This window comes from Alkalithermobacter thermoalcaliphilus JW-YL-7 = DSM 7308 (genome assembly GCA_001584565.1).
GTDB lineage: Bacteria > Bacillota > Clostridia > Peptostreptococcales > Peptostreptococcaceae > Alkalithermobacter > Alkalithermobacter thermoalcaliphilus.
Genome location: LSFY01000001.1, coordinates 1,736,786 through 1,794,456, shown reverse-complemented (window position 1 = coordinate 1,794,456; position 57,671 = coordinate 1,736,786). Strand labels below are relative to the sequence as shown.

The window sequence follows — 57,671 nt, the reverse complement described above, 5'->3', positions numbered from 1 at the left end:
TGAAATATATAAAGATTTATTATTAGAATGGAACCAAAAAATAAACTTAACAGCAATAGAAGATGAAAGAGAAATATATATAAAGCATTTTATAGATTCACTATCTTGTTTTAAAACAAACTATATAAAAGAAGGGGATTTTGTAATTGATGTAGGAACAGGAGCTGGTTTTCCATCGCTTCCTTGGAAAATATATAAAGAAAGTTTAAATTTAAGTTTATTAGATTCTCTAAACAAAAGAATAAACTTTTTAAAACAAGTTTGTTTAGATCTTAATTTAGAAAATGTAGAGTTTATACATGGAAGAGCAGAGGATTTTGGTCAAAATGAGAATTATAGAGAAAAGTATGATATAGCAACAGCAAGAGCAGTAGCTAGTTTACCGGTTCTTTTAGAATATTGCGTGCCTTTCATTAAATTAGGAGGTTACTTTATATGTCTTAAAGGGCCTTTAGCAGATGAAGAATTAAAAGAAAGTAAAAAAGCTATGAATACTTTAGGAGTCGAATTTATAGAAAAAATACAAGTAAATCTTCCATATACAGACATAAATCATAATATATTAGTTTTTAAGAAATTTAAAAATACCCCAGGAAAATATCCTAGGAAATCAGGAAAACCATCAAAAGCCCCTATAAAATAGTAAATATTTTGTCAAAAAAGATAGGTATTTCCCGAGAAATAAATCAAAATGTAATATAAAAAATATTAGAAAATAGAAGGAAAAAATCATGTTTTGAAGAAAGTATTATTTGGGAAATAATTTTTAGCATATTCTTTTTATTTTGCTTTCGGAGAGGGGATAATATGGAACCTAGACACATAGTAGAGATAGATATAGATAATATAATTCCAAATCCATATCAGCCTAGAAAAACATTCACTCAATCTAGTTTACAAGAGTTGAGTGATTCTATAAAAACATATGGAATTTTACAACCTATCACTGTTAGAAAAATAGGAGAAAAATTTGAATTAGTAGCAGGTGAAAGAAGATATAGAGCTTCTAAGATGGCAGGGCTTAAAACAATACCTGCCATAGTTACTAACATGACTGATGAATCTTCAGCTGTTCTAGCTTTAATAGAAAATCTTCAAAGAGAAGATTTAAACTTTATAGAAGAATCAGAAGGGTATTATAACCTTATAAAAGATTATGGGTTTACTCAGCAACAGTTAGCAGAAAAACTGGGAAAAAATCAGTCAACAATAGCAAATAAACTTAGAATACTTAGACTTTCTGAAGAAATAAAAGCAAAACTTTTAGAACACAACTTAACAGAAAGACATGCAAGGGCTCTTTTAAAACTTCCAGACGATACATTAAGAATGCAAGTGTTAGATGCTATTATTAAGAATGACCTAACTGTTAAGAAAACTGAAAAACTCATAAAGGATATGCTAGATGAAATATTAAATAAAAAGGAGCCTCCTAAAAAGCAAACTATAAAGGCTTCTTTAAATCTTAAAATTTATCTAAATACTTTAAAAAGTGCATATAAAGCTATAATTGACACAGGAGTAAAAGCTAATTATAAAGAAATAGATAAGGGAGATCATGTGGAAGTTGTAGTAAGAATTCCAAAAGGATAAGATTACTGCTATATCAGTAATCTTTTTTCAAAGTTATTATCAAGGGGGAAGATTTATGGGAAAGGTAATAGCCGTTTTTAATCAAAAGGGAGGAGTAGGAAAAACAACTACAAATGTAAATTTAAGTGCATGCATAGCTAAACAAGGAAGAAAGGTTTTAGTTATAGATTTAGACCCTCAAGGAAATACAACAAGTGGATTTGGAATAGATAAAAATGAAATGGAATTTACAATATATGATGTATTATTAGGAGAAAAACAAATAACAGATGTAATAATTCAAACAGAGTTTGAAAATGTAAGTATAATACCTTCATCTACGGAGCTTGCAGGAGCAGAAATAGAACTGACAGGAATAGAAAATAGAGAGTTAATACTTAAAAATGCAGTAAAACTTATAAAAGATGATTATGATTATATATTTATAGATTGTCCTCCTTCTTTAGGTCTTCTTACTATAAACTCTTTAACTGCTGTAGATAGTGTTCTTATACCTATACAATGTGAATATTATGCCTTAGAAGGTGTAAGTCAGTTAATGGAAACTATAAGACTTATAAAAGAAAACTTAAATCCTAGTTTAGAAATTCAAGGTGTTGTTTTAAGTATGTTTGATGGAAGAGCAAACCTTTCTATACAGGTAGTTGAAGAAGTAAAAAGATTTTTTAAAGGGAGCGTATATACAACTATTGTTCCTAGAAATGTAAGACTTGCTGAGGCTCCAAGCCACGGGAAACCTATAGTGTATTACGATGCAAGATGTAAAGGAGCAGAGGCTTATACAGAGCTTGCTCAGGAGTTTATAGAATTAGAAGAGGACGTGATATAAATGGCTAAAAATAGATTAGGAAAAGGATTAAGTGCACTTATTCCAAAAATAGAAAGCAAACTTGAAGGTGAAATCACAAAACGAGATATTGTGAATATAAATATTAATGAGATATACCCAAATGAGAACCAACCAAGAAAGTTATTTGATAAAGAAAAAATACAAATGTTATCAGAATCAATAAAAAGGTATGGAGTTTTACAGCCTATACTAGTAAAAAAACAAGAAAATGGGTATATGATAGTAGCAGGAGAAAGAAGATTTAGAGCTTCTAAAATGGCAGGTCTTAAAGAAATGCCTTGTGTTATAAAAGAGTTAACACAAAGAGATGTAGCTGAAATTGCACTTATAGAAAACCTTCAAAGAGAAGATCTAAATGCAATAGAAGAAGCATTAGCTTACAAGAGTTTAATAGAAAACTATAACGTAACTCAGGAAGAAATATCAGAAGCTGTTGGAAAAAGTAGACCACATATAACAAATACTATAAGACTTTTAAATTTAGATCAAAGAGTTATAAAACTTATAGAAAACAGCGAAATTTCACCAGGACATGGTAAAGCTCTTTTAAGAATACAGGACAAAAACTTACAATATGAAGTTGCTCAAAATATAATAAAAAACGGACTATCAGTTAGAGAAACTGAAAATATAGCAAAAAATATATCAGAAAACAAACCTGCCAAAATCAACAAAAAAGAAAAAGATCCTTTTATTTTAAGCATAGAAGAAAAACTTAAGGATATATTCGGAACAAAGGTTAATATATTAACTGGCAAGAAAAAAGGAAAAATTGAGATAGAATACTACGATGAAAAAGAACTTGAAAATATATTAGCTCATATATTAAATGAATAATTTGGAGGGGGCTATGATTTATTTAGATAATGCTGCAACAACATTTCCAAAGCCAGAAAGTGTATATAATGAAGTTTTAAACTGCATGAAAAATTATGGAGCAAACCCTGGAAGAGCTGGACATAAACTAGCTTTACAAGCAGGAAGAGTAATATACGAAACAAGAGAAAACTTATGCAAACTTTTTAACATAAGAAATCCTATGAATATAATATTCACATATAATGCAACAGATTCACTTAATTTAGCTATAAAAGGATTTTTAAATAGTGGTGATCATGTAATAACTACAAGTATGGAGCACAATTCAGTTATAAGGCCAATAAAAGCACTAGAAAAAATAGGTGTTGAAAATACAATAGTAAATTGTGATAAATATGGACAGTTAAATGTAGAAGATATAAAAAAAGCTATAAAACCAAACACTAAACTAATAGTTACAACACACGCTTCAAATGTATGTGGAACTTTGATAGATATAGAATCTATAGGAAAAATTGCCAGGGAAATGGGGATAACATATTTAGTGGATGCAGCTCAAACAGCAGGAGTATATGATATAGATGTAGAAAAGATGAATATAGATATGTTAGCGCTGCCTGGGCACAAAGGTCTTTTAGGGCCTCAGGGAACAGGAATTTTATATATAAAAGATGGAATAGATTTAAGGCACTTAAAAGAAGGTGGAACAGGAAGCAAATCAGAAGAGCTAACTCAGCCTCATATACTTCCAGATAGATACGAATCAGGAACTCCAAATACTCCTGGTATAGCAGGACTTAATGAAGGAGTAAAGTTTATATTAAAAGAAGGAATAGATAAAATAAGAAAGCACGAAGAAGAGCTTACAGAATATTTTATTAAAGAACTTGAAAAAATAGAATCTGTTAAGATATATGGACCTAAAGATGTGAAAAAGCAATGTTCAGTAGTTTCTATAAATATATTAGACGAGGACTCTTCAGAGATAAGCTATATATTAGACTCTGTATTTGACATAGCAACAAGATCAGGTCTACATTGTGCACCTTTAGCTCATAAAACTTTAGGAACATTTGAGCAAGGAACGGTAAGATTTAGCATAGGATATTTTAACACAAAAAAAGATATAGATAAGGCTATACAGGCCTTAAAAGTAATAGACTCTCAGATAAAATAGATGCCTAAAAAGGCATCTATTTTTGTGTTGTATTTAACTATTTTCATAAGTTATAATTAAATATGACATACTAAATCTGGAGGACTTATGCATGGAAATACTTACTTTAGGTCAAAAAATAAAAAAACTTAGAAAAGAAAAAAATCTTACATTAAAAGAACTAGCAGGAAATAGAATAACAGCAGCTCAAATAAGCCATATAGAAAGAGATAAATCATATCCAAGTCAAGACCTTCTTGAGTATTTTGCAAACAGGTTAAATGTTACAGTAGACTATTTAGTTGAAAGTAAAGAAATGCAAGCTAGAAAGCTTACAACAAACTTGATACTAAAAAGTGATATATATATAAAATCTAAACAATTAAAAAAAGCTAAAGAAGAAATAGAAAAAGCAATACAAATATCAAAAGACTACGACATACATGACAATTATGCAAAAGCAAAATATATCCAAGGGCTTGTGTTATTTATAGAACAAAATTATGAAAAAGCTATACAATCTTTAGAGGAGAGCTTAATGTTTAATGTGAAAATAGGAAACATAGAAGAAGTAGTTAAGTGTTATATAAAACTAGGAGAAATATATATAAGCGACAAAATTTATAAAGTAGCTATAACAAAGCTTTTGCAAGCAGAAAATGTTTTTGAAAGTTATAATCTAAACAATTATGAACTAAAAAAAGAAATATATATAAATATTTCATATTGCTATGCAAAGCTTGAAGAAAACACTAAATGTCTAGATTATGCAAAAAAAGCAGAACAAATACAAGAAACACTAAACAATATAAAAGATAAAGGAAATGATTTTTTAATTACAGGAAGCAAATTCTTAAATGAAGGCGATTATGATAAGGCTAAAGAATATCTGAGCAAAGCTATGAAAATATTCGAAAAAGAAAACGAAAAAAATAAACAAGCTCAGGCCTATATAAAAATGTCTAAAGCATACACAAAACTTGAAAGACATGAGGAAGCTTTAGAATACATCAAAAAAGCATATATAATTAAAAGAGAATACGAAGATGAAGAAGTTGTAAGTATATTGTTTGAGTATATAAAGAAACTGATTATATTTAAAGATTTTGAAAACGCAAAGAAGTATGCTAAAAAAGCGTTAGCTATATCTATCAAAATAAAAGATACTATACTAGAGTATAAATCTCTTAAATACTACGCAAGAGTATATAAACAAGAAGGAAATAGTCAAGTGGCTATAGAAACTATGAAAAAAGCATTAGAAATAATAAGGTCGCTAGAAGACAAAAAAGAATTAGCAAATGCTTATTTTTATCTTGCAGAAATTTATAGCGATATATCTAGCGAAGAAAAACTAAAATACTATTCTGAAGGAGTAAATCTATATAAAGAATTAGGACTTATAAATGATTAGATTTTAAAATCTAATCATTTATTGTAGATGGGGGTTAGTATGAAGAAGAAGAATATAGTTATAATATTAGCAATTATGCTTATTATTTTTGCAAATCCTAAGACAATAAATTTTTTTAAAAATATAAATTCAGACAACTCAAAAGTAGAGTTAGTAAAAGAAATTCCTTTTTCATATAAATCTAATATGACATTTAAAAAGCTTAGCAATGAATTTATAATGTATGACGGAAACACTTTGATTTGTATAGATAACAAAGGAGAAAAAATATTCACATCTAATATTAGGGCAAATAACTATTCATTAGATACAAACGAAAGTCAAACATATATACTAGATAAAACAAATAAAAACGTATATATAGTTGATAAAAAAGGAAGTATAATTAATAAATTTGATATAGATGCTGATGCAGTATATATAAAATCATTTAAAAATGGTAACTTTATAATACATTATGAAACTGATATACAGTTAGAAGGCGTAAAATTACTTAGCTCAAAAGGAGAACTTATAAAAGACATATCAATACCAAAATCTACTATAAATTTTGTAGATATAGATGATAATACACAAGGTTTTTTAATAAGTGCAATAACAATAGAAAACGACAGTTTATATAACAACATATTTTTATATAATAGAAAAGGTGAACTAGTATCTGCCGACAAATATGAAAATAGATTATTTATAAGATCATACATAAACCCAAAGGAAATATTCTTATTTGAACCAGATAGTATACAGATAAAAGAAAAAAATCTAGAACCTATAACTACAGTCAATTTTAAAGATACAATAAGATACATAGGAAAAATAGACAACAAAGTAGGAATAGTAAATGAAAGAGGAAATGTAGTTTATATAAGTGAAAAAGGAGAAGAAAAAATACAAAGATATCCTATAGATAATATAAAGGGATTTGAATACACACAAGCAGGCAATGTAGTATATTCAGATAGAAGTATGTATTTTGAAGCGAGTAAAAAAAGAGATGATTTTACTAAAGATATAATAAATGTTTTATCGCTAGAAAATAACTATATAGTAGTAGTGTTCAGAGGAAGTATAAAGATTTTTAGAGTAAAATAGGAGGGGATAATGTTTAGTTTTATAGATACAATAATCATAATTTTATTTTTAATATCAGCAATAAATGGATTTAGACTAGGTTTTGTAAGATCGCTTCTAAGTTTGCTAAAATATATTATATCTATCTACCTATTAAGGCTTTATTATGTTCCAGTAGTAAACTTTATAATCACAAACGAGGATATGTTTAATATAGTAAGAAATCTTTTAAAAAATATAGTAAGGGAAAATATATTACTAGATACAATATCAAAACTAGCAATTCAATCAGTAGTGTTGATAGTTTTATTCATGATATTTAATATCATTTTAGATATAATAATATCAAAAATAGATAATATATTTAAAATTAAATATTTAAATGGAATAAATAGATTACTTGGTCTTGGATTTGGACTGCTAAAGTGTTTTGTAATACTATCTTTAGTTATATCATTAGTAAACCCTTTTTTAAACTTATTTAAATCAGATGAACTAATAACTATGTTAAATCAGTCAGTATTACTTAAATATCTATATATGTATAACTTTACGTTAGGAAGTTTTAACACATTTATAGAAATATTTTATAAGTACAAAATAACGGATATGATATAATAATTTCAAGGGGGGAGATAAAATGAAATATTTAGATGCAAGAAATCTTGAGTGTCCAAAACCAGTAATAAACACAAAAAAAGAACTTGAAAGTATAACAGAAGGAACACTAGTAGTTATAGTAGATAATGAAATAGCTAAAGAAAACGTATTAAAACTAGCAAAATCTATGAATTGTCTAGCAGTATCAAGTGAAAAAGAAGATGGTATTTACATACAAATTACTAAAGGGAATTTACAAGAAGATATAAAAGATGAAAATGTAAACTTAGATATAACAGATAAAGTTATAATGATATCTTCAGAATTTATGGGAAAAGGGTCTGATGAGTTAGGAAAAATCTTGATAAAAGGCTTTTTATATACAATATCAGAAAGTGGAAAATATCCTAAGAGTATGTTATTTATAAATAGTGGAGTGAAATTAACAACTGAAAATGAGGAGACAGTTGAAAGTTTAAAGAAATTAGAAAGCCAAGGAGTAGATATACAATCTTGCGGAACATGTCTTGACTATTTTAACTTAAAGGACAAACTAAAAGTAGGAAAAATATCAAATATGTATGATATAGTGGATACTATAAACAAATCTTCAAATACTATAGTAATATAAGACTACACTTTAAATTGTAGTCTTTATATTTTAGGAGGAAGCTATGGATACAATGTACTTTATTTCATTTAACTCAACTCATCACAGTATGAGGCTTGATAAAATCTTAAGAGACAATAATATAAACATAAAGACTATTCCAACTCCAAGAGAAGTAACTTCAAGCTGTGGACTTTCAATAGTATTCAACATAGAAGATCTAGAAAAAATAAAACAAAAGATAGAAGAATTTGAAATTGATTATTTTGGAATATTCAAAATGGAAAAAACTAAAGATGGAAAAAGAATAATAACTAAACTTTAGGAGGTGATATTTTGCCTGTTAAATTAAATATAGGAGATATAGTAGAGCTTAGAAAATCTCATCCTTGTGGAGGAAATACATTTGAAATAATGAGAGCTGGAATGGACTTTAGAATAAGATGTTTAAAATGTGATAAACAGGTATGGCTAGAAAGAGTAAATTTAGAAAAAAGACTTAAAAAAATAATTCAAAGCAAAGAAGAATAGTCTGAAAATTTAATAAATAACATATATCCTATGCAATACTAGACAAAGATGATATAATAAAAATGTGAAAATGTTTTCCTTACAAAACACAGGGGGTGTTAATTTTGAGTATTAAATTTGCAAATAGAATGGAAAATTTAAAAGCTTCAGAAATTCGTGAGCTTCTAAAACTAACAGAAAAACCAGAGGTAATATCATTTGCAGGGGGACTTCCAGCACCAGAATTATTCCCTGTTGATCAAATGAAAGAAGTAGCACAAAAAGTTTTAGAAGAAGGTGGAACTCAAGCACTTCAATATGCTACTACAGAAGGATTTATACCTTTGAGAAAACTTATAGCAAAAAGAATGAATGAAAAATTTAAAACAAATGTAGATGAGTCAAATATATTAATAATAAGTGGATCACAACAAGGACTAGATTTTTCAGGAAAGATATTTTTAAATGAAGGAGATGTAGTTCTTTGTGAAAGCCCTTCATATTTAGGAGCATTAAATGCATTCAAGGCATATGGTCCTAAATTTATAGAAGTTCCAACAGATGAAAATGGAATGATAATGGAAGAACTTGAAAAGATACTTGAAACTACTGAAAATGTAAAAATGATATATGTAATTCCTGATTTCCAAAACCCTACAGGAAGAACTTGGCCTATTGAAAGACGTAAAAAGTTTATGGAAATAGTTGCAAAATACGAGGTGCCAGTAATAGAAGATAACCCTTATGGAGAGTTAAGATTTGAAGGAGAGATTTTACCTTCTTTAAAATCAATGGATGAAAAAGGGCTTGTTGTATTCCTAGGTACATTCTCTAAAACGTTCTGTCCAGGTCTTAGAGTAGGTTGGGTAGCAGCAGATCATAATATATTAGAAAAATATATAATGATAAAGCAAAGTGCAGACCTTCAAACATCTACAATAGCACAAAGAGAAATAGCAAAATTTATGGAAATATATGATTTAGATGAACATGTAGAAAAAATAAAGAAAGTTTATAAAAAACGTAGAGATCTTATGATAAATACAATAAAGGAAGAATTCCCACAAGGTTTGAAATATACTTATCCAGAGGGAGGATTATTTACTTGGGTAGAACTTCCAAGTCACATAAATGCTAGAGATGTTCTTATAAAATGTTTAGAAAATAATGTAGCGTTTGTTCCAGGAGGATCATTCTTCCCTAACGGCGGAAAAGAAAATACATTTAGATTAAATTACTCTAATATGCCTGAGGACAAAATAGTTGAAGGAGTTAAGAGATTAGGAAAAGTTTTAAGAGAGTTTATTTAGTATAAAAAAATAAGAGTAGCTTGGCTACTCTTATTTTTTTATAACACAAAGTCTTCTTATATATTTCAAAGAAGACTTTGTTATAAGGGGGAGATTGGGATGAAAAATATTAAGTTGTGGGGGCTATCTAGTAATATAATTTCCACAAATTATATTTTATATACATAATTTATGAAAAAATTTTTCATAACCCATAGGAAATCATAAGCTTTAATAAATTATAGGAAGTATAGACAAAAACTTTTAAAAATTATTTGATTTTTGCACAGCAAAGTGATAATATATATAGGTATGAGAAAAGTCTCATTTCTCTGCCCTATTGATTTAGGGCCGTTTAAGTCCAAAGGGAGGTGAATATAATGAAAAAATATGAATTAGTTTACGTTGTAAAACCAAATACAGAGGAAGAAAGAAGAACTTCTGTATTAGAAAAGGTTAAAAGCATAGTATCAACAAATGGACAAGTTGAGAAAGTTGATGAGTGGGGAATTAAAAAATTAGCTTACCCAATTCAAAAATTTACAGAAGGATACTATGTATTAGTAAACTTTACATCTGATGTAGATCTACCAAAAGAAATAGACAGAAACTTAAAGATCTCTGAAGATGTAATCAGACACATGATCGTTTCTGTAGAAGAATAATATCAAGGTGGTGTTAAAATGAACAATGTTGTTTTGGTGGGAAGGCTAACAAAAGACCCAGAGCTTAGGTACATCCCAGGAGGAACAGCAGTTGCCACCTTTTCTATAGCTGTAAACAGAGAGTTTACAAACAAAGAAGGAAAAAGAGAAGCTGATTTTATAAATATAGAGGTTTGGAACAAACCAGCAGAAAACTGTGCAAACTATCTATCAAAAGGTAGTTTAGTAGGAGTTCAAGGAGCTTTAAGAGTAGATAGATACGAAACGTCAACAGGAGAAAAGAGAACTCTTACAAAAGTTAGAGCCTCTAGAGTTGAATTTTTAGAATCTAAAAACAGATCTGAAGTTAGGTCTGAAGAGTTTGATAAGACTTTTGAAGATTCGGATATAGATTTAGAGGGATTTGAAGCCCTAGATGACGATGATATTCCATTCTAAAGAAAAGGAGGGAAAATTATGGTAAACAAAAAGAGACGTCGTAGAAAAAAAGTTTGTGCTTTCTGTGCTGATAAAAATGTACGTATAGATTACAAAGATACAAATAGATTAAAAAAATATATAACTGAAAGAGGAAAAATACTTCCAAGAAGAATTTCAGGAGTATGTGCAAAACATCAAAGAGATTTAACAACTGCTATAAAGAGAGCTAGAAACATAGCCCTTCTTCCATATACAGTTGAATAAAAATAAAACGAGCCTTAAGGCTCGTTTTTATTGTTCTATAGTTCTATTTTATCTTCCTTATGTGGTATAATGATATATTAAGGGAGGGGGAAATCTTGAAGATAAACAAAGGACTTGAGGTTACTAGAAATATAAAAATAATAGAATGGCTAAAAACAGAAATACTAAGCAGTGTATCTGCTTTATATGATCTTATGTTCAATGGGGCTAGATCAACAGATGAAGTTGTCCAAGATGTCTTAGCTAATATAATTATGACTACATATTTGCTTTCTAAAAGATTAGGATTAAAATATTCTGATATAGATAATAAGATAAAAGAAAAAATTAAGGCTGCTATAATAGAAGAACATAAAATAGAGAAATGGTATGGCGATTTATCTACTCTAAAAGAGCACATAAAATCTAGGGAGTGATTATTTTGAATAATAAAACCAATAGACAAAGGTTAGTTGAATCAGCGATTATATCAGTACTAGGGGTTATAATATCACTTATATGTACATATGTTCCTTTCTTTAATTTGTTCATATCTTTTGTTGGTATAGTTTATATAATAATAACTTTCAGAAACGGTATAAAATATGGTATATTATCAGCTTTTGTATCTTCTTTTTTACTTTCATTAATTACAGATCCTATGTATGCTATAACTTTAGGGCTTGTATTTTTCCTTCCGGGAATTAGTATAGGATATGGATTAAATAAAAATAAAAATCCTTTTTATAGCATATCACTTGGGTTTATAACATCTATACTTGTAATAATTTTATATACGAAACTAGCATCTTTAATATTTGGAATAGATATTGTACAAACACTTATACAGACATTTAAAGAAGCTGTTGAAATTCAAGAAAAAATGATGAAAGACCTTAATGTAGACAATACTCTAGATAGTTTAAATATAGTAGATATGATATCTACAGTAATACCATCTATGATAGTTATTTCATCTATAGCAATATCTTTTATAAATTATTATGTTAGTATATATTTTCTAAAAAGGATAAAAGGAATCAGTAAGGATTTCCCTACATTAAAAGAATTTACTCTTCCAGGAAATATATCTTTTGGAATAAGTATAATACTTTTGTTAACACTTATATCTAGTACACTAGAGTGGATATACTATCAAACATTAGTTACAAATGTAACTTTAATATTTTTCTTTATGTTTTTACTTCAAGGTATAGCAGTATTTAGCTATATAATAGATAAAAAGCCTAAAATATTTAAAAGCACTATAATAGTTTTGAGTATATTTATAGCACCAGTAATGTTAAACGCTATCTCTTTAATAGGCCTTGCAGATTCTGTATTTAATTTTAGAAAGATAAGAAGATAACTCAGGAGGCCCTTATGAAAGATAAGTTTGGATTTAAATTTTATTTACCAGAAACAAGCCTTTATATGTGTATAATATTAATTTTAAGCGTTATTATTTCTGTTTATAATATTTATATTGGTATAGCAAGTTTTATATGCTTTTGTTACTTGACATATCATAACTGGAAAATAACAGACATAAGAAGAAAAGAGTGGACGAGATATATAGAAAATTTATCAATAGATATGGATGAAGCTGTTAAAAATGTAATTTTGAATATACCAATCCCTCTTTGTATATTAGAATTTGATGGAAAAATAAATTGGTATAATAATAAATTTTTGAACATGATGAAAAAAACAGATATACTCGAAAAGAATATAGAAAGCTTAGTTCCTAATCTAAACTTAAGAAAAGTATTAAATGAAAATAAGGAGCTTTATACAGAAGTTGAGTTTGATAATAAAAAGTATAATGTAGTTTACAATATAATAAAAAGTGAACATGAATCTAAAGCTAAGTATCTTGTAATGGTTTATTGGTTTGATAAAACAGAATATGTAAACTTACTTGAAAAATATAAAAATGAAAGGCCCGTTATAGCAATAATACAGGTAGATAGTTATGATGAAGTAATACAAAGTGCAAGTGAAGATAAAAGGCCTTTAATAGCAGCTGAGATAGAAAGAATATTAAATTTATGGGCATTACAGCTAAAAGGAGCATTTAGAAAAAATGCAAAAGATAAGTATACTATTTTGATAAGCAATAAGGATCTTGAAAATCTAGAAAAAGATAAGTTTTCCATACTAGATGAAATAAGAAAGATAGATCATGGAAATACACTTCCTATAACCTTGAGTATAGGTGTAGGAGCTATGGGGGAGAGCTTAAACGAAACATTAAGATATGCAAATAGTGCTTTAGATTTAGCATTAGGTAGAGGTGGAGATCAGGCTGTAATCAAAAGAAAAGAAAAAGCTGTATTTTATGGTGGAAAAAATAAAGCAGTGGAAAAAAGAACAAGAGTAAAGGCTAGAATTATTGCTCACGCTTTAAAAGATCTTATATTAGAATCTCAACAGATATTTATTATGGGACATAAATATCCAGACCTTGATGCATTAGGAGCATCTATTGGAATTTATAGTATATGTATGTCGTTAGATAAAGAGTGTAATATAATTTTAGAAAAATCTAACTCATCGATTGAATCACTTATGGATAGATTGATAAAGTCAGAAAAATATAAGCATGCATTTATAAGCAAAGAAGAAGCCATAAGATATGCAGACAAAAACACACTAGTTATAGTGGTTGATACTCATAGACCTAATTTTACAGAGTGCGAAGAAATTCTTGAAATATCTGAAAAAATAGTTGTTATAGATCATCATAGAAGGGGTATTGAATTTATAGATAATGCAGTTTTGGTATATCATGAACCATATGAATCTTCTACTTGTGAAATGGTTACAGAAATTTTACAGTATATAGATGAAAAATCTATAATAGATAAGTTAGGTGCAGAGGCACTGCTTAGTGGAATAATTTTAGATACTAAAAATTTTACTTTTAAAACAGGAGTTAGAACATTTGAAGCAGCAGCTATTTTAAGAAAATTAGGTGCTGACACTGTAAGTGTTAAAAAGTTATTCCAAGGTGAATTAGATGAATTTATAGGAAAGGCAGAAATAATAAAAAATTCAAAAATAATAGCTAATACTGTTGCAATATCTCTTTGTTATGATACAAATATAACATCTCCTGTTGTTATAGCACAGGGAGCAGATGAACTTTTAAACATAAAGGGAGTTAAAGCATCGTTTGTTCTTGGAAAATCCGAAGATAATACTATATTCATAAGTGGAAGATCTTTAGGAGATATAAATGTTCAGGTTATAATGGAAAAGCTAGGTGGAGGTGGACATATAGATGTCGCAGGAGCCCAGCTTGCAGATATTTCTATTGAAGAAGCTTTAGAAAGAGTAGAAGAACTTATTATGGAATATTTAAAGGAGGCTGATTAGTTGTGAAAGTTATATTACTAAAAGACATAAAAGGAACAGGTAAAAAAGGAGAAGTAGTAAATGTAAGCGATGGATATGCAAGAAACTATTTAATACCAAAAGGATTAGTAAAAGAAGCTACACAAGCAAACCTAAAGATTTTAAATGAGCAAATAAAAGCGGAAAAAATAAAAGAAGATAGAGAATTTAATGAAGCTAAAGAATTAGCTAAAAAGATGGAAGATATGACTTTAGAGTTTTATTCTAAAGCTGGAGATGGTGGAAGATTATTTGGATCTATAACTTCAAAAGATATAGCTGAAAACTTAAAGAAAAAGCATAACATAAATGTAGACAAAAGAAAAATATTATTAAATGAACCAATAAGAACACTTGGATGTATGTATGTCGAAATTAAAATACATCCTAAAGTAGTTGCAAAAATAAGAGTAGAGGTTAAAGAAAAGGAGTAATCTTTCAAAATGGAGGATAAAGGAAAAATTCCACCACACAGCGTAGACGCTGAGCAGTCTGTGCTAGGTGCTATACTTTTAGATAAAGATGCTATGGTTTTAGTATCAGAAGTAATAGTTTCTGATGATTTTTATAAAGATGCACATAAAGAAATATATGATGCTATGCTTTATTTATATAGTAAAAGTGAACCTATAGATTTAATAACTTTAACCGAAGAATTAAAAAGAAGAAATACTTTAGATATAGTAGGTGGAATATCATATATAACAAGTTTATCCACGATAGTTCCAACTAGTTCTAATGTAAAATATTATGTAGATATAGTAAAAGAAAAATCTATTTTAAGAAAACTTATAAAATCATCTCAAGAAATATTAGAGCTAGGATATAGTGAAAGTGAAAATATAGAATCTATACTAGAAAAAGCTGAAAAATCAGTATTTAGTATATCTCAAGAAAAAACTTCAGACAATCTAAAGCCTATAAACGAAGTATTAATGGATACTTATGATATGTTAGAAGAATTATATAAAAATAAAGGAAAAATAACAGGAATTACAACAGGCTTTACAGATTTAGATAGAAAAACTAATGGGCTTCAAAGAACAGACCTAATACTAATAGCTGCTCGTCCAGCTATGGGAAAAACAGCTTTTTCTCTTAATGTAGCTCAAAATGCAGCTCTTAAGGGAAATGCATCTGTTGCAATTTTTAGTTTAGAAATGTCAAAAGAACAGCTCATACAACGTATTCTTTCAGCACAGGCAAATATTGAACTTAATAAAATTAAAAATGGTACATTAAATGAGCAAGAATGGCCAAAACTAATAGAGGCTATGGGTGTTTTATCTAAATTAAATATATATATAGATGACACTCCTGGTATAACAATAAGAGAGCTTAGATCAAAGTGTAGAAAACTTAAAATTGAAAAAGGCTTAGACCTTGTCTTAATAGACTATCTACAGCTTATGGAAGGAGATAGTAAATCCGAAAGCAGGCAACAAGAAATATCAAAAATATCTAGATCACTTAAAATACTTGCAAAAGAACTAGATTGTCCTGTTATAGCTTTATCACAGCTTTCACGTGCTCCAGAGCTTAGATCTGACCATAGACCGATACTATCTGACTTAAGAGAATCAGGAGCTATAGAACAAGATGCAGATATAGTAATGTTTTTATATAGAGATGAATACTATCATCCAGACTCAGAAAAGAAAAACATAGGAGAGGTAATAATAGCTAAACATCGTCATGGGGAAACAGGGACAGTAGAGCTTGTTTGGTTTGGAGAGTTTCAAAAGTTTCATAATCTTGCTAAGGATATAAATCAAACTTAAAAATAAGGGGGATAACTATGTTAAATGAATTAGAAGTTCTAAAAATAGCTGAAGGTATAGAGAAAGAAGGGGAAAGATTTTATACACAAGCTATGGAAAATGAAAAAAATCCACAGATAAAAGAAATATTTAAAATGCTTGCACAAGAAGAAAAAATGCACTTTGAACTATTTAAAAAAATGTATGAAGAAGCAAAAGAAGAAACAAAACAAAACGATGATTACATATTTGATGAACTAACAAGTGCATATCTTGAAGCAATAAGCCTAACAGCAGTATTTAATACAAATGGAATAACAAACAGTAAGATAAGACAGGTTGTAGATACTAAGGATGCTCTTTTAATAGGAATTCAAGCAGAAAAAGATGCTATGTTGTTTTATACAAAAATTTATGAAAATGCTAAAACAGAAACTACTAAAAAGTACCTAAAAAAACTTATACAAGAAGAAAATGACCACTTAGAAAAACTTATCAACATATACAGACAACTATAAAGAGAAATTAACATATCCACATTATCCACAATATATATGTTAATAACTGTTGATAAGTTTTATATTTTCTGATAATATGAAATTAGATTGTTTTATATTTAACTATATAAAGGAGGAAATAAAATGTTTAAAGTAACAGAAGATATGACTATAATGGATGTATTAAGACAAGACAAAGAAGTAGCTTATGTGTTTATGAAACATGGATTACACTGCCTAGGCTGTCCTGGAGCTACTATGGAAAGTATAAAAGATGCAGCTAACGTTCACGGTATAGACTTAAATTCTTTATTAAACGATTTAAATAAATTCTTTGAAGAAAAATCAAAGTAAGCTCAAAAAGCTTACTTTTTTTTGTATATAGATTGCTCAAAATTCGTATATTTGATAAAATTAAGACTGAAGTGTTCGTTATAATATGAATTAAGAGGTGAATATAAATGTCAACGATAGCTATAGTAGGAGCTCAATGGGGAGATGAAGGAAAAGGAAAGGTGATAGATTACCTAGCAAGAAAAGCAGATGTTGTAGTTAGAGCTCAAGGTGGAAACAATGCAGGACACACATTAGTAGTTAACAATAAAAAATACTCTCTACACTTAATACCATCAGGAATTTTAAATCCAGATAGCTTAAACATAATAGGAAATGGAGTAGTTTTTGATCCTAAAGGATTTTTAGAAGAAATAGATATGTTAAAAAAAGATAAAATACCTACAGATAAAATAAAAATAAGCGATAGAGCACATGCAATATTTCCTTACCACAAAAAAATAGATGAGTTATCAGAAAATGCAAGAGGAGAAAATAAAATAGGAACTACAAAAAAGGGAATAGGCCCTTGTTATATAGATAAAACAGAAAGATCAGGAATAAGAGTTTGTGACTTAATTGACGAAGATATATTTAAAGAAAAGCTAAAAAAACAAATACAATCAAAAAATGAAATAATACAAAAGATTTATAATGATACTCCTTTGGATTTTGAGAAGATATACAATGAATATACAGAATACGCAAAAGAAATAAAAAAATATGTAGCTGATACATCTGTTATAATATATGATGCAATAAAAGAAGGTAAAAAAGTTTTATTTGAAGGAGCACAAGGAACTTTACTGGATTTAGATTTTGGTACTTATCCATATGTAACATCTTCTCACCCTACATCTGGAGGATTTTGTATAGGAAGTGGTATAGGACCAAATATGATAAAAGATGTTCTTGGTATAGTAAAGGCTTATACTACAAGAGTAGGAAAAGGACCATTTGTAACAGAACTTGATAATGAAATCGGAGAAAAAATAAGAATCAAAGGAAACGAATTTGGAACAACTACAGGAAGAGCTAGAAGATGTGGTTGGTTTGATAGCGTACTTGTAAAATATTCTTGTAGAGTAAATGGATTTACAGGAATATCTCTGATGCTTTTAGATGTTTTAACAGGATTTGAAAAAATAAATATATGTGTAGGATATAAATATAAAGATAAAATAATAAATGATTTTCCAGCATCTTTAGAAATTCTTGAAAAATGTGAGCCTGTATACGAGATGCTAAATGGATGGACAGAAGATATAAGTAGTGCAAAAACATTTAATGATCTTCCAATTAATGCCCAAAACTATGTAAAAAGAATAGAAGAATTAATTGGAGTAAAAGTAAAAATGATATCAGTAGGGCCAAACAGAGATCAAACTATACTAAGAGAAGAAATTTTTTAAAAAAATTGTAGAAAATTGTTGACAAGTGCATTTTCACATAGTATTATATGTAACTGTGAGATGCACAAGACCCATTAGCTCAGTAGGTAGAGCACCTGACTTTTAATCAGGGTGTCCCGCGTTCGAGTCGCGGATGGGTCACCAACTTAGGCCCATTGGTCAAGCGGTTAAGACACCGCCCTTTCACGGCGGTAACAGGGGTTCGAATCCCCTATGGGTCACCAATTTGGCCTGGTAGTTCAGTTGGTTAGAATGCCAGCCTGTCACGCTGGAGGTCGAGGGTTCGAGTCCCTTCCAGGTCGCCAAAATTTAATATGCTGGTGTAGCTCAATTGGCAGAGCAGCTGACTTGTAATCAGCAGGTTGCGGGTTCGAGTCCCATCACCAGCTCCAGTGAAACCTTAAGGCTTAAGCCTTAAGGTTTTTTGTATAGAAAAGAGCTTTAAGCTCTTTTTTCCCATCTCAAATCTTGTCCATAAAACTTTAGTATTCTAAAGTTAGAAAAAATTCTAGAGAAAATTCTATCTGTATACGTATTTGCAATTTCCATAGGAGATAAATTAGTAGAAATTATAGTTTTCTTTCCTTGGATAAGTCTTGTATTTACAATATTAAAAATCTCACTTGTAGTAAACGAGTTAGTAACTTCAGTGCCTAAATCATCTATTATAAGAAGGTCGCAGTCAAATAATAATTTATAATTTTCACGAGTTAATGAAGATGTATCTTTCTTAAATTTATATTCTTCAATAATTTCTAATATCTTAAATGCAGTTTGATATATTACTATTTTTCCCCTATCTAAAAGCTCTTTAGCTATACAGTTACACATAAATGTTTTACCAAGTCCAGTAGTTCCATAAAAAAGAAGATTTTCTCCGTTGTCTTTATCAAAATTTAATATAAAGCTTTCACATATAGAATATATATGCCAAATATTTTCTCTTGGTGAAGCTTGTTCAGAATCAGACTTTTTATCTGAAAATAGCTTATCATTAAAAGTATTGAAATTTTCTTTTTCCAAGACTTTTGATAAATTAGACATTTTATAAGCTAAATTTATAAGTTTTTGATTAAGACATGAACATTTTTTTCCATTTTGCAAAAACCCAGTATCTTTGCAAGATGTACATACATATTTAATGTCTAAATAATCTAAGCTATATCCGTACATTTGCATTAAATTTATTTTTTCAGATCTTAACTTTTCCATCTCTTCTTTACACTTTTTAGTTATAACATCCCTTTGTTCAGGAGATTGAAGGACAGACCTTGCAAGGTCTAATCCTATTTTGAATATTTTTTCATCAATTTCTTTTATCTGAGGAATTTTGCTATATACTTCTTCTTTGCGCTTTTCTAGTTCTACTTTATGCTTATCCCTTAACTTTTCATATTCTAAAAGAATAGGCTTTAACACATCAGCGTTCATTTAATCACCTACCTAAATTTATTTTTCTGATTTTCAAGAATCATTCTTTCGAGTTCTTCAGGAGTATAGTTACGAGTTCTTTGCTCAAAATTATGAAATTTAGTTTTAAATTGAGGATTAGTTTTATTTAAAGTAGGTTTAACCTCATTTTCTATATCTTCTAAAGACTTAAATCCTTTCTTATGCCAGCTTCTTAAAATACCATCTATAAATGCTATAGAAGGATTAGAAGTATTTTTAGACTTAGAACACGCTTTAAAAATAACATCATTAGTAAACTCTAAATCATCTACCCAGGAATTTATAACCTTTTTCTCTTCAGCAGAAGGTTCCCTAGAAAATCCTAATTCTCTAAATACAGATTTATAAAGAGCAAACCTTTCAGAATGCTTAGCAAAATATTCTTCAAGATCATTAATAGTATAAATCTTTGAATCATACCAGTTTCTTATTATTCCTTCAACAAACTTAACGCTTTTAACTCCCTTTTTATCCTTAGCATACGAATATGCAGTAGTTATCATATCTGGACACATATTATATTTTTCCATCATATCAAGTATTTGAATTTTCTCATTTGGAACAAGTGGTCTTGCTATAATTTCATTTATTCTATTAAACATTTTATTGATATTAGGGTTTTCATTTATTGAAAGAAGATTAGTAGTTGAATTTTTTTCACTTGAATTATCTTTTAATATGTTATTTACATAAAGATTTTTTAAATTCAAAAACTCAATAGAATAATCCCACTCATCACTTTCAGAATTTATATGTTTTTTTATAATTCCTTTCTTTTCCCAAAAATCCCAAGCAGCTAATACATCTACTAAAGGTATATTTAAATTTTTAGCAAGTGTTTGATTTGTAACGTTGCAGTTAGAAGGATCTAGTGCATATCTGTAGCCTAGTAGATAAACTTTTACGTATGTTCCATTTGTCATCGGCATAAATATATCTATGAATATATTATCAACAGGTGTTTCTCCTAAATCTATCTCATTTATCTCTCTAAAGAACATAAAATCACCTCAGATAGATTATATCATATATGGTAAAGTATAAGTTTTGTAAAAAATAGTATTAACAAAAAGGGGGCATAGACTTGGTTGTAATAATTAATAAAAAAAAGATGTTAACTATATTACCACTACTAATATTACTACTTATAAGTTTTAGATTTACAAAGGATACACCTACAATAAGTGAAAATAATCAAGAAATGTTAAACAGTTATGATATAAATATTGAATTTGATGAAAAAGACAAAACTTTAAAAATAAATCAAAAAGTTACATATATAAATAATACAGATAAAGCTATAGATACAATATATTTTCATATATACCCTAATGCATTTTCAAAAGAAAAATATGCTCCATTTGAAAAAAATGAATTTAAATATGCATACCCAAATGGATTTGACAAAGGCTATATAGATATAAAGAAAGTTTTAGGGGAAAGCTACGACATAAGATATAAAATAATGGGAAAAAAAGAAGATATATTAAAAGTAGAACTAGGATACAATTTAAATCCAAAAGAAAAAACAACTATTATATTTGATTACAAGGTAAAACTTCCAAATTCATTAGGAAGATTTGGATATGGAGAAAATACGATAAATATAACAAATTTTTATCCAATAGCATGTGTAAATGATGACAACGGATGGAATATAAGAAGTTATGAAGTAATAGGAGACCCTTTTTATAGTGATGTTAGCAATTATAAGGTAAGTATAAAAGTTCCTTCAAAATATAAAATAGCAGCTACAGGAGTTATAAAAGACAAGTCTGTAAAGGATGATTTTACTCATTACACAATACAAGCTCCTAAAGTTAGAAGTTTTGCAATTATTTTAAGCGATAAATTTAACATATTAAAAAGGAAAATTGGGAATACAAAAGTATATAGCTATTTTTTTGAAGATATGGGAAAAGAGTCAATAGACATAGCAAGTGATGCTATATCAATATTTAATGATATATTTGGAACATATCCATATGAAACATATTCAGTAGTTGCAGCAGACTTTTTTATAGGTGGTATGGAATATCCAAACTTAGTAATGATAGACAAAAACTTATATAAAGAAAGTGAAAAATTTTTCTTAGAATATGTAATAGCACATGAAACAGCCCATCAATGGTGGTACTCAGTTGTAGGAAACAATGAAATAACTGAACCTTGGCTAGATGAAGCATTAACAGAATACTCAACTATATTATACTTTGAAAAAAAATACTCAAAAGAAAAGAAAGAAGAACTTATGAAAGAAATGAAACTAAGAACATTTGGTAAAAACACAAAAAATATATTTAAAAGCACACTAGAATTCAATAATTCTTTAGAATACAGCATGTATGTATATAGTAAGGGAGCAATTCTTTTAGACAACTTAAGAAAACAAGTAGGAGATGAAATATTCTTTAAGGCATTAAGAGAATATTATGAAGAAAACAAATACAAAAATGTAACATCAGAAGACTTCTTTAGAATATGGGAAAAATACGGGGTAACTAGAAAAGAAATAATAAATTCCAACATTTAACTTGAAAGATCAGGAAAATATTTGGTATAATAAAAAACGAGCATGAGAAAGGAGAAAAACTTATGATTAACATAAGAGATATAAAAGCACTAAAGAATAAAAACTTAATATATATATTAGTGTCTTTGATAACTATATTTACATGTTATGGAATATATTTTTCTGGAGTGAGCTATGAAGTTAAAGTAGATGGACAAAAAATAGGTATAGTTCAAAATAAAAATATAGTATATAACGCAATAAAAGATATAAAAGAAGGTTTTGAAGAAAATGTAAATATAGATCAACAAATAACATTTGATAAAGTTAGAGTATCAAAAGACAAAATATCATCAGATCAAGAAATAATAGAAAAACTAAACAGTTTAATAGACATTAAAACACAAGCATATGCAATAAATGTAGACGGAAAAGATATAGTATATCTAAAAAAAGAAGATAAAGCTAGAAAGCTCCTAGAAAAAATAAAAAATCACTACATAGAAAAAATAGATAGTGAAAATATAAAAGATGCTTCATTTTTAGAAGATGTAAATATAGTAAAGAAAAACGCAAAAGTTACAGACATAAAAGATATAGAAAGTGCTTATAACTTTATACTTTTAGGAACCGAACAAATAAAAACCTATAAAGTAGAACAAGGAGACAGTGCTTGGACTATATCTCAAAAGCTGAACATAAGTGTAGAAGATATCCAAAAAGCAAACCCAGATATAAATGTAGAAAAGCTTCAAATAGGACAAGAAATAAATGTGTCTGTTCCTAGTCCATATATAAACTTTAAAACAATAGAAATAGCTTCATATGAAGAAAAAATCCCATATAAAGTAACTCAAGAAGAAACAAATGCTCTCTTTAAAGGAGAGAGAAAAGTAAAGGTTATAGGAAAAGAAGGAAAAAGAAAAATAGAAGCAGAGATTGTAAGAGTAAATGGAAAAATTGTAGATAAAAATGTGCTAAATGAAGAAGAACTACAAAAGCCTCAAGATCAAGTAATACTTATAGGAACTAAAAGTAGACCATCAACTGTGGCGTTTGGTGCTTTCATAAATCCAACAAGGGGAACACTTACATCAAGATTTGGAGCAAGATGGGGAAGAATGCATGAAGGTATAGACATTGCAGGACCTATAGGAACTCCAATAAAAGCTGCAGATGGTGGAGTTGTATCTTTTGCAGGAACTCAAGGGGCTTATGGAAAACTTGTGATAATAAATCATGAAAATGGATATTCAACATATTATGCACATTGTAATACAATAAATGTAAGAGTAGGACAAAGAGTTTCTAGAGGACAAGTTATAGCAACAATAGGAAATACAGGAAGATCTACAGGTCCACATCTTCACTTTGAAGTAAGAAAAAATGGAAGGCCTGTGAATCCTTTAAATTATATTAGATATTAAAGACCCTTAAGGGTCTTTTACTATATAAAAAGAAAGGAAATTAATATGCTAAAATACACTTCAATAGCTAGCTCAAGCAGTGGAAACTGCCATTATATAGGATATAAAGAAAAAGGAATACTAGTAGATGCAGGTCTTAGTGGAAAAAAGATAAAAGAAGGACTAGATAAATTTGACATAAAAATAGAAAATATAGTTGCAATTTTAATAAGTCATGAGCATACAGATCATATAAAGGGAGCAGGTATACTATCTAGAAGATACGATATACCAATATATGCAAACCAAAAGACATTCGATGCCATGAAAGAAAAAATAGGGTGTATACATGAAAAAAATATAAAAATATTCCAAACGGATAAAAAATTTGAAATAGACGACATTCAAATAACTCCATTTTCAATACATCATGATGCAAAAGATCCAGTTGCATTTACATTTGATACTGGAAATACAAAAATAAGTATAGCAACAGACTTAGGATATGTATGTGAAAACATAAAGAAAAATGTATGTAGTTCAAAACTAGTAGTATTAGAATCAAATCACGATGTTGAAATGGTTAAGATGGGACCATATCCATATAGTCTAAAAAAGAGAGTATTATCTAAAAAAGGCCACTTATCTAATGAAGATGCAGGAAAGTTTGCTTTAGATCTAGTTAAAACAGGAACAGAAAAAATACTTTTAGCTCATTTGAGCAAAGAAAACAATTTTCCAGACCTTGCATTTGAAACAGTTAACAGCATACTAAAGATGAATAATATACAAGTAGGAAAAGATGTAAATTTGAAAGTGTTAGATAAAGACATATCTTCAAACCTATACGCTGTATAAATTAGGAGGGATATTTATGAAAAGTTTTTCTACAGCATTAATAGGAGCTATAATAGGAAGTATGCTGACATTATATTTTGCCCCTACATTTTTACAAAGCAATGATAACACAACACATATTCAGCAACCTCAGCAAAAAACAGTAATAGTAAATGAAATAAAAGAAGAAAACATATACAAAGCAGTTGCAAAAAAGGCTATGCCTTCAGTTGTAGGAATAACAACAGTTACAGTAGAAAGAGACTTTTTCTTTGGAAATAGAAGAACAAGTGGAGTTGGTACAGGAGTAATAGTACATGAAAAAGGATATATATTAACAAACTCACACGTTATAGGAGATGGAAATGCACAAGTAGTAAACGTACTTTTTTACGATGGATCAAAAGAAGAAGCAAAAGTTGTATGGTATGATAGAACATTAGATCTAGCAGTTATACACGTAAACAAAAAAGACCTTGATGTAGCAGAACTTGGAGATAGTGATAAAGTAGAGGTAGGAGATATAGCTATTGCAATAGGAAATCCATTAGGACTTGAATTTGAAAGATCACTAACTCAAGGAGTAATAAGCGGACTTCATAGAAGCATACCGATAAGTCAAACAGAAGTTATAGAAGACCTTATTCAAACAGATGCATCGATAAACCCAGGAAATAGTGGAGGACCACTTCTTAATTCATCAGGACAGGTAATAGGAATAAATACAGCAAAAATACAAAGTGGCGAAGGACTTGGATTTGCAATACCTATAAATACAGCAAAGCCAATAGTAGATCAAATAATTGCTACAGGAAGCTTTGAAAGAGTATACCTTGGAATAAAAGGAGTAAATGTAGATGTATTTGAACAAGCAACAGGAGTAGATATATCAGCAGATGAAGGTATTTATGTTGTAGAAGTTTCCCGAGGAACACCTGCACAAATAGCAGGAATAAAAGTAGGAGATGTAATAGTTAAAGTAGGAGGAAAACAAATAAAAAATATGAGCTCTTTAATAAGAGAACTTTATAAATATAGACCATCAGATGAAGTTGATATACAAATAAACAGAGAAGGAACAATAATAAATGTTAAAGTTAGATTCTAGTTTTGGAGGATAATATGAAAAGAGTTTTAATAAACAGACTTGTATATTTAATAATAGTAACTCTAATGCTATTTGCAGCATTAGAGAAAAAATATTATATAGTTTTAATACCTATAATTTCTTGGATATTAGTTGAAAGAGTTTTTTGGAAAAATTTTCACGAAGGAAAAAAACTAATGAGAAAATTGAAATATAAAAGTGCAGTAGAAAAATTTAACGAATTTCTAAAAGATATTGAAAATAAACCTTGGCTTAAAAAATTAAGATTTTTAAACTATGGAGTATACACTCATAATTTAAAGGCAATGACTTACAACAACATAGGAATTTGCTATTTAGAATCAAACTTATTAAATAAGGCAACAGATTACTTTGAAAAAGCAAAACAGGAAGATGAGCAGTTTTGTATACCGTACTATAACTTAGCTATAATAGAGCTTATAAAAGACAATGAAGAAAAGGCATTTGAAAATCTAAAAAAATCTATAAAACTTGGATACAATAGAGTAAAAATGGCTCAACTTAAAGGATATGTTCACGCTAGATACAAAATGGAAGGAAAATAAGTATGAATATAAGAATAGTTTGCGTAGGAAAAATTAAAGAAAAATATCTAAAGTTAGGTATAGACGAATTTTCAAAAAGACTTTCTAAATATTGTAAACTAGAAATAGTAGAACTCGATGATGAGAAAGCTCCAGAAAATATAAGTGAAAAAGAAATAGAGATTATAAAAGATAAAGAGGGAAAGAAAGTTCTATCCAATATTAAAGATAATTCATATGTAGTTGCTTTAGCGATAGAAGGCAAAAGTTTATCATCTGAAGAATTAGCAAAGAAGCTTGAGAATCTGACAATACAAGGAAATAGCAATATAACATTTATAATAGGAGGATCACTAGGCTTATCTAAAGAAGTGTTAGATAGATCAAATTTTAAGTTATCTTTTTCTAAGATGACTTTTCCTCATCAACTAATGAGACTTATATTGCTTGAGCAGGTTTACAGGAGTTTTAGGATAATAAATGGTGAACCGTACCATAAGTGACCTCAAACGGTTTTTGATCTTCTTCCTTACCGAATTTCATTAAGTCAATTTCACTGAAATGGAGTATTATCTCCTCGGCAAGCCTTTCCTCCGGCTTGTCGGTTTTCTTTATCCTTATTTCCTTTATTAATGTATGCAGCAATTCCTTTTGTTTATCAGCTGGAGCATTGTTAAATATAGCCTCAAAATTTTGCAGCATATTTGTTATTTTTTCAATGTTTAATGTATTGTTTCTAATTGTATCAATTTGCGTAGATAGATTTTCTTTTTCCCTTTCAAGCTGCTCCATTTCTTTATTTATTTCACTTATTTTTTCAAGTATCTTTTCCTCTTTTAATATTTTTAGTTTTTTATCATCAACCAAGTATTCATAGTATTTATCCTCATCAGCCTTTAACTTTTTGATTTTTGCTTCTATTGATTTTAACTTTTTCTCAAGCTCTTTTATATCAGTTGATTTTCCAAGTCGCTTCGCAAGAATTTCAGGCAGGTTAGGATTTTTTACAAATGACATTATTCTTTCTACTACCTGTTGTTCCAGTAAATTAGCTTTTATTAAATTGGGTTTACATACAGCTTTTTTATTTGCCCACTGGGAGCAGCAATAATATCTGTACCAAACTTTGCTACCATCCTTTCGCTTTCTTGAGCTTCTTTGACTTACCATACTTGCTCCGCACTCTGGACATTTTGCCAGTCCCGACAATAGGTAGTGCATATTCTGCAATTTTTCAGGAGCTTTTTTGTCTTTACGAAGTTCTTTTGTTCGCTCCCAAAGCTCCTCGGTTATAATTGGCTCATGTGTTCCCTTTACAAGGATATATTCATCAGTAGTTCCCTTTCTTCGCTTCGTAGACCAGTTTTGCTGTTTTCCCCATCTGATGTAGCCTGCGTAAGTGGGATTGTCTAATACCTGCTTCACTGTGGAATAGCTCCAGCTTTTATCATTCTTGGTAGCATATTTATCAAGATTGTTATTTAAAAATTGACAAATCTTTGAATACCCCCATCTTTTATTAGTATACATATCAAATATAGCCTTTACGATTTCTGCTTCCTTTTGGTTTACTATAAGCCCCCTGCCATCCTTAAAATTGTTATAGCCAATTGGAGCAGGACCGCCATTCCATAAGCCTTCCTGTGCACGTTTTTTCATGCCGTTTTTTGCCTGTGAGATAATGTTTTCCCTTTCCATTTCAGCGAAAGCTCCAACAAGGTAAAAGAAAAATCTTCCCATCATGCTTGATGTATCTATATTGTCAGTAATACTAACGATAACAATATCATGTTCCTCAAGAAATCTTACAATATCAACCAGATCTAACATATTACGTCCAATACGGGATAATTTCCAAATAATGATAGCATCTATATTGTCTTTATTAGTTTTAATATCTCGCAACATTTGCTTAAAACTCTCACGTTTCGCTATAGAAGTTCTAGTGACTCCTGCATCGCAGTATTCACCCTTAATGGCAATATTGTGATATTCACAGTATTTTTTTATCTCATCAGATTGTGCTTCAAGTGAAAAACCTTGGGTTTGTTCCTCGGTTGAAACACGTGTATAGATATACGCTCTTTTGATTTCTTTATTTTTAAATTCATTCATATTTAGCCCTCCGTTAGGAATTATAATCATAAAATAAGTATATTACATCAAAAACGAAGGAGATTCACTTTTTTGTGAAGCTCCTTCATTTAATGATGCATCTTGCAGAATATCTGCAAGTACATCTAAAAATGCATTTATTTTACAATCTTTTTCATTGTAATTTATTATAGCATCAATCCTGTTCATCTTTACCATTCCCCCTAATGTATAATATGGAACAGTAAAACCTCCTTTACAGCTAACTAAATTGGGGGATTGTTTATTACAGTTAGATTGTATTATAGAGACGGGAGCAAAATCAAATTTTACTGCAAAAAAAATTAAGGGTATTACACCCTTTGATTGGTTTCGTATTCACGTGCTAAACGATAGAAGGTGTTACGCTTTAGTCCTAATAATTCCATAGCTTTAACTGCTGTAATTTCTTTATTCCTCCATCTTTTAATAGTCTTTTCAAAATCCTTTGGCATTTTTGTTTTTGGTCGACCAAATTTTACTCCTCTTTGTTTTGCAACCTCTATTCCTTCCCTTTGTCGTTGTCTTATGTTTTCCCTTTCCATCTGATACATACTGGCAAAAACTGTTGCCATCATCCGCCCAGCAGGTGTTGTAGTATCTATTGGTTCTTTAAGGCAAATAACACTAACACCTTTTGATGTAAATGTATCCATAAGCTCAAGGAAGTCCCTTGTATTTCTGGCAAGACGAGAGATACTTTCAATATATAAAATGTCGCCTTCTCGGATAAATGATAGCATTTCTTGAAGACAGGGTCTGTTAGTATCTTTTCCACTTGTCTTATCTATGTACATTTTATCTACAATATCTTGAAGTGCTTTAACTTGTCTATCCTCATGCTGATCTTTGCTACTTACACGAATATAACCAATTTTCATATTAGTTCACCACCTTCAGCATGATTCTATGAAAAGTATCCTAAAACGTCAAGATGATTTTTGGGATGTTTCAAAAGTGGGAAAGAAGGATTTAAGGATATTAGTATGATGTGTCCTAAAAAGTGTACTTTTTGAAACAGAGCTACATTTATTATTCTATTGTCCGGTATTATGTATAATGATATACTATAGTTTGAAGTTTGTCTCGGTAACTGAAATGATAGTAAGTTTAAATCAATACAGAAATTAAGTTATATTTACAATAGATAAATAATTTAGAAGGAGGTTTGAAATACATGAGTAAAAATTATGAAAAACTTATATCGCTGCTTAAGCAAATGTTTCAGCTTAATCAGGCAGACCTTGACTTTGGTATTTATAGAATTATGAATTTCAGGAGAAAAGAAATTGAAAACTTTTTAAGTGAAGAGCTTTTGCCGCAGGTGCGTTCACAATTAGAAAGATATATATCTTCAAAACAGAAAAGCCTTAAAAAAGAGCTTGATGATCTGAAAAAGACACTGGATGATACAGGAGTAGTTTATGAAAGTAGTGCCAAATATGTAGCACTTAAAAACCAGCTTGATATGGGAATGGATATAGAAAAGGCGGAGGAAGAAATATATTCTCATCTTACAGACTTTTTCAGCCGTTATTACAGCAATGGTGATTTTATATCACAGCGTCGCTATAAACAGGGCGTATATGCAATACCCTACGAAGGTGAAGAAGTTAAACTTTATTGGGCTAATGCCGACCAATATTACATAAAAACCACTGAATACTTTAGGGACTACACTTTTACATTACCAGAAGGTAAAAAGGTACATTTTAAGCTTGTAGAAGCATCTACAGAAAAAGATAACAATAAATCAGACAAAGATAAAGAACGCAAGTTTGTACTCTATGAAGAAGAACCTTTAAAAATAGAAAATAATGAGCTTTATATACAATTTGAATATAAGGTACATGAGAGCAAACAAAAGGATTTAATTGATAATGCTGTTAAAAAGATAAACGAAATATTTACCAGCGAAGGTGTAAAATATCGTAATTTCATAGAAATATTTAAATTAAAACCCACCGAATCCAATCCTAAAAGGACAGTTTTAGAAAAGCATTTGACTGATTATACGGCACGTAATACCTTTGACTATTTTATTCATAAGGATTTAGGTGGGTTTTTGCGAAGGGAGCTTGATTTTTACCTTAAAAATGAAGTCATGTTTTTGGATGACCTTGATACCGAGCATGAGGTGCGTATAGAGCAGTATATAACCAAAATTAAGGTAATTAAAAACATAGGTTATAAGATTATTTCATTCCTTGAACAAATAGAAAACTTTCAAAAGAAACTTTGGCTTAAGAAAAAGTTTGTAGTTGAAGCAAATTACTGCATAACCCTTGATAGAATAGATGAAAATTTTTACACAGAAATAGTTGAAAATAAAAAACAGGTTGAGGAGTGGAAAAAACTTTTTGCAATTGATGAGATTGATGGATACAGTGAACCTTTAACTTTAGAATTTTTAAAAGCCAATCCCTATCTTGTTCTTGATACTGCTTTTTTTAGTGAAGAGTTTAAAGAGAGGTTGATTGAAAGTATAAAGGATATAGATGACAAAACAGATGGATTGCTTATAAAAAGCGAAAATTTTCAGGCATTAAATTTACTAATGGAGAGATATAAGGAGCAGGTAAAGTGTGTTTATATAGATCCTCCATATAATACAGGTAATGATGGTTTTATATATAAAGATAAATATAAACATAGTAGTTGGTTATCTATGATGTTTGATAGAATCTTGATTTGTAAAATTTTTACAAATCAAGATTCAAGGTTATTTGTTTCAATTGATGACAATGAAAATTCTAATTTGTTAAATTTAGAAAAGCAAATTTTTGGTGAACAAAATTTTGTTGGAAATATTACATGGGAAAAAAGAACAAAAGCACAAAATACAGAAACAGCAAAGTATATGTTACAATCAAAAGTAGAATATATTCATGTTTTTAGAATGGGTGAAAAAAAACAAGAATTTAATCTTGAAAAAAAAGGAGAAAAAGAATATCCATTAAGTGATGAATTAGGAGTATATAGGCTTCAGGAAATAGGTCAAATGTCTTCAAATGGTATGCGAGGAAGAAAGACAATGATTTTTCCCATTAAAGGAATTATGCCTAATGAAAACATGCAATGGAAAATTGGTATTGATGAAATTAATAAACTGGAAAAAGAACAACGAATAATCATTAAAGAAGGTAAGCCTTATATTATATATCGACCGGAACATGAAGAAGGTATAATTTATACACCATTCTGGTCTCATTTTTTTGAAAAGGATATTTATGGGACTGCAGAAAATGGATTAAATGAAGTGGGTAAACAATTGGGATTTGGTAGTATAATTGAAACTGTTAAACCTATAAGTTTGATAAAAAAAATAATATTTCATGCTAATAATAATTTTGGATATGTATTAGATTTCTTTGCTGGTTCTGGAACAACAGCGAATGCAATTATTGAACTTAATAGAGAAGATGGCGGCAGCCGAAAATATATACTTGTTGAAATGGGAGAATATTTTGATACAGTAACAAAGCCAAGGGTTCAGAAGGTCATATATTCTAAAGATTGGAAAGATGGAAAACCTGTTTCACGTGAAGGCATAAGTCACATATTCAAATACATAAAGCTTGAGTCCTACGAAGACACATTAAATAACATTGAAATAAAGAGAACGCAGGAACAGCAGATAGCACTTGATGAATATAAAGATATAAGAGAACAATATATTCTTTCATATATGCTGGATAAGGAAGCAGAAAGTAGCGTGTCTCTTTTAAATATTGATAAATTTGCAAATCCTTTTGATTATAAGATGAAAATAGCAGATGGATTAGAAACAAAGGAAATCAATGTTGATTTAGTTGAAACCTTTAACTACCTTTTAGGCCTTGTAGTTACGAATATATGTGTAAAAGAGAGCTTTGATACCGAAGCTGATTTAGATTCAGAAATTCTCGGTGCAGTAAAGTTAAAATCAAGTGATTTCGGAAAGGGAGAATATACTTTTAAAGCTGTAGAAGGAAATACACTTTCAGGTGATAAAGTGCTTATTATCTGGCGTACCTTAACGGGGGATATTGCAAAGGATAATGCTGCACTTGATGCATATTTTAAAATAAAAGGATACAGCACACAAAAAAATAAATACAACCGAATTTATGTAAATGGGGATAATAACCTTATGAATATAAAACAGAATGACGAAACTTGGAAGGTTGTGCTTATAGAAGAAGAATTCAAGCGTTTAATGTTTGATGTTCAGGATATATAGGGAGGTGGTCTTGTGGCAACAAAAAAGCAGACAAAAAAGAAACAGGCTTCCTCACTGGAGTTTTATAAAAAATTAGTGCTTAATCAGTATATGCTTAATCTTTTTGGAGTAAATTCATTTGAAGAACTTTCAAGTGAAATAAAGAAAGTAGAAAATGAGGGATATGACGAAAATAACAATACCATATACTGCAAGGAACTAATTGAGCAGTTTGCCAGCCAATGTGCTATTCCACAGGGTAAACTTATACAGTATGATGAAAATATAGTAAAACATACATTCCGTATATCAGAAAAAAGGGGATATATAATTAAATGGAAGTATTTTCAATATCTTTCTCTGCTTTTTTCTGAAATCTATCTTGATAAGTATTTTTCTGAACCTAATAAGTTTTTGGAAGAACTAAATGAATATGTAAGAAGTTTTAATAGCGATAAAGAAAAGGCTGACAGGATAGATGAATATACTTTGGAAGATTTAAATAAACTTGCCTTTTGGAATGCGACGGGTTCTGGTAAGACGCTTATTATGCACATAAATATACTTCAATATATGTATTATTTAAAACTCCACGGCAGAGAAAGGGAAATAAACAGAGTAATACTTTTAACTCCAAGTGAGGGTCTTTCAAACCAGCACCTTATAGAGCTTGAGTTATCGGGATTTAAAGCCGAGCTGTTTGATAAAAATGCTGGAGGATTACTAACAAATAGTGAGAAAAAAATAGAAATCATTGATATTCATAAACTTAAGGATGAAGCCAAGGAAAAAACAGTAGCAGTAGATTTTTTTGAAAAGAATAATCTTGTTTTAGTTGATGAAGGACACAGGGGAAGCAGCGGAAAGGACTGGAAACAAAAAAGAGATACTTTATGTGAGAAGGGATTTTCCTTTGAGTATTCTGCTACCTTTGGTCAGGCAGTTAAAAATGACTCTAAACTTATACAGGAATACGCAAAGTGTATCATTTTTGATTATTCCTATAGGTATTTCCATGGTGATGGATATGGAAAGGATTATAATATTTTAAACCTTGCAGATGACAAAGATGAGGATATGCGAAATTTGTATCTTACTGCATGTCTTATGATGTTTTATCAGCAGCTTAAAATATATGAAGAAAACAGGGAAGCTTTAAATCCTTTTATGATAGAAAAACCTCTTTTAGTATTTGTAGGTAGTACTGTAAATGCCGTTAGAACCGAGAATAAAAAGAATGTATCTGATGTTATTGATATATTATTGTTTTTTGATAGGTTTATTAAAAATGAAAGAAATAAAACAGTAGATAATATACAGAGGCTTTTAAGTGGTAATGCTGGGCTACTTGATAGTAAAAACAGGGAGATATTTAGAGACAGTTTTTTCTACCTTAAAGGTAAAGGCTTATCTCAAGATGCTATTTTCATGGATATGCTTAAAATTATATTTGCAGATGCAATACCAGGGGCACAGCTTCATATAGATATTTTAAATGGAACAGATGGAGAAATAGGATTAAAAGTTGGAGATGCTGAAAACTATTTTGGCTGCATAAATGTTGGTGACAGCAGTAAACTTATAAAGTTGTGCGAAGATATTGGACTTAATACAGAAAAACGTGATTTTTCAAGCTCATTGTTTAGAAGCATCAATGAAACTAACTCTACTATTAATGTACTAATAGGTTCAAAGAAGTTTTCTGAAGGCTGGAACAGCTGGCGTGTTAGTACCATGGGACTTATGAATATGGGCAAAAAAGAAGGTTCGGAGGTTATTCAACTATTTGGACGTGGTGTCAGATTAAAAGGTTATGAATTCTGCTTAAAGAGAAGTAAGAAAGCAGAGAATGTTCCTTCAACTCTGCTTTCTAAAAAGTTTCAAAGCATTATAAGTTTAGTGGAAACGCTTAATGTTTTTGGCGTTAGGGCGGACTATATGCAGCAATTTAAGGAATACTTAAAAGAAGAAGGTATGCCTGATGAAGAAAACAAGATTAACTATTTTGTGCAAACGGTAATAAATTTAGATGAAGAAAAATTAAATAGATTAAAAACACTTAAATTAAAGGAAGGGCTGGATTTTAAACGAAAAGGACCAAGGCCAGTACTTAATTTGCCTTCGTCTTACCCTGGTATGAAGAAGATAGTTCTTGACTATTATCAGAGGATACAATATATTTCCAGCGATGATAAATCAGGCTCACCTGATAATGTAAACAAACATATAGATACCTTAAAGCCTGAACATTTGGCTTTTGTAGACTTTGACAAGGTATATTTCGAGCTTGAAAGATTTAAAAATGAAAAATCATGGTACAATTTGAACATACCAAAGGGAGTATTGAGAGAGATTATGCAGGATGATACTTGGTATATACTTATGATTCCCGAAGACGACCTTAAAATCAAAGATTTTAGAAGTTATATGCGCTTTCAGGAGATTACTACGGTGCTTCTTAAAAAATATTGTGAAGCATTTTATAATTACATGAGACAATCCTACGAACTGCCGAATCTTGAATATCGTGGTTTAGAAAAAGACGATAGAAATTTTGTTAGAGAGTACAGTATAACAGTTTATGATGATGGAAAAAAGGAAACCATAAAAGCAAGGCTTGATTCATTGGTAGATGCTTTAAGAAAGGCTTCAGAGGGAAAGTCAGTTGAAGGACTTAATATGGAAAGTTTTTCTCATGGAACCTTTGATATTATTGATTTTGAAAAGCATCTGTATTCCCCTCTCATTCATGTTGACAAGAATGAGGATAATATTTCAGTAAGTCCAGTTGAGCTTAACGAAGGGGAAAGGCAGTTTGTTTTGGATTTAAGAGATTACTGCACAAAAAATAAGGATTTTTTTAATGATAAAGAGCTTTATCTTTTGAGAAATAAGGCAAAGTCAGGCATAGTTTTTTTTGAAGCCGGGAATTTTTATCCAGATTTCATAATGTGGATTATAGAGGGAAGCAAGCAGTATATTGCATTTATCGATCCAAAGGGAATAAGGAGTATCTCGGGGGGAGAGGAAAACCCTAAAATACAGTTGTACAAGAAAATAAAAGAGCTACAAGCTAATTTATGCAAAACTAATCCCAACGTAATACTTAATTCTTTTATTGTAACTCCTACCCGCCTATCAGAGATAAAGGAAAGCTGGAGAGGCACTATTACAAAGGAAGAACTCGAGAAGTGCAATGTTCTTCTACAAAAGGATGATAAAAAGTATATAGAAAAACTTATAAACAAGGCTTTAAAATAAAAATATAGATAAAATAAATTACTGGTTAATAAGTACAACAATAACCCCTACTACTACTCACTATTTAGGAGTTTATTGTTGTACTTTTTTCACAAAAAACAAAAAGTATGTAAAACTTGACATAAGGCTTTTTGTTTTGATACAGTAAAAACATCAAAGGAAAACTAATTTAGATAACAGTTATAAGAATGATAAAGTCGGATTCAAAATGTAATTTGAATAGGGCTTTTATTTTTTCGCATTTAATAAGACCACCAATTATTGTTAGAAGTGCCATTTACATAATTTTCAAAGGTGGTGGTCAAAGTGTTTGATATAGATATATATATATGTTTGTTTTGATAATAGTATAGAAAGGATTTACAAATAGATGATTTTCAATTTCTTCTTGCTTTTAAGGAATTAGGACAACCTGTATTTTTTAGAATGGCTCAAGATAGTACTAAAGCATTTGCTAAAAGTGAAAATTGTCTTATGCTTGATACTGAAGAAGAGTATGAGTTTATGCGAATGGTATTTAAAAGATACCAAGGAAAAGGATGTGGAATATTTTTTGTAGTAAATAACGGAGGGCAAAGAAGTAAAGATATAACTTCTCTTACAGCACATTTTGGAGATGCTGATTTTGGCAAAGAAGTTACTGGTTTCGATGAGAATGGAAAGAAAATAATAAAATATAGGACTGATGACGAAATAGAAAAGAGTAAGCAGGATTTTTTGATACAGTTGAAGCAGTTTGAAATTGAACCTTCAATTATTGTTGAAACTAAAAATGGATTTCATTTCTATTGGCTGTTGAAGAAAGAGAATTAGGATTTGAGTTTATTTAAACCAATACAAAAAGCTATAATCAATAAATTCAACACTGATCCCAATATTGTAGATTTAAACAGGATACTCCGTATTCCTAATTATATGCATTTAAAAGATCCATCGAATCCATTTAGAATAAAATGTATAAAATTTGATTCTCATCTTCGCTATACGCAGCACGAGATTGCAGATGCTTTACAATGTGATTTACAAATTATACAAAATAATATTTCTAAAAAAATTGAGGCTAATATTAAAGAGAATAAGGTATTAGAAGAAAAATGCAAACCATCAGTTCTAAAAGAGGTTACTGATATAGTTGTTCTTAAAGAATGGGAAAATAAAGAGTTTAATACTATTGAAGATATTGTTGATTATTTAAGAAGGCAGGATATGGGAGAAGTTCTCGGAATAAAATCAGAACCTAATGTAGCTTTTAGATGTATCTTCCATGATGATAATCACCCTTCGGCTGTAATTACAAATAAGCAAGGTGTATATAAATATTTTTGTAATTCGCCTATTTGTAAATTTCATAATGAAAATGGATTGGACATTATTGACATAGTATGCAAAATGAAGTCTATTACATTTATAGAAGCTGTTAAGTATTTATGTCAGAAATTTTCTATTGAAATGCCAGATAAAAGATGGAAAAAATCTCAAGAGGAAAAATATATACAGAATTTGAATAGATTGTTTGATAAATCTTTTCTACAGCAATATAAAAGCCTAAATAAAACTATACGTTGGGGCATAAGGGTATTGGCAGAGATTAATCAGATAGGTTTAGAGAATATTACATTCGATAAATTCAGTCTTGACGGACAGAATATCTTCTTTTTTTCAAACAGATATTTAGCTGGTAGACTGGGGATGAATGTTAAGCAGGCAAACCAATATATAAATCTGTTTTGTGCTTTGAAACTAATAAACAAAGTTCCTAAAGAAGATGTGCCAGAAGCACTTTTAGATAATGCTAAAGAAATTGCAAAAAAACAAGGACAAAGGATGATTAACTTTTATACAGTATCTTCTTTAGGTGAAGTTATACAAAAATCAGATGAAATGGCAAATAAGATGTTAAAAAAAGGATATAGTTCTATAAAGACAGTTAGCAAGGTATTAATACAGAATATTTTTGATGAACAGGTTGCTGGGGATATTTATAAGGGCTGTGAATCCAGTAGTTTTACAAGAAAAGTACAAGATTTAATAGAAAGCTATGTACTTGAAGAGATTATGAAAAAAGGTTATGTTATATTAGATGATATTTATGATAAACAAATTATAATAGATGGAGAAGTAGTAGAAAAAGAAAACAAGTATATTAATTATAAAAGGCTTATTCCTGTGTTGATTGATAAATATAATTTTGAATACCGTAAAGCTAATAAAGAACTTTTACAAAGGTTTGGTTTAAAGGGATATAGTTATGTTCTGTATAAAAAAACTGCATAAGAAAAAATACTTGACTCCTTTAAATATCATTATATATATTGGTTTCAACGGGGTAATACACATTTAGTTTTTATCTAAACAAGTATAATTCGCAGCCTCAGGCTGCGAATTATAAAACAAAATTGCTTCCCAACAGCCTATTTAGGCTGTCTCATAATAAAATCCTTCAAAATCATTGTAAATGATAAAATCAAAATGAACGAAAAGTGGAAAATAAAAATGTACAAAATTGTGCATGAATTTGGTATCCTTCTTAATGGGAGGGATACCAAATATGATGAATATTGTAGCGCAATTAAATATATTAAAGGTTATGGAACTAAAGCCTAATTTTTCAGAGCTTGCAAGAGAGTATGGAATAGATAGAAGAACTGTTAAAAAATATTATGAAGGATACGAAGGTAAACCTAAAAATAAAAATAAAACAAGTAAGTTGGACAAGTTTCATAATGAAATAAAAGAAAAGCTTGCCATAAAAGGTACTACTGTAAAAGCTGTTTATGAATTCTTTGTTAGTAAAGGATATGATATAGGAACATACTCGAATTTTAACAAATATATTAAAAGAAAAGAATTAAAGCCAACTAAAAAAATAAAAGCTCATCCAAGATATGAAACTGCCGAAGGCCAACAAGCACAAGTAGATTGGAAGGAGGAAATAAAACTTACATCAAAATATGGTGAAGAATTCGTTGTAAATGTATTTAATTTTAAACTTGGCTATGGATTTATGTCGATATAGTAGACACAAAAACTCAAATTTTTATGCAGTTTTTCTTAAAGCATCTTCAAGCTGTTGAGGAGTCATATAACCGATACTGCTATGAAGCCTTTTTCTGTTGTACCAGGATTCTATATATTCAAATATAGCTAGCCTTGCAGCATCAAAGTCATAGTATGCAGCTAAGTTTACTTCTTCCTTTTTTAGTGTAGCATGAAAGGATTCTATACAAGCATTGTCATAGGGACATCCCTTGCCGCTAAAGGAATGAACTATATTATGTTCATTAAGATAATCATCAAATTTAGAGCTTGTATATTGGGAGCCCAAATCACTGTGGAGTATAACAGTATTCTTTGGTTTTTGAGTTATGTAGGCATTTTCTACAGCCTTTATAGCTAGTTCTGTATCCATAGTCTTTGAAAAAGCATAGCCAATAATTTTCTTTGTATGAAGATCCAAAACTGAAGCAAGATAGCACCATCCGTCTTTAAGTGTATAAATATAAGTTATATCAGTAACCCATTTTTCATTTATTGTAGTTGTTGAAAAATCTCTTTTCAAAACGTTTTCTTTAGCCTCTATTTTGCTTTTGGAAGAGTGAGGTCTGAATTTTTTGATAATTATGGATTTTATATTTAGTTTTTTCATAATCCTTTGGACTCTCTTAAGGCTTATGGCATGTCCTCTTTCTTCACGAAGCACTTTATGTATTTTGGGAGCACCATAACGACCTTTACTATCTTTATAGATCTTCAGTATTTCTTCCTCGTACATCTTGTTTTCTACGCTTCTTTTGCTTTCGGTTTTGTTTAGATACTTATAAAAAGAGCTTCTTGAAACCTTTAACACTTCACACATTAGCGTGATATCATGCTCTTCTTTATGATCATTTATAAACTCAAAAATAGAGGTTACTTCTTTGCGAATATGGCCATGGCTTTTTTTAATATTTCATTTTCCTCCTCAAGCCTTGCCATCTTCTTTAACATTGCCTGATACTCTTCTGATGTTATAGTTGTATCTTTATCCACAGTTATTGGTTTAGCTTTCTTAATCCATCCATTGATTGTTGATTTTGATATGCCATATTCGCTGCTAAGCTCTGCCAAACTCTTACCAGAGTTATAGAGCTCTACAATTGTCTTTCTAAATTCTTCTGTATAATACTTTTGCCCTTTTGCCATTGTAGACACTTCCTTCCCTTTTTATATTTTAAGGTGTTCGGCTTTTTGTGTCTACACTAATATACTAACACCATTGAATTAAGGGAAAATAAGACACAACAAGATTTATTCGAATGTTTAATTAATGCATTCAAAACGATTGGAGGTGTACCAAAAGTAATACTCTTTGATAATATGAAAACTGTAGTTGATATAGAAAATGGAAGGAGGAAGATAAACAATAAAATGAAAGCTTTTGCAGATGACTTTAACTTTAAAATAGAATTGTGTAAACCGAGACATTCATTTACTAAAGGTAAAGTTGAATCAGCCAATAAATTTATTGATTGGATAATTCCATATAATAATGAATTTAAAGATATAGATGAATTGAGAAATATAATAAAAAATATAAATAAAAAAGTAAATCAATCAGTCAATCAAACTACTTCAGTTCCACCAATTTTGTTATTTCAAAAAGAGAAGGAGTATCTATCACCTCTACCAAACATAAATATCATAGAAAGTTACTTAAACTTTGACCATAAAGTAAAAGTACACAAAGATTCTATGATATATTACAAGGGCAATAGATACTCTGTCCCTGAAAAATACATAAATAAAACTGTAACTCTTAAAATTATAAAAGACGAGTTACATATATATTTTAACACAGAATTGATTTCTGTCCATATATTAACTGATAAAAAAATTAATTATGATTATGATCATTATAAAGACATAATGAAAAATACTATTAAAAATACAGATAATTTAGATCAAATATGCCATGAAAACTTAAATCGCTTAGATAAATTATTATAGGAAAGGTGGTAAAATGAATAATTATATAAAATTGCTTAACAACTTAGATGAACTTGGTTTAACAAATATAAAAAATAATATAGATATTTATCTAAATATAATTAATTCAGGTGAAAAAAGTGTAGTAGATGCTCTTTATGAATTAAGCAGTTTAGAATTAAAATCCAAACAAGAAAAAGCTATTCTTGCTTGTGTAAAAACAGCTAACTTTCCTTTTCTTAAGGAAATTGATGATTTTGAATTCGAATTTCAACCAAATATAAACAAAAAACAAATATTAGATCTAAAAAGTTTAAGATTTGTAGAAAATAATGAAAATATTTTATTCGTAGGGACACCTGGTGTTGGTAAAACACATCTTGCTACCTCTTTGGGTATAGAATGTGCTAAACATAGGTATTCCACCTATTTTATTCACTTTCAAGAATTAATGGCTCAATTAAAAAAGGCGTTAGCTGAAAATCGTTTAGAAGCAAGATTAAAACATTTTTCTAAATATAAAGTACTCATAATAGATGAAGTTGGCTATTTACCAATCGATACAGACACAGCTAATATATTCTTTCAATTAATTTCTAAACGATATGAAAAACATTCTACTATTATAACTACTAATATGCCTTTTTCAAATTGGGGAGAAGTTTTTGGTTCAGCAACAATTGCTAACGCAATATTAGACAGGCTACTTCACCATTCTCATATTATATCTATAAAAGATCCTTCTTACAGATTAAAATCTAAAGTTGAATATTTTAGCAGTTCGTCCAATGTTTCATCATAGTATTATTTTTGTACATAAATATATTCCACTTTTTGTACAAAAGTATATTGACATTTACACGATAAAAAGTGTTTTTAAAAATGTATAGATGTTTAAAATCGTGTTCATAGGGCTGTTTCAATAGAAATAGTCCTTATTTTTTGCCAAAAAAGGTTTCTAAAAACGAATACGATTTTAAATTTAAGTTTATAGGAAAAGACTATAGATTTTGTTTTTGGGGAATTAGTAATTTAGAGAAATTTTAAACTGGTAGTATTAAAACAATCCGATTAATACAAGTTAATATGTATTAATTACAATTGGTTTATATTAATTTGTATTAATATCAATTAATAGAATTATAAACAGAGAAAAATATATTAAAAAACGTAATTTAGCATGAATACGATTTTAAAACCAGGCAGTCTACAATAGATAAGTTATGAGAAGCGAGAAATGGATAGAAAAACGGAGCATTATCAACAATAGAAGTTATAAACGCAAATAATTAGGATTTTTTAACTATAAAACATAATTATCCCTAATTAAGTATATAAATTTTTTTTATGCAAAAATCCGTCCTTGTTATAAATTTTGATATAAGAAAAGAAAGAGCCTTGTCAATTTAAAAATCAACAAAGCCTTATGTATATACTAAAACTACTAACTATATAAAATTAATAAAAGCCTCAAGCATTTTCTGTGCTGCCCAGCCAAAAGGGAAAACTATTTCGTTTTGTTACGGATTTAATACCAGTTTTCATGGGATATTGTAAGGTTATGGTATCCAGTATCCCATCTCTTGTTCTGACAAGGTGTAAAATCCAACCATTCTTATTATATATTATTTTTGTATCTACAGTCCTCATAGACGTACTTCCTTACCCATAGTTTTTAATTTTATTTATTATAAATTTGTTCAAAACCTTGTGTCTTAAGTCTTTACACAATTTTATTATATCTAATAAAGTAATTTTCATTAATAATGACATCTTATTAAAACTTTATTATTGTAAAAATCTATGCAAAATAAAAAATCTCGCATAGATAAAGCTCCTGCGAGTTGTGACGGTACAGGAATTATTCCCTCCGTCAAAGTTAAAATATCAAAATACTTTGTACTTGTCAATACAATTTTATTTGTGCATTCGAGAATAAAGTTGTTAAATATTGACAATATTATCAATAAAGAATTATAATTTACTTATAAGATGGATATATTAGTATAGGTTTGTATTGTATAAAGGTGATTGTTATGTCTTAACAAAGTAATGTAGTCAAATATAATAGCAGGATGAGTACATTGAATGAATGTTTATTTGATTTTAAAATAAATACCGGATATGATTTTGGTGTAATACTACGAGATAAGCAAGAGTTTAAATCGTTTATAAAAGAAGATAATAAAAAGGATTTACGAGAATATAAAGATAAATGTTACAATATTTTAGACAGTGTTGAGAAAATATATACGGATTTAGCAAATAGATAACCAAGTCAAATAATGACTTGGTTTCTTGTTTACTGTTATAATATTTAGTAATAATATAATAAAATAAACTATTCTATGCCAAGAGAGGTTAAAAGTATGGATATAAAAGAAGTAATATCAAAAGGTGAAAAAATAGATATTGAGTTCAAAAGCTGGAAAAAGATAAAAGACAAAAAGGAACTTATGAAAATTATTACAAAAGAAGCGGTAGCATTGGCAAATACTAAAGGTGGAATGATTTTAATTGGTGTAGAAGATAATGGGGAAATTACAGGATGTGACAATTATGATATACAAAATATTATGGAAAGTATTTATGATAGAACTATACCAAAATTATTTACTGACATTGAAGAAGTCTTTGTAGAAAACAATACAATATTAGTAATATATGTACCTAAAGGGAGTACATTATATGCTACTTCTGCCGGAGAAGTGTATAAAAGGTTGGGTAAAAATACAAAACCAATGTTTCCAGAAGAATTTCCTATAATGCAATCGGGGAAAGTAAACAATGATTTTTCAAATGTTATTATAGAAGATTCCAGCGAGGAAGATATTGATAGTTTAGAAGTTTATAAAATAAAAGAAAAATTAAAAATAAGAGATCCAGAGTCTACTTTACCATTAATGGATGATAAATCTTTTTTAAAAGATTTACATCTCATTAAGGAGAAGGATAATAAGATAAAATTAACTGTTGCAGGTATGCTTTTCGTTGGAAAAGAAAGTTCTATAAACAGAACTATACCTCAAGCTGAAATAATATATCTGCATTATAGTGATATTAATAAGACAGAATACGATAAAAGAATAGATTTGAAAGTACCTATTATATCGGCATTGGATAGATTAACAGAAATAATAGAGAGTAGTAATTATATAACAAACATACAAATAGGTTTATTTAGACTTGAAGTTAAAGATTTTCCTAAAAATGTATTCCAAGAAGCCATTTTAAATGCTATTTGCCATAGAGATTATCAAAGCAATGGAGCTATTTATGTAAAACACTATTCTAATAAAATTGTAATTGAAAATCCTGGAGGATTTCCTGAAGGTATAAATGAAAATAACATAATAACACATCCATCTATTCCAAGAAATAAACTCATCGCAGAAACATTACAGAAGTTAAAATATGTTCAAAGATCAGGACAAGGTGTAGATATAATATTTAGAGACATGATTTTTTTTGGAAAACCATTACCTACATATAGTACGTATAGTGAAGCAGTTACATTAACATTAAAAAGTAATCTTGAAGACAAAAATTTTACTAAATTCTTAATCGAAGAACAAGATAAAAATCAAATAATATTTAGTACAAGTCAAATAATGATATTAAAATATTTAAAAGATAATGGAACTATAACTTTAGAAGATGCATCTAAACATGCTCAATTATCTTTAGAAGATACTCAAGGAGTTTTGAATGAACTTATAAATTATGGATATGTAGAAAGAAATGGATTTAAAAAATATATTCTTACAGAAAAAGTGTATTACAGTTTAGGCGATGATGTTGGATATATAAAAGATAAGGAAATAGAATATATTAGAGCTAAAGATATGATAATTCAATATCTCAAAAAAAATAATTCTATCAACAATACTAAAGTTAGAGAATTATGCGGATGCAGTGAAAGAAAAGCAAAATATTATTTAGATAAAATGATGGAAGAAGCGTTGTTAGAACCTAAAGGTGAGAAGAGATACAGGGTATATTTATTGAAAAAATAAAATAAATCTATCAACATTCTATCAACAATTTTTTATTTTTGTTGATAGAACGTTGATAGAAAATTAACCTGATACTTACCATATGCAAAAAATATAAAATGTATTTTCAGTGGAGATTTGTATATTAACAAGCAAATCTCCATTTTGCTATTAATGGCCCTTTAAATTTTATAAAATGGACGTTATAATAACTCCATCCATAAGAAAGGAGCTGTATGATACATGATAGAATGTGAAGAAAAACTCATAAATGCTGCCCAAGAAATTATTTTTACTGCTCGCTTAAGAGGAAATGACCTGGCACAGTTCGGCAGGGAAGTGGCAGAAATACTATTAAATCATGGGCTTTTAGAAAAAGAAGCCTATGAAGTTCTTACAGGTAGAGTATAATTAAATCGAGATTGTATACTCAAAACTATGTTTGAGGTAATTGTTGATACGGTGAACCGTACCATAAGTAATGAAAATTAGAAAAAAAGAGTAGGGGATAGAGTATGAAAAAAATTATAATTACTATATGTGCTACACTAATACTTATATCTACAAATGTTTATGGAGCAGATCTAATATATAGACTAACACATGGTGACCAGTACGCTTTAGTATTAGGAACTGTAAAGCAAGTAGATGAAAAAGGAATTGATATAAGTGTAGAAAAGATATTAAATGGAAAGACTGTAGGCAAGAACATAAAAATATATATAAATGATAAACAAAATATATACTCATACGAACCAAAAGAAGGAGATTATATAGTAGCATCAATAGATAAGAAACCATCTGATTACATATTAAAATGGGGAGTATTTAAAGTATCTTCACTAGATTATAAGACTTTAGATATACAAAGTGGTCTATCATCATCAGATAGAGCTATATTAAAATACTATATAAATAATGGATGCAAAGAAATCGACTTTTATTATGAAAATGGAAAAGTATTCATTAGAAAAAGTGATGGAAGTGTTGAAAAGATATATTCAGAAGATATTATAGAAACTGATACTCTTGATGACATTACAAATGAAATAGAAAAATTAGCATTCAATAGAAAAACTGTTATTATATCTCTTAGTAGTGTTATTCTTGTCTTATTGGTACGTTTGTATCTCGATAAAAGAAAGTAACAGTAAAACTCAATGCGGACTAAAAAATTTTTAAAAAAAGCTCTTTATCAATAGTTGGGGTAGGATTGACATCAATCCTACTCCATTACTATATTTGAACCTATTTTAATATAGTCATAAAGTTTTGCATAATTAAGTATAGCAGATAAAATAAAAACAATAGAGTAAGTCAAGTATGCTAAATGTGCAAATAAGTATCACTAAGACAAGGTAGGTTTCATATTGAGAAGCCTAACTTAAAATGAAAAAATATTTTAATAGTTTTGACATAAGATACTGTATAAAATATAATAAAATAAATAAAAAGTTTAGTGGGGGATAGACTATGAAGAAAACTAGTAAACTTAGGATAAAACTTACAATAATATTTATATTAATTTCTCTTATTCCAGTAATAACAACAGCCTTTATCTTAATTAATAACAGCAAAAACTTAATAGAACAAAAAATGAACAATCTAACAAAACAAATTTCAACTGAAAAAGTAGCTTATATAGATTCACTTATACAAGTATCTGAAACGGCTATACAATCTATAACAAAAGACGAAAATATATTATCAGGAAACACCGAAAATATATTCTCTATATTATCAAACTATAACTTATCTAACCCAAACTTTTTCCAAAGCTATATAGGAAAACAAGACAAAGAATTTATAATAACTCCTAAAAGACAAATGCCTGAAGGTTATGATCCAACACAAAGACCATGGTATATAGAGGCTACTAATAATTTTGGAAATGTAATAATAACTAAACCTTATCAATCGTCATCAACAGGATATATGATGGTAACAGTAGCAAAGGCATTTAAGCTAAGTGATGGAACACAGGCTGTAGCAGGAATAGATATAACATTAGAAACACTTATAGACCATATAGCGAAAACTAGGGTAGGAGAAACAGGATATACAGTTTTATTACAAGAAGATGGAACAATAATTGCTCATCCAAACGAACAGTTAGTAATGACTAACATAGCTGATGAATATGAATTTGGAAAAGAAGTTATTTCTCAAAAAAGTGGAAATCTAAAATATACTACAGATAGAGAAAGTAAAATAAGTGGATTTGATCAATCAAGCCTTACAAATTGGATAGTTTTATCTTCAATAGTAGTGTTTTAGACGAATCTACAAATCTGTCATCAATTTCTAAAGAGATGGCTTTATCAAGTCAAGAGCTAGCAAGTACTATGGATCAGGTGTCACAAGGAGCAACATCGCAAGCTAGTGATCTTCAGGATATTGTAGAGTTTATGGACAATCTTTCAACAAAAATAGAAAGTGTATATAGTGAACTTGAAAATGTAAAAAACGAAGCTACAATTGCTATACAAAAGGCTAATAACGGAAGTTTAGAAATGGACAAGTTAGTCGCTTCTATAAATGGAATAAAAAGTGTATTTGAAAATGTTAATCAAAAGGTAAACGCCTTAACAGATTCTGTTGAGAAAATAAATAATATGACAGAAATTATAAATTCTATATCAGAACAAACAAACCTTCTTGCTCTTAATGCATCCATAGAGGCAGCAAGAGCAGGAGAGGCAGGCAAAGGATTTGGTGTAGTAGCCCAAGAGGTCAAAAAGCTTGCAGAAGCATCTAAAAAGTCTACAGTTGAGATAACAGAGCTTGTAAACTCAATTCAACTAGATACAAAAGAAGTTATAAAGGCATCTTCAGAGGTAGAAAAGTTTATTAGTGATCAGACTAGTGTTGTAGAAAATACAGTTTTTGCTTTTATTGATATACTAGATGCTATACAAAAAGTTGGACCATGTGTAGATAATACTTATGATCAAATGAATGAAATGAAACAAGCTAAACAAAGAGCTATATCAAAAGTAGAAGATGTAAGTGCTGTAATTGAAGAAAATACTGCAGCATCACAAGAAGTTGCAGCATCATCATCTGAACTTTCTACTTCATCTGATGAAGTAGCTAAAACAGCTCAAAACTTAAGCTCTATGGCAAAAGATTTAGTTAATATAGTAAATGAGTTTAAAGTAGATTAAGAGCAGGGTTTTCTGCTCTTATTTTTTTAATATAGTTATAATTGAATTATACAAAAATTATTGTTATACTGAAAATGCATCGAAAATTATCGATTAATTAGTAATTGAGGAGAGAAGAAAAGATGAGACAAAAATTAGCTTTAAGCATTATTTCTCTAGCGTATTTACTTTTAATTGTTTTTATTAACTTATTTTTCTTATCAAGTTTAGGATATGGGTTATCAGTAACCACAAATATTATTATTACAGCTTTATATGTATACTTGATGATAAGCAGTATTTACAAAGAAAAAATTAAGAAATTATGGTATGTGCTAGATATAGTGAATAAAAGCAAATATGATTACAATTTACATGAAATAAAGGATAATTATAATGAGGATTTTATTTTGTCTGTTATAGATGGGTTTAATAATACTAAAGAGGCTTCAAAATTTGTATTAAAGTCTGCTGTTGATCTTTCAAAAATATCAGACATTGTTTCTGAAAAAGTAAATAATATGGAACAGTCAGCAGATCAAATTGCATCTGCAAGTGAAGAAATAGTGGCAGGGTCATTAAATCAAATGGAAAGTATAAATAATATATTTAGCAGTATAGAAAACGTAGGAAAAAATATAGATAGAATAATAAATGAGCTTAAGACAATAGAAGATAAAGCTGATATATCTGTAAAATTAACAGATGATGGAAACATGTATGTTCAGAAAACAAAACAATCAGTAGAAACTATAAAAAGCACTATAAACCAATATACTAGTAATTTACAAGACTTTGCAGAAAGCTTTTCTGAAATTATAAAATTTGCAGATGTAATAAGAAATATAACAGAGCAAACTACTTTACTTGCTTTAAACTCATCTATAGAAGCAGCAAGAGCAGGAGAATATGGAAAAGGGTTTGCAGTTGTTGCAAATGAAATAGGTAATTTATCTAAGCAATCACAGTCAGCTACTGAAAAGATAAGCTCAGCTATTCAAGATATGGAAAAGAAGATAGGAATGTTAACTGAAGAAATGTCAAAGAGCAAAGAGATGATAAATGAAAGTATACAAATAGCTGAAAAAACAGAGCATGCATTTAAACAGATATCTGAAAGTACTATAGAAACTAAAAATCAAGTGTCTACTATAGGAAAACATATGGAAGAAATAGGAAAAGACACAGAGGTTGTTATAAACTCAGTAGAAACAATACAGGAAATATCTCAAGGAAATGCAGCTGACTGCCAGCAGTTTAGTGCAGCTATAGAAGATATGAATATGTCTTTTAAAGATATAGTTAAAGAAGCAAGCAATTTAAAAGAAAGTTTAAATAAATTACAACAAACAGTTGCAAGAGATACAATGGATAAATATATGTATCAAAAAGCTTTAGAATTGAAAAGTTATCTTGAAAAGTCAAAAGAGTATGATTTAAAAAATCTTGCATCTATGCTTAACATTGATGAAATATATATAGTGAATTCTTCAGGAATAATTGTAGAGTGTTCAGATCCTGATGGTATAGGACTAGATTCATTCAAGATAGATCCTATATCTTTTGAAGCTTCTAAATTAAAAGAAGGATATAAAGCTACTCCTATAAGAAAAAGAGCAAATGATGATAAAATATATAAATTTTTGCATATACCATATAATAACGGTGGGGTTATAAGTGTTTCTTTATCTTTACAATCTTTATTAAGCTTATAATACATCGGGAATTATTATCTAAAAGAGAGTTGGGGGAAATGAAAAGAGAACTTTTAGGACAAGTATATATAATTCTTGCCATATTATTATTTGTATTTATACATCCTCTAAAAGAAACTTATATTTCAGCAAAAGATGTATCAGTTCAGATAGTTGAAGATAATGAAATACATGATATAAAAGAGGATAATTTGTATGAAGAAAAGCCTATGGAAAAAACATCACCATATTATGTACAGGGGTTATTATAGTAAATAAAGGGCATTCTCTACCACCGACATAAGTATGGATTTATATTAAGATATCCTAGAGGAAAAGAACACATAACAGGATATATGTATGAGCCATGGCACTTTAGATATGTAGGAGTTGAAATTGCCACAAAAATTAAAGAAAGTGGACTTACATTAGATGAATATTTTGATGTAGTTTATCCAGATTATGAATAAAATGCAGGCTAAGTCCCTGCATTTTATTTTCCTATGTTCTATTGTATGGAATTACAAATAATTTGTCATTTTCTAGCCATTCAGCTAAAAGTACATCTTCAATTTTATTTATATTATGTGATGATAATTCATCTAAAAGCCAACTAATGTCTTTTCCTAATTCATGCAGGTTTTCTTTTATTAGATTTCCATCTCTAATTAGTGTTATAGGTAAATAAACTTTTTGGTCAGGCATATTAAAATCCTGAAGAGTAGTTTTTTGGTAGGGAGTTTTTTTAAGTATACTTATTGATCCATTAGATTCAACAAATGCAAAAGCCACTTCTCTGATAGAAAAAGTTTCACTTTGTCGCAATACACTTTGTAATTGACTTATATTCATCCTACACTTTTTAAGTTCTTTTAAGTCGATTTGACCATCTCTAATAACCATTGAAGGTTTACCTTCAAATATTTGTCTAAATAGTGGAGATTTTTGAGCAAAATATTCTACTAAAAAAATTAGCCCTCCCCATATAGATATTGTAAATAAAATATGAGTTACGCCTACACTATCATCATAAACAGCATTTCCAAGTAATTCGCTTAAAACAATAGAGCAGATGAAGTGAAACGGAGTTATCTGTGATATTATTTTTTTCCGATGATTTTGACTAAGATAAACAGAGAAAAAAATCCTATGATAAGTCTTATAGCTAAGTCTGAAAACGGCATTTTTCATTCCCCCTTAAAATCTAATACAATATGATATTTGACAACAACAAATAAATACATACTTGTTTATATAGAAAAAAGGGTATTCTATGCGAATACCCTTTTGCCTTATTTTATAGTTATTTTTTTCTTACTAACTTTGTGTTTTTCAAGCTTAGGTAAAATAATCTTTAAAACCCCATTTGTAAAAGATGCACTTATTTTTTCCTCATCTACATTATCTATAAAGAATCTTCTTTTAAACTCTCCATAGCTTCTTTCTCTTCTGATATAGTTATCAGATGTATTCTCGATAGAATCTTCCCTTTTTGCAGTTATTGTTAGATAATTATTTTCATATTCAATATCAATAGCTTCCTTGTGTATTCCAGGAAGATCAGCTTCTATAAGATACTCACTTTCTGTTTCTTTAAGGTCTACTTTAAAACTTTCTTCAAAAGTATTTATTGAAGGGAAAAAGTCATCATTAAAAAAGTTATTAAAGATTTGATTAATATAGTCTTCTCTTCTTCTCAATGCACTACTGTTTCTTGGGAAAGGAATCATATCAAACATACAAATCCCTCCTTAAAGATTTAGTAATGTTAGTAGAGTTTTCTCTACACTTATATATTATACAAAATAATTAAAAAAGTTAATAATTAAAAATCTCACATATATTATACCCAATTAATCAATAATTATTAAAAAAATTTATTTTCTACGTGTTAGAAAAAAGCTCTTGCTATTTTTCAAGCAAGAGCTTAGTTATAATTAGAATTTGAATTATTAAACATATTTCAAAAGCCATTACAAAGTATATATAAGATATAGAATTTATAAAAAACGAACCATTTATAGAAAAATAAACCATAAAACTGAGTATAAAACCTACAATAACTTGAAATTTTAGGAAGTTATTTTTTCTATTTTTTATAAATATAAAAATCATTATAAATATAATAATAAGTAAAATAGATAATACACTCTGCATAAGTAAACTTTCCTTTGAATATATATTTTGCTGGTATTGAAGACTCCTAGAATATACATGGCGCATTACTCCAGCTTTTTTAGATGTAAGGGAGTTTACTATATAAACAGATATTAAACAAAAAGCTTGAACAAACAAAGATAATATATATAAGAATTTATTCATACTTTACTTAGGTTCTCCTGTTTCTATAGGATTACTAGGATCATTACTCCAGCCAATCCATCCATCACTATATAAAGAAGTATTTTCAAGCCCCATAACTTGAGCATAAGTTAATACCTCTGCAGCACGCCATCCACTTCCACACATAAATGCAAGATGTTTATTTATATCTATTCCAGAATCTTCCCATAAAGCTAATATCTCTTTAAAGTTACGCATAGTATTATCTATATTTCTATAATAGTCAAGAGAATTTGAATCCTTAAGTCCAGCATATCCATAGAAAGAGTTAGGTATACGACCTTTTTTATCGTGATAACTATATCCAGATGACTTTCCTATATGTTCATCCCAAGTACGATTATCAACTAAAATAAACTCATTTTTAGTTAGATTCTCTTTAACTTGATCAATAGTAGTTATTAAGCTAGGATTAGCAGGTATTTTAGACCCAAAATCACTTACAGGAGTTGGATAATTAGATGTAGTTTCCACATCATATCCTGCTAGTTTCCAAGCAAGTAATCCACCATTTAATACCCTTACATCTTCAACTCCCATATATCTAAGAACAACAGCTACTCTATAAGCTGCCATTTGATTTTCACCTGTTACTATAACAGTATCATCTTTAGTAAATCCGTATTCTAAGGCAAATTGAGTCAGCTGCTTATCATCAGCTAACATCCAAGTAGGAGGAGGCTCTACAAGGTCAGTATTAATATGGAAAGCTGTAGGAACATGTCCTTTAGAATAAGATGCATCTTCATCTCCCCAGCTAGCCTCAACAATTTTTATTTGTTTAGCATTTTCGAAAGTCTCAGGAGTCTTTCCATCTAATATATCTTTAACTATACTAGGAGGAACTATTAAATGATAATTTTTATATTTTTCCATAGGAAGACTTTCATCATTAGCCCATTCATTTACATCATATATATATATATTTTCATATCCTTTTTGGCTTAAATAATTAGCAACCTTTAGAGAATCGTTTTGATTAGAACAATATAAAACTATATTTTTGTCTTTATCTATACCTTTATTTTTTAAAGTTTCATCTAAAATCTTTTCCTTATTTTCAACATCTACACGGAGCCAATTAGCAGAAAAGTCAACTGCATTAGGTATGTGTCCTCCTCTTTTAATTCCATTTAATCTCCAACCATTAAACTCATCATTGCTACGAGTATCAACTAATACCCAAGACGAGTCATCTAGTTTTTCCTTTAACTCACTAGTTGAAATACTTTTAAGCTGAACATCTTCAATATTACTTTGATCTAACTGCTCACTAGAGCAAGCAGACAGTATTAAAGATAATACAATAGTCATTACAAGCAAATATTTTTTCATCTTTCTACTCCCCTTTTGTACTAAATTTAACTAATATTTTAACAATATATTAACATATATAAGTTCACTGTAATTATAGAAAAAAATTATAAAAGTTCCATATAATCATAAATTCACTTTATATATAAGTAAAAAATCTTTTTAACATATTCTTAACAACAACTTAATTAAAACTTAATTTTACTAACTTGAATACAGTATATATTAAAACTGTACAAGACTTTACATACAGAAAAGGAGAATTGAGATGAGTTTTAAATTTAGGATAGGAGCTAAGTTAACATCTATGTTTTTAGTTCTTTGTATTTTACCTACTGTAATATTAGGGTTTTATGCTTATCGTCAAACATTTAGAGGTTTACAGCTAGGTGAATTAGAAAAACACAATATTTTACTTGAAGGGATAGTTTCAAATACTAGAACGACTCTAACTGATACGGAATTTTTATTAAAAAATTTAGCAACTAATTCTTCGTTTAATCAAACACTAAAAATGTATAACCAAGGAGAAAGCATAGATAATACTATACCTTTAAAAGAAACCAACAATATGCTAAGAAAAATATATGTAGATTCTATGGGATATTATGAAAGTGTATTTTTAGTAGGACTAGATGGAAATATTATAGCAGATAGTTTAGGTAGAACAGAGTATAGTCTAGGGGTTACAGATCTGAGCTTTGTAAAAGAAGCAATGAATAAAAAATCATTTTAAGACAATCAGCAGAAAATATGATTGAAGTTACAGATAACATGCAAAGCTATACAGATGAAATAGCTGCAACGGCTCAACAATTTTTAGAATCTGCAGAGCAAGGAAAAGAAATTAGTACAGAAATACAAGAAGCTATAAATATTGTTATGAAAAAATCAGATGAAGATGAATCAAGTATGGACATTTAGCAAAAAATTATTCAAAAACCAGATCTTTTTAACAAAACCATAACATTATATTAACTTTACCTTAACCAATTAGTTTTTCTGAGAAGTTATAATCTATTTGTAAGCTAAATCAAGCAAAAACTTAAAAAAGTGAAAGGAGATTCACAGAATGAAAAAAATAGCTTTACTACTTGTATTATTAATGGTATCTTCTTTAGCTCTTGTAGGGTGTGGGGAAAAAGCACCAGAGCAAACAGAACAAAATCAAACAGGACAAGCAGATGTAGATTTTAGTAAACTTGTTCAAGTAAAAGGATCAGACACAATGGTTAACTTAGGGCAAAGATGGGCAGAAGAATTTATGGATAAATATCCAGAAGCTCAAATAGCTGTAACAGGAGGAGGTTCTGGTACAGGAATAGCAGCTATAATAAACGGAACAGCAGATATAGCTCAATCTTCAAGAAAAATGAAAGAAGCTGAGTTAGAGCAAGCTAAAGCAAATGGATTTGAATTAAAAGAGTTTGTACCAGGAAAAGATGGAATAGCAATAGCAGTTCACAAAGATAATCCTATCGAAACATTAACAATGGATGATTTAAAAGCAATATTTACTGGAGAAAAGACTAACTGGAAAGATTTCGGTGGTAATGATGCACCTATAACGCTATATTCAAGAGAATCAAACTCTGGTACTTATGCATTCTTTAAAGAATTCGTTCTTAAAGATGAAGAATATGCACAAAGCTCAAATTTAATGCCTTCTACTCAAGCTATAGTTGAAGCACTAAAACAAGATGTTAATGGAATAGGATATATAGGTTTAGGATACTTAAGTAATGAAGTAAAAGCAGTTAAAATTTCTAAAGATGCTAATAGTGAAGCAATAGCACCATCATTAGAGACAGTTAAAAGTGGAGCATATCCTGTAGCAAGAGGATTATATATATACACTGCAGGAGAACCTCAAGGAGTAATAAAATTATATGTTGATTTCATGATGGGTCCAGAAGGACAAAAAGTTGTAGAAGAAGTTGGATTTATACCTGTTAAGTAATAAAACAAGTTGTAAGCGGATGACTTTATGTCGTCCGCCTGAATTTATGTTTACAAGGGGATAGAAATTAAAGATAGGAAAAGTTTTGTTTTTATCTATACAATTATAGTTTATATAGATTAAGAGGTGGCAGTATGTCTAATATAACGTTTGAGAGAAAAGACACTGATCTAAATAGAAAAGCTAAAGATAAACTTTTAGAGTTTATTATAGAAAAGACTATTTTTATATTTGGAATTACTTCAATTATAGTTATTTCTTTGATATTTATATTTTTATTTAGAAATGGAATAAGAGTATTTAACGATGTAAGTCCTAAAGAATTTTTCTTTAGTAAAAACTGGTTCCCTATATCAGTAAATCCACAATATGGGATATTGCCATTAGTTGCAGGGTCCCTTATGGTAACTACGGGTGCTGTCTTTATTTCTGTCCCTTTAGGTATAGGCTGTGCTATCTTTATTTCAGAGGTAGCACCGCCGAAACTTAAGACAGTTTTAAAGGTTATTATAGAGTTTTTGTCAGCAATTCCATCAGTTGTTTTAGGATTTTTAGGAATTGTAGTTTTATCTAACTGGGTAAGGATAACATTTAATTTATCCTCAGGTTTTACAGTATTAACTGGATCAATATTAGTATCTTTCATGGCACTTCCAACTATTATAACTATATCAGATGATGCAATAAATGCTCTTCCAAAAGAATATAAAGAAGCATCTTTAGCCCTTGGAGCTTCTAAGTGGGAAACTATATTCCATGTTCTTTTACCTGCTGCTTCATCTGGAATAATTGCAGCAGTTATGTTGGGTATAGGAAGGGCTATAGGAGAGACAATGACAGTTATGATGGTTACAGGAAATGCAGCTCAAATTCCAGATTCGTTTCTTCAACCTGGAAGAACTATGACTGCTACTATAGCAGCAGAAATGGGAGATACAGTTAGAAATGGAACACATTATAATGCGTTATTTGCAGTTGGAATTGTTCTGTTAATAATGACTAGTATTATAAATTTAATAGCAGATTTTGTTCTTTCCCGTGCTAGTAAGGAGGGAAGATAGATGAGCAAGAATACAAAACAACAAATAGCATTTGCAATACTTACGTTAGCAGCTTTGATAGTTGTTATTCCTACAATATTGATAATAGGATTTATATTCGTAAAGGGATCATCAGCAGTTACATGGGAGTTTTTAACTTCTATGCCTAGACAAGGTATGAGAGCAGGAGGAATTTATCCTGCTATAGTTGGAACTTTATATTTAGTTACAGGAACTATAATATTTGCACTTCCCCTTGGAATAGGATCAGCTATTTATTTAACTGAGTATGCAAAAAAGGGAAGGCTTAATAGAATAATTAGATTGGCTATAGTCAATCTAGCAGGAGTTCCATCAGTAGTATACGGATTATTTGGATTAGGATTATTTGTTTTATTTTTAGGATTTGGATCTTCTATATTGGCAGGAGCGTTGACTTTAGCTTGTTTGATTTTACCTACTGTTATTACAGCTTCAGAAGAAGCACTTAAAAGTGTTCCTAAAAGCTACAGAGAAGCTTCATTAGCATTGGGAGCTACTAAGTGGCAAACAATTAGACATGTTGTATTGCCTCACGCTATGCCTGGGATATTAACAGGAGCAATATTAGGTATAGGTAGAGCTGCTGGAGAGACAGCACCTATTTTATTAACAGTTGCTGCTTTCTTCTTACCTAGGCTGCCAAGAACAGTATTTGATCAAGCTATGGCACTACCATATCATTTATATATTATTTCAACCCAAGTACCTAATATGCCAGATGATATTAAATACGCAACAGCGCTTGTATTACTTGGAATAGTAGGAATATTCTTCACTATCGCAACGAGCATAAGAATAAAATTTAAGATGAGCAATAAAGCATAGGTTGGGAGGACACAAATGGAAAAGATTTCTGTAAAAAATTTAAATTTATATTACGGTGAGTTTCATGCACTTAAAGATATAACTTTAGATATAAAAGAAAGAAAGGTAACGGCTTTAATAGGACCTTCAGGATGTGGAAAGTCTACTTTTCTTAGAACTTTAAATAGAATGAATGACTTGATAGATTCAGTTAGAATAGAAGGCGAAATAAAACTTGACGGAAAAGATATATACGATAAAGATATAGATGT

The 57,671-nt window shown here is 29.2% G+C and carries 59 protein-coding genes, 4 tRNA genes and 2 pseudogenes (2 of these 65 running past the window's edge); 55 read left to right on the top strand and 10 right to left on the bottom strand.

Annotated features, from left to right (window positions below; translation table 11 throughout):
- From rsmG to JWYL7_RS09090, 27 genes are all read left to right on the top strand, one after another.
- Positions 1 to 643: the 3' portion of a 16S rRNA (guanine(527)-N(7))-methyltransferase RsmG gene (gene rsmG, locus JWYL7_RS09220; protein WP_066072130.1), read on the top strand. It extends 77 nt beyond the left edge of the window; the window shows 643 of its 720 coding nt (coding positions 78-720); the start codon falls outside the window, past its left edge; it ends in the stop codon at positions 641 to 643.
- Between the two features lie 164 nt (positions 644 to 807).
- The gene (noc, locus tag JWYL7_RS09215) at positions 808 to 1,593 is read left to right on the top strand and encodes a nucleoid occlusion protein (RefSeq protein WP_066072127.1); all 786 of its coding nucleotides are present in this window, start codon (positions 808 to 810) and stop codon (positions 1,591 to 1,593) included.
- 55 nt (positions 1,594 to 1,648) lie between these two features.
- Positions 1,649 to 2,422, top strand: coding sequence for a ParA family protein (locus tag JWYL7_RS09210; protein WP_066072125.1), 774 nt, complete (start codon positions 1,649 to 1,651; stop codon positions 2,420 to 2,422).
- Positions 2,423 to 3,280 (top strand): ParB/RepB/Spo0J family partition protein, encoded by an 858-nt coding sequence (locus JWYL7_RS09205; protein WP_066072122.1) that lies wholly within the window; start codon positions 2,423 to 2,425, stop codon positions 3,278 to 3,280. It begins immediately after the preceding gene.
- A 13-nt stretch (positions 3,281 to 3,293) separates the two neighbouring features.
- The gene (locus tag JWYL7_RS09200) at positions 3,294 to 4,439 is read left to right on the top strand and encodes an aminotransferase class V-fold PLP-dependent enzyme (protein ID WP_066072120.1); all 1,146 of its coding nucleotides are present in this window, start codon (positions 3,294 to 3,296) and stop codon (positions 4,437 to 4,439) included.
- Positions 4,440 to 4,530: 91 nt separating this feature from the next.
- Complete coding sequence (locus tag JWYL7_RS09195; RefSeq protein WP_066072117.1) at positions 4,531 to 5,832, top strand: helix-turn-helix domain-containing protein; 1,302 nt, start codon at positions 4,531 to 4,533, stop codon at positions 5,830 to 5,832.
- Positions 5,833 to 5,871: 39 nt separating this feature from the next.
- Positions 5,872 to 6,924, top strand: coding sequence for a DUF5711 family protein (locus tag JWYL7_RS09190; protein ID WP_066072115.1), 1,053 nt, complete (start codon positions 5,872 to 5,874; stop codon positions 6,922 to 6,924).
- 9 nt (positions 6,925 to 6,933) lie between these two features.
- On the top strand, positions 6,934 to 7,521 hold the full coding sequence (locus JWYL7_RS09185) for a CvpA family protein (protein ID WP_066072112.1): 588 nt from the start codon (positions 6,934 to 6,936) through the stop codon (positions 7,519 to 7,521).
- Between the two features lie 22 nt (positions 7,522 to 7,543).
- Positions 7,544 to 8,134, top strand: coding sequence for a sulfurtransferase-like selenium metabolism protein YedF (yedF, locus tag JWYL7_RS09180; RefSeq protein WP_066072109.1), 591 nt, complete (start codon positions 7,544 to 7,546; stop codon positions 8,132 to 8,134).
- Positions 8,135 to 8,177: 43 nt separating this feature from the next.
- A complete protein-coding gene (locus JWYL7_RS09175; protein WP_066072106.1) occupies positions 8,178 to 8,438 on the top strand; it encodes a putative Se/S carrier protein in 261 nt (86 codons plus the stop codon).
- Between the two features lie 11 nt (positions 8,439 to 8,449).
- Complete coding sequence (locus JWYL7_RS09170) at positions 8,450 to 8,644, top strand: DUF951 domain-containing protein (protein WP_066072103.1); 195 nt, start codon at positions 8,450 to 8,452, stop codon at positions 8,642 to 8,644.
- Between the two features lie 104 nt (positions 8,645 to 8,748).
- Positions 8,749 to 9,933, top strand: coding sequence for an aminotransferase-like domain-containing protein (locus JWYL7_RS09165; protein ID WP_066072100.1), 1,185 nt, complete (start codon positions 8,749 to 8,751; stop codon positions 9,931 to 9,933).
- Positions 9,934 to 10,292: 359 nt separating this feature from the next.
- Complete coding sequence (rpsF, locus tag JWYL7_RS09160) at positions 10,293 to 10,577, top strand: 30S ribosomal protein S6 (RefSeq protein ID WP_066072097.1); 285 nt, start codon at positions 10,293 to 10,295, stop codon at positions 10,575 to 10,577.
- An 18-nt stretch (positions 10,578 to 10,595) separates the two neighbouring features.
- Entirely contained in the window at positions 10,596 to 11,015 is a 420-nt protein-coding gene (locus JWYL7_RS09155; RefSeq protein ID WP_066072094.1) for a single-stranded DNA-binding protein, read from the top strand.
- Between the two features lie 18 nt (positions 11,016 to 11,033).
- On the top strand, positions 11,034 to 11,261 hold the full coding sequence (rpsR, locus tag JWYL7_RS09150; protein ID WP_066072090.1) for a 30S ribosomal protein S18: 228 nt from the start codon (positions 11,034 to 11,036) through the stop codon (positions 11,259 to 11,261).
- A gap of 95 nt (positions 11,262 to 11,356) precedes the next feature.
- Positions 11,357 to 11,677 carry a MazG-like family protein gene (locus JWYL7_RS09145; protein WP_066072089.1) on the top strand — a complete coding sequence of 107 codons (321 nt, stop codon included), beginning with the start codon at positions 11,357 to 11,359 and terminating at the stop codon, positions 11,675 to 11,677.
- Positions 11,678 to 11,682: 5 nt separating this feature from the next.
- Complete coding sequence (locus JWYL7_RS09140) at positions 11,683 to 12,609, top strand: YybS family protein (protein ID WP_066072086.1); 927 nt, start codon at positions 11,683 to 11,685, stop codon at positions 12,607 to 12,609.
- Between the two features lie 14 nt (positions 12,610 to 12,623).
- Complete coding sequence (locus JWYL7_RS09135; protein WP_066072081.1) at positions 12,624 to 14,621, top strand: DHH family phosphoesterase; 1,998 nt, start codon at positions 12,624 to 12,626, stop codon at positions 14,619 to 14,621.
- Positions 14,622 to 14,623: 2 nt separating this feature from the next.
- On the top strand, positions 14,624 to 15,073 hold the full coding sequence (gene rplI / locus JWYL7_RS09130; protein WP_066072078.1) for a 50S ribosomal protein L9: 450 nt from the start codon (positions 14,624 to 14,626) through the stop codon (positions 15,071 to 15,073).
- Between the two features lie 9 nt (positions 15,074 to 15,082).
- A complete protein-coding gene (gene dnaB / locus JWYL7_RS09125; protein WP_066072075.1) occupies positions 15,083 to 16,420 on the top strand; it encodes a replicative DNA helicase in 1,338 nt (445 codons plus the stop codon).
- Between the two features lie 17 nt (positions 16,421 to 16,437).
- On the top strand, positions 16,438 to 16,917 hold the full coding sequence (locus JWYL7_RS09120) for a ferritin family protein (protein ID WP_066072072.1): 480 nt from the start codon (positions 16,438 to 16,440) through the stop codon (positions 16,915 to 16,917).
- Positions 16,918 to 17,040: 123 nt separating this feature from the next.
- On the top strand, positions 17,041 to 17,250 hold the full coding sequence (locus JWYL7_RS09115; protein WP_066072069.1) for a DUF1858 domain-containing protein: 210 nt from the start codon (positions 17,041 to 17,043) through the stop codon (positions 17,248 to 17,250).
- 107 nt (positions 17,251 to 17,357) lie between these two features.
- Positions 17,358 to 18,641, top strand: coding sequence for an adenylosuccinate synthase (locus JWYL7_RS09110; RefSeq protein WP_066072066.1), 1,284 nt, complete (start codon positions 17,358 to 17,360; stop codon positions 18,639 to 18,641).
- 68 nt (positions 18,642 to 18,709) lie between these two features.
- Positions 18,710 to 18,785: transfer RNA gene (locus JWYL7_RS09105), tRNA-Lys, on the top strand.
- A 5-nt stretch (positions 18,786 to 18,790) separates the two neighbouring features.
- A tRNA-Glu gene (locus JWYL7_RS09100) sits at positions 18,791 to 18,865 on the top strand.
- A 4-nt stretch (positions 18,866 to 18,869) separates the two neighbouring features.
- A tRNA-Asp gene (locus tag JWYL7_RS09095) sits at positions 18,870 to 18,946 on the top strand.
- A gap of 11 nt (positions 18,947 to 18,957) precedes the next feature.
- A tRNA-Thr gene (locus JWYL7_RS09090) sits at positions 18,958 to 19,033 on the top strand.
- 49 nt (positions 19,034 to 19,082) lie between these two features.
- On the opposite strand, the gene JWYL7_RS09085 is transcribed toward JWYL7_RS09090, so the two are convergent.
- Together JWYL7_RS09085 and JWYL7_RS09080 are read right to left on the bottom strand one after the other, a co-directional pair.
- A complete protein-coding gene (locus JWYL7_RS09085) occupies positions 19,083 to 20,072 on the bottom strand; it encodes an ATP-binding protein (protein WP_066072063.1) in 990 nt (329 codons plus the stop codon).
- A gap of 8 nt (positions 20,073 to 20,080) precedes the next feature.
- Positions 20,081 to 21,094 carry a DnaD domain protein gene (locus JWYL7_RS09080; RefSeq protein WP_066072061.1) on the bottom strand — a complete coding sequence of 338 codons (1,014 nt, stop codon included), beginning with the start codon at positions 21,092 to 21,094 and terminating at the stop codon, positions 20,081 to 20,083.
- Between the two features lie 83 nt (positions 21,095 to 21,177).
- Between JWYL7_RS09080 and JWYL7_RS09075 the strand changes: the two genes are divergently transcribed.
- The 6 genes from JWYL7_RS09075 (at position 21,178) to rlmH (ending at position 27,004) form a co-directional block, all read left to right on the top strand.
- Positions 21,178 to 22,626, top strand: a complete 1,449-nt coding sequence (locus tag JWYL7_RS09075) for a M1 family metallopeptidase (RefSeq protein WP_066072058.1) — start codon at positions 21,178 to 21,180, stop codon at positions 22,624 to 22,626.
- Positions 22,627 to 22,688: 62 nt separating this feature from the next.
- Positions 22,689 to 24,032 carry a peptidoglycan DD-metalloendopeptidase family protein gene (locus JWYL7_RS09070; RefSeq protein ID WP_066072055.1) on the top strand — a complete coding sequence of 448 codons (1,344 nt, stop codon included), beginning with the start codon at positions 22,689 to 22,691 and terminating at the stop codon, positions 24,030 to 24,032.
- A gap of 45 nt (positions 24,033 to 24,077) precedes the next feature.
- The gene (locus JWYL7_RS09065) at positions 24,078 to 24,869 is read left to right on the top strand and encodes an MBL fold metallo-hydrolase (protein WP_066072053.1); all 792 of its coding nucleotides are present in this window, start codon (positions 24,078 to 24,080) and stop codon (positions 24,867 to 24,869) included.
- Positions 24,870 to 24,885: 16 nt separating this feature from the next.
- On the top strand, positions 24,886 to 25,956 hold the full coding sequence (htrA, locus tag JWYL7_RS09060) for a serine protease HtrA (RefSeq protein ID WP_066072050.1): 1,071 nt from the start codon (positions 24,886 to 24,888) through the stop codon (positions 25,954 to 25,956).
- A gap of 14 nt (positions 25,957 to 25,970) precedes the next feature.
- On the top strand, positions 25,971 to 26,522 hold the full coding sequence (locus JWYL7_RS09055) for a tetratricopeptide repeat protein (protein ID WP_066072046.1): 552 nt from the start codon (positions 25,971 to 25,973) through the stop codon (positions 26,520 to 26,522).
- Positions 26,523 to 26,524: 2 nt separating this feature from the next.
- Entirely contained in the window at positions 26,525 to 27,004 is a 480-nt protein-coding gene (gene rlmH, locus JWYL7_RS09050) for a 23S rRNA (pseudouridine(1915)-N(3))-methyltransferase RlmH (RefSeq protein ID WP_066072043.1), read from the top strand.
- Here rlmH and JWYL7_RS09045 read toward each other — a convergent pair.
- From JWYL7_RS09045 to JWYL7_RS09040, 3 genes are all read right to left on the bottom strand, one after another.
- Positions 26,970 to 28,616 (bottom strand): recombinase family protein, encoded by a 1,647-nt coding sequence (locus JWYL7_RS09045; protein WP_066072040.1) that lies wholly within the window; start codon positions 28,614 to 28,616, stop codon positions 26,970 to 26,972. The genes rlmH and JWYL7_RS09045 overlap by 35 nt on opposite strands.
- A gap of 42 nt (positions 28,617 to 28,658) precedes the next feature.
- On the bottom strand, positions 28,659 to 28,805 hold the full coding sequence (locus JWYL7_RS10615; protein WP_156473382.1) for a hypothetical protein: 147 nt from the start codon (positions 28,803 to 28,805) through the stop codon (positions 28,659 to 28,661).
- Between the two features lie 143 nt (positions 28,806 to 28,948).
- Positions 28,949 to 29,515, bottom strand: a complete 567-nt coding sequence (locus tag JWYL7_RS09040) for a recombinase family protein (RefSeq protein WP_061858554.1) — start codon at positions 29,513 to 29,515, stop codon at positions 28,949 to 28,951.
- Positions 29,516 to 29,811: 296 nt separating this feature from the next.
- Between JWYL7_RS09040 and JWYL7_RS09035 the strand changes: the two genes are divergently transcribed.
- The 5 genes and pseudogenes from JWYL7_RS09035 to JWYL7_RS09015 form a co-directional block, all read left to right on the top strand.
- Positions 29,812 to 32,856 (top strand): site-specific DNA-methyltransferase, encoded by a 3,045-nt coding sequence (locus tag JWYL7_RS09035; protein WP_066072037.1) that lies wholly within the window; start codon positions 29,812 to 29,814, stop codon positions 32,854 to 32,856.
- A 12-nt stretch (positions 32,857 to 32,868) separates the two neighbouring features.
- Positions 32,869 to 36,096 (top strand): DEAD/DEAH box helicase family protein, encoded by a 3,228-nt coding sequence (locus JWYL7_RS09030; protein WP_066072034.1) that lies wholly within the window; start codon positions 32,869 to 32,871, stop codon positions 36,094 to 36,096.
- Between the two features lie 426 nt (positions 36,097 to 36,522).
- Entirely contained in the window at positions 36,523 to 36,909 is a 387-nt protein-coding gene (locus JWYL7_RS09025; RefSeq protein ID WP_066072030.1) for a hypothetical protein, read from the top strand.
- A gap of 3 nt (positions 36,910 to 36,912) precedes the next feature.
- Positions 36,913 to 38,370: a CHC2 zinc finger domain-containing protein gene (locus tag JWYL7_RS09020; protein ID WP_066072027.1), complete on the top strand. Its 1,458-nt coding sequence runs from the start codon at positions 36,913 to 36,915 to the stop codon at positions 38,368 to 38,370.
- A gap of 274 nt (positions 38,371 to 38,644) precedes the next feature.
- Positions 38,645 to 39,094 (top strand): annotated as a pseudogene (locus JWYL7_RS09015) (IS21 family transposase); the annotation flags it as partial.
- A 39-nt stretch (positions 39,095 to 39,133) separates the two neighbouring features.
- Here JWYL7_RS09015 and JWYL7_RS09010 read toward each other — a convergent pair.
- Positions 39,134 to 40,278, bottom strand: a protein-coding gene (locus JWYL7_RS09010; RefSeq protein WP_331722131.1) for an IS3 family transposase whose coding sequence is annotated in 2 segments (ribosomal slippage) — positions 39,134 to 40,032 and positions 40,032 to 40,278 — 1,146 coding nt in all. Because the reading frame shifts where the segments join, the coding sequence is not laid out codon by codon here.
- A gap of 174 nt (positions 40,279 to 40,452) precedes the next feature.
- On the opposite strand from JWYL7_RS09010, the gene JWYL7_RS09000 reads away from it, so the two are divergent.
- The 11 genes and pseudogenes from JWYL7_RS09000 to JWYL7_RS10220 all read left to right on the top strand — a co-directional run.
- Positions 40,453 to 41,082 carry a Mu transposase domain-containing protein gene (locus JWYL7_RS09000; protein ID WP_331722130.1) on the top strand — a complete coding sequence of 210 codons (630 nt, stop codon included), beginning with the start codon at positions 40,453 to 40,455 and terminating at the stop codon, positions 41,080 to 41,082.
- A 13-nt stretch (positions 41,083 to 41,095) separates the two neighbouring features.
- The gene (gene istB, locus JWYL7_RS08995) at positions 41,096 to 41,863 is read left to right on the top strand and encodes an IS21-like element helper ATPase IstB (RefSeq protein ID WP_066072019.1); all 768 of its coding nucleotides are present in this window, start codon (positions 41,096 to 41,098) and stop codon (positions 41,861 to 41,863) included.
- Positions 41,864 to 43,145: 1,282 nt separating this feature from the next.
- The gene (locus JWYL7_RS08985; RefSeq protein ID WP_066072013.1) at positions 43,146 to 43,334 is read left to right on the top strand and encodes a hypothetical protein; all 189 of its coding nucleotides are present in this window, start codon (positions 43,146 to 43,148) and stop codon (positions 43,332 to 43,334) included.
- Positions 43,335 to 43,430: 96 nt separating this feature from the next.
- Positions 43,431 to 45,077: an RNA-binding domain-containing protein gene (locus tag JWYL7_RS08980; protein WP_161937501.1), complete on the top strand. Its 1,647-nt coding sequence runs from the start codon at positions 43,431 to 43,433 to the stop codon at positions 45,075 to 45,077.
- A gap of 222 nt (positions 45,078 to 45,299) precedes the next feature.
- Positions 45,300 to 45,467: a hypothetical protein gene (locus JWYL7_RS10610; RefSeq protein WP_156473380.1), complete on the top strand. Its 168-nt coding sequence runs from the start codon at positions 45,300 to 45,302 to the stop codon at positions 45,465 to 45,467.
- A 104-nt stretch (positions 45,468 to 45,571) separates the two neighbouring features.
- On the top strand, positions 45,572 to 46,204 hold the full coding sequence (locus JWYL7_RS08975; RefSeq protein ID WP_066072007.1) for a hypothetical protein: 633 nt from the start codon (positions 45,572 to 45,574) through the stop codon (positions 46,202 to 46,204).
- A 325-nt stretch (positions 46,205 to 46,529) separates the two neighbouring features.
- Positions 46,530 to 47,333 carry a cache domain-containing protein gene (locus tag JWYL7_RS08970; protein WP_066072004.1) on the top strand — a complete coding sequence of 268 codons (804 nt, stop codon included), beginning with the start codon at positions 46,530 to 46,532 and terminating at the stop codon, positions 47,331 to 47,333.
- Positions 47,300 to 48,223, top strand: coding sequence for a methyl-accepting chemotaxis protein (locus JWYL7_RS08965; RefSeq protein WP_066072001.1), 924 nt, complete (start codon positions 47,300 to 47,302; stop codon positions 48,221 to 48,223). The genes JWYL7_RS08970 and JWYL7_RS08965 overlap by 34 nt, the downstream gene beginning before the upstream one ends.
- A gap of 122 nt (positions 48,224 to 48,345) precedes the next feature.
- The gene (locus JWYL7_RS08960) at positions 48,346 to 49,917 is read left to right on the top strand and encodes a methyl-accepting chemotaxis protein (RefSeq protein ID WP_066071998.1); all 1,572 of its coding nucleotides are present in this window, start codon (positions 48,346 to 48,348) and stop codon (positions 49,915 to 49,917) included.
- Positions 49,918 to 49,955: 38 nt separating this feature from the next.
- Positions 49,956 to 50,168 carry a hypothetical protein gene (locus JWYL7_RS08955; protein ID WP_066071996.1) on the top strand — a complete coding sequence of 71 codons (213 nt, stop codon included), beginning with the start codon at positions 49,956 to 49,958 and terminating at the stop codon, positions 50,166 to 50,168.
- Between the two features lie 27 nt (positions 50,169 to 50,195).
- Positions 50,196 to 50,366: pseudogene (locus tag JWYL7_RS10220) on the top strand (M15 family metallopeptidase); the annotation flags it as partial.
- A gap of 31 nt (positions 50,367 to 50,397) precedes the next feature.
- Here JWYL7_RS10220 and JWYL7_RS08950 read toward each other — a convergent pair.
- The 4 genes from JWYL7_RS08950 to JWYL7_RS08935 all read right to left on the bottom strand — a co-directional run bounded on the left by JWYL7_RS08950 (position 50,398) and on the right by JWYL7_RS08935 (position 53,574).
- On the bottom strand, positions 50,398 to 51,087 hold the full coding sequence (locus tag JWYL7_RS08950) for a YetF domain-containing protein (protein WP_331721930.1): 690 nt from the start codon (positions 51,085 to 51,087) through the stop codon (positions 50,398 to 50,400).
- Between the two features lie 101 nt (positions 51,088 to 51,188).
- Positions 51,189 to 51,635: a heat shock protein Hsp18 gene (gene hsp18, locus JWYL7_RS08945; protein WP_066071993.1), complete on the bottom strand. Its 447-nt coding sequence runs from the start codon at positions 51,633 to 51,635 to the stop codon at positions 51,189 to 51,191.
- Positions 51,636 to 51,804: 169 nt separating this feature from the next.
- Positions 51,805 to 52,218 (bottom strand): hypothetical protein, encoded by a 414-nt coding sequence (locus JWYL7_RS08940; RefSeq protein ID WP_066071990.1) that lies wholly within the window; start codon positions 52,216 to 52,218, stop codon positions 51,805 to 51,807.
- Positions 52,219 to 52,221: 3 nt separating this feature from the next.
- Positions 52,222 to 53,574 carry a rhodanese-like domain-containing protein gene (locus tag JWYL7_RS08935; RefSeq protein WP_066071987.1) on the bottom strand — a complete coding sequence of 451 codons (1,353 nt, stop codon included), beginning with the start codon at positions 53,572 to 53,574 and terminating at the stop codon, positions 52,222 to 52,224.
- Between the two features lie 247 nt (positions 53,575 to 53,821).
- Here JWYL7_RS08935 and JWYL7_RS08930 point away from each other — a divergent pair, with 247 nt between their 5' ends.
- From JWYL7_RS08930 to pstB, 6 genes are all read left to right on the top strand, one after another.
- Positions 53,822 to 54,289 (top strand): PDC sensor domain-containing protein, encoded by a 468-nt coding sequence (locus JWYL7_RS08930; protein ID WP_066071984.1) that lies wholly within the window; start codon positions 53,822 to 53,824, stop codon positions 54,287 to 54,289.
- Between the two features lie 17 nt (positions 54,290 to 54,306).
- Positions 54,307 to 54,477 carry a hypothetical protein gene (locus JWYL7_RS10605; protein WP_161937500.1) on the top strand — a complete coding sequence of 57 codons (171 nt, stop codon included), beginning with the start codon at positions 54,307 to 54,309 and terminating at the stop codon, positions 54,475 to 54,477.
- A gap of 148 nt (positions 54,478 to 54,625) precedes the next feature.
- On the top strand, positions 54,626 to 55,513 hold the full coding sequence (locus JWYL7_RS08925) for a phosphate ABC transporter substrate-binding protein (RefSeq protein WP_072280220.1): 888 nt from the start codon (positions 54,626 to 54,628) through the stop codon (positions 55,511 to 55,513).
- Positions 55,514 to 55,647: 134 nt separating this feature from the next.
- Positions 55,648 to 56,574 carry a phosphate ABC transporter permease subunit PstC gene (pstC, locus tag JWYL7_RS08920; protein ID WP_083528378.1) on the top strand — a complete coding sequence of 309 codons (927 nt, stop codon included), beginning with the start codon at positions 55,648 to 55,650 and terminating at the stop codon, positions 56,572 to 56,574.
- The gene (gene pstA / locus JWYL7_RS08915; RefSeq protein WP_066071981.1) at positions 56,575 to 57,420 is read left to right on the top strand and encodes a phosphate ABC transporter permease PstA; all 846 of its coding nucleotides are present in this window, start codon (positions 56,575 to 56,577) and stop codon (positions 57,418 to 57,420) included.
- 15 nt (positions 57,421 to 57,435) lie between these two features.
- Positions 57,436 to 57,671: the start of a phosphate ABC transporter ATP-binding protein PstB gene (gene pstB, locus JWYL7_RS08910; protein ID WP_066071977.1), read on the top strand. It continues 517 nt past the right edge of the window; 236 of the gene's 753 nt are visible here — the first part of the coding sequence; the start codon lies at positions 57,436 to 57,438; its stop codon lies off the right edge, out of view.

Excerpts from the sequence above, each read along its gene's own strand:
- JWYL7_RS10610 (WP_156473380.1), top strand. The coding sequence starts at position 45,300 with ATGATAGAATGTGAAGAAAAACTCATAAATGCTGCCCAAGAAATTATT.
- JWYL7_RS09155 (WP_066072094.1), top strand. The coding sequence starts at position 10,596 with ATGAACAATGTTGTTTTGGTGGGAAGGCTAACAAAAGACCCAGAGCTT.
- rlmH (WP_066072043.1), top strand. The coding sequence starts at position 26,525 with ATGAATATAAGAATAGTTTGCGTAGGAAAAATTAAAGAAAAATATCTA.
- JWYL7_RS08975 (WP_066072007.1), top strand. The coding sequence starts at position 45,572 with ATGAAAAAAATTATAATTACTATATGTGCTACACTAATACTTATATCT.
- rpsR (WP_066072090.1), top strand. The coding sequence starts at position 11,034 with ATGGTAAACAAAAAGAGACGTCGTAGAAAAAAAGTTTGTGCTTTCTGT.
- JWYL7_RS09185 (WP_066072112.1), top strand. The coding sequence starts at position 6,934 with ATGTTTAGTTTTATAGATACAATAATCATAATTTTATTTTTAATATCA.
- JWYL7_RS08960 (WP_066071998.1), top strand. The coding sequence starts at position 48,346 with ATGAGACAAAAATTAGCTTTAAGCATTATTTCTCTAGCGTATTTACTT.
- JWYL7_RS10615 (WP_156473382.1), bottom strand. The coding sequence starts at position 28,805 with ATGAACAGGATTGATGCTATAATAAATTACAATGAAAAAGATTGTAAA.
- JWYL7_RS08940 (WP_066071990.1), bottom strand. The coding sequence starts at position 52,218 with ATGAATAAATTCTTATATATATTATCTTTGTTTGTTCAAGCTTTTTGT.
- JWYL7_RS09195 (WP_066072117.1), top strand. The coding sequence starts at position 4,531 with ATGGAAATACTTACTTTAGGTCAAAAAATAAAAAAACTTAGAAAAGAA.
- istB (WP_066072019.1), top strand. The coding sequence starts at position 41,096 with ATGAATAATTATATAAAATTGCTTAACAACTTAGATGAACTTGGTTTA.
- JWYL7_RS09115 (WP_066072069.1), top strand. The coding sequence starts at position 17,041 with ATGTTTAAAGTAACAGAAGATATGACTATAATGGATGTATTAAGACAA.
- JWYL7_RS09080 (WP_066072061.1), bottom strand. The coding sequence starts at position 21,094 with ATGTTCTTTAGAGAGATAAATGAGATAGATTTAGGAGAAACACCTGTT.
- htrA (WP_066072050.1), top strand. The coding sequence starts at position 24,886 with ATGAAAAGTTTTTCTACAGCATTAATAGGAGCTATAATAGGAAGTATG.
- JWYL7_RS09120 (WP_066072072.1), top strand. The coding sequence starts at position 16,438 with ATGTTAAATGAATTAGAAGTTCTAAAAATAGCTGAAGGTATAGAGAAA.
- JWYL7_RS08930 (WP_066071984.1), top strand. The coding sequence starts at position 53,822 with ATGAGTTTTAAATTTAGGATAGGAGCTAAGTTAACATCTATGTTTTTA.
- JWYL7_RS09135 (WP_066072081.1), top strand. The coding sequence starts at position 12,624 with ATGAAAGATAAGTTTGGATTTAAATTTTATTTACCAGAAACAAGCCTT.
- JWYL7_RS09045 (WP_066072040.1), bottom strand. The coding sequence starts at position 28,616 with ATGAATGAATTTAAAAATAAAGAAATCAAAAGAGCGTATATCTATACA.
- JWYL7_RS08935 (WP_066071987.1), bottom strand. The coding sequence starts at position 53,574 with ATGAAAAAATATTTGCTTGTAATGACTATTGTATTATCTTTAATACTG.
- JWYL7_RS09200 (WP_066072120.1), top strand. The coding sequence starts at position 3,294 with ATGATTTATTTAGATAATGCTGCAACAACATTTCCAAAGCCAGAAAGT.
- JWYL7_RS09110 (WP_066072066.1), top strand. The coding sequence starts at position 17,358 with ATGTCAACGATAGCTATAGTAGGAGCTCAATGGGGAGATGAAGGAAAA.
- hsp18 (WP_066071993.1), bottom strand. The coding sequence starts at position 51,635 with ATGTTTGATATGATTCCTTTCCCAAGAAACAGTAGTGCATTGAGAAGA.
- JWYL7_RS09175 (WP_066072106.1), top strand. The coding sequence starts at position 8,178 with ATGGATACAATGTACTTTATTTCATTTAACTCAACTCATCACAGTATG.
- JWYL7_RS09065 (WP_066072053.1), top strand. The coding sequence starts at position 24,078 with ATGCTAAAATACACTTCAATAGCTAGCTCAAGCAGTGGAAACTGCCAT.
- JWYL7_RS09040 (WP_061858554.1), bottom strand. The coding sequence starts at position 29,515 with ATGAAAATTGGTTATATTCGTGTAAGTAGCAAAGATCAGCATGAGGAT.
- JWYL7_RS08980 (WP_161937501.1), top strand. The coding sequence starts at position 43,431 with ATGGATATAAAAGAAGTAATATCAAAAGGTGAAAAAATAGATATTGAG.
- JWYL7_RS09000 (WP_331722130.1), top strand. The coding sequence starts at position 40,453 with ATGAAAACTGTAGTTGATATAGAAAATGGAAGGAGGAAGATAAACAAT.
- JWYL7_RS08950 (WP_331721930.1), bottom strand. The coding sequence starts at position 51,087 with ATGAAAAATGCCGTTTTCAGACTTAGCTATAAGACTTATCATAGGATT.
- JWYL7_RS08925 (WP_072280220.1), top strand. The coding sequence starts at position 54,626 with ATGAAAAAAATAGCTTTACTACTTGTATTATTAATGGTATCTTCTTTA.
- JWYL7_RS09190 (WP_066072115.1), top strand. The coding sequence starts at position 5,872 with ATGAAGAAGAAGAATATAGTTATAATATTAGCAATTATGCTTATTATT.
- JWYL7_RS09205 (WP_066072122.1), top strand. The coding sequence starts at position 2,423 with ATGGCTAAAAATAGATTAGGAAAAGGATTAAGTGCACTTATTCCAAAA.
- noc (WP_066072127.1), top strand. The coding sequence starts at position 808 with ATGGAACCTAGACACATAGTAGAGATAGATATAGATAATATAATTCCA.
- JWYL7_RS09055 (WP_066072046.1), top strand. The coding sequence starts at position 25,971 with ATGAAAAGAGTTTTAATAAACAGACTTGTATATTTAATAATAGTAACT.
- JWYL7_RS10605 (WP_161937500.1), top strand. The coding sequence starts at position 54,307 with ATGATTGAAGTTACAGATAACATGCAAAGCTATACAGATGAAATAGCT.
- JWYL7_RS09035 (WP_066072037.1), top strand. The coding sequence starts at position 29,812 with ATGAGTAAAAATTATGAAAAACTTATATCGCTGCTTAAGCAAATGTTT.
- JWYL7_RS08955 (WP_066071996.1), top strand. The coding sequence starts at position 49,956 with ATGAAAAGAGAACTTTTAGGACAAGTATATATAATTCTTGCCATATTA.
- dnaB (WP_066072075.1), top strand. The coding sequence starts at position 15,083 with ATGGAGGATAAAGGAAAAATTCCACCACACAGCGTAGACGCTGAGCAG.
- JWYL7_RS09025 (WP_066072030.1), top strand. The coding sequence starts at position 36,523 with ATGGCTCAAGATAGTACTAAAGCATTTGCTAAAAGTGAAAATTGTCTT.
- pstC (WP_083528378.1), top strand. The coding sequence starts at position 55,648 with ATGTCTAATATAACGTTTGAGAGAAAAGACACTGATCTAAATAGAAAA.
- rpsF (WP_066072097.1), top strand. The coding sequence starts at position 10,293 with ATGAAAAAATATGAATTAGTTTACGTTGTAAAACCAAATACAGAGGAA.
- JWYL7_RS09210 (WP_066072125.1), top strand. The coding sequence starts at position 1,649 with ATGGGAAAGGTAATAGCCGTTTTTAATCAAAAGGGAGGAGTAGGAAAA.
- JWYL7_RS08970 (WP_066072004.1), top strand. The coding sequence starts at position 46,530 with ATGAAGAAAACTAGTAAACTTAGGATAAAACTTACAATAATATTTATA.
- JWYL7_RS09085 (WP_066072063.1), bottom strand. The coding sequence starts at position 20,072 with ATGAACGCTGATGTGTTAAAGCCTATTCTTTTAGAATATGAAAAGTTA.
- pstA (WP_066071981.1), top strand. The coding sequence starts at position 56,575 with ATGAGCAAGAATACAAAACAACAAATAGCATTTGCAATACTTACGTTA.
- JWYL7_RS09070 (WP_066072055.1), top strand. The coding sequence starts at position 22,689 with ATGATTAACATAAGAGATATAAAAGCACTAAAGAATAAAAACTTAATA.
- yedF (WP_066072109.1), top strand. The coding sequence starts at position 7,544 with ATGAAATATTTAGATGCAAGAAATCTTGAGTGTCCAAAACCAGTAATA.